The sequence below is a fragment of the Pseudoalteromonas sp. NZS11 genome (assembly GCF_015864765.1).
Lineage (GTDB): Bacteria > Pseudomonadota > Gammaproteobacteria > Enterobacterales > Alteromonadaceae > Pseudoalteromonas > Pseudoalteromonas arctica.
The window spans coordinates 403700-461370 of the sequence record NZ_JADYWP010000002.1; the positions used below are offsets into that span (position 1 = coordinate 403700).

Consider the following 57671-nt stretch of genomic DNA (forward strand, 5'->3'; position numbering starts at 1 on the left):
TGGTTCAACAAGCGCTTTGTTGTTTGTTGTATACAGTGGGCAATTTTCAGCTTGTTTTATAGGTGCATGTAAAAGAGGCGCTAATATAATTGAGCCATTATCTAAAGGCAGCATACACTTCCAGCCATATACAGTTTGATCATTTAAGTAAATCATCAACTTTTGTACTTCTATTGCATCGTCAGTCGAGTCTAGTACTAACTCTTTAGGAAAGTTTGAACGTGCTGGGTTTTCATCTCTTTGTGCTAATAAGTGAGTAGCAATTAGTTTTAGCTGTATTGAGTTGTTCACATAAATCTCTTTAAAATACGTTACTGGTTAAGCAGTAAATAGGAAGGGTTATATTATTAATGTATTAGCTTAGGCATTAGAACATCATGTTAAATGCCTATAATTAAAATTGTATTTAAAACAAAGCGTGGTAATTATTTAAGTATCAATAGATTTAAGCGAACGTAAAAACAACCCTAAGCCGCCAAACGCTAAAATTATAATAACAATCAAATCAAACGACGTCATAGTTCGCATACTAAATCGCACACTCGATATAACACCAAATATGAGTGCGGTTAACGAACCTAGAGATAGCACCCAGCCTAAAATATTTTTAGAATTATAAAAAATCAGACCCACACCAAAAATAAACGGGATCATAACCATGCCGCCTGTAACGCCAAAGCCACCTAAAGCATTAACACTATAAATGCGAGAACTTAGTCCAAAATTAGAGGTCACCGAAATTGCGTTTAGCAGCATATAAAAGCCACCGCACATCATAATTAAACCTATAAAAAAATGCCCAATACCACCAGAGCTTCCACCCGCACCTTTCATTATTAATTATTCCTTTTATATTTTTAACTTAATCGTTTTAAATGGTAATTACTCGACTATTAACATTGACCGCGGTCTACATAATCAATCAGTGCACACGCGAAAACACTTATCGCGTGATTACATGCCAAATAACATAAAACCAAGACAAAAAACCGTGCAAAATTGCCCATAACACAGACTCATTAGCACTCCATGAAATAGCAATTGCTAGGGCCGTACCAAAAGAGACTCCATATTTTACTATTTCATTTCTTGAGTTTCTCATTAGTTACATTCCTAATTTTTAACTTATACCAATCTGCTTATATATGGGGTCTATTTAACGTTAAGAAAATTACGCTAGAACTAGGCAAAAATTTTTATATCTAGTTGTTCTAAATAAAAAATTTTTAACGACGTTATAGTGCAATTTAATTCGTTAAATTGATCAAAGATTTATGCAGGTTGGTATTATTAGCTACTTGATTTGCTTACTAAAACTGAAAGCTCTTTACCATCAAGATTAATACTTGCTTCTTTGCCTAGTTCAACAACTAAAGAGGGAGCCATATGTTTTCCACCTAGTTTTAGGTCAGTTGCTAAACTAACAGTAAAATCATCAATTGGCGTTACTGTAAGAGCAAAACTATACGAATTATCAACTGAAACTGACGCCTCTTCGTTTGAATTGACTACTAAAACAGGTGAGCCAATTAAGTTTTTATTATCATAAAATTTGGCATTTACTACAAAACTATCATTAGCTTGTGCAAATGAAACAAAGCCTAACAACGCTATTATTGCGATTATTTTTTTCATTATTATCTCCATATAAATTATACAGTTTAAAGCTGTTAAGGCTTTATTGGCTGTGATTTTTTAGCTAGCAATTTACCAGCTAATGATTAAAAACTTATGTTTTAGCTCTGATGACATAACCAACGCCCAGCGAACTAATATAGAACAACACTCCAAATACACTAATATCAATGAGTAGCTTTAGAATGTCAAAAGTATCTGTAAACACAAGATACTCAAAAGTAAATAAGTGAAATATAACTTTTGATCCGAAATACGCAGTTAATAAAGGGATTACAAAAATAAGAATAGATTGATTTGATTTATTAATTTCCATACCCATGTCTCCATTATTAGTTTAATTAACTCAGCTGTAAAATAGGTAAGTACTGAAGGACGAAAATTGCCAGCGGCTAGCCTCCCTTCTCGCCTTAATTACTTATACGGTGCTACCTTGAATTCTCTGCTTTGTAATTCATGGTAGTTATTTATCTTTGCAACTGCATTTTTGACTTGATCAGAAGTTGCACTTTTACAGAAGTATAGAACATATCCTCCCGTAATATCTTTATTAGAACTGAATGCATATTCAAGACCGAACTTTTCACACAATACGTCTTCAATATAATCCTTGTGATCGTAATCAATTAATTCAATTGATGCACCCCATTCAACGTGTTCTCTAACTTCAATTTTTGACAAGATATATCTGAATTCATCAAACATGTCACGTATACCTTACGTCTTATAATAGAAAGTGGTTAGTTAAAATATGCAGAAGTAAGGAGCCTATTAACAACTACCAGGCTTATAGTTAAATTACTACCTAAGATTTACCCTACTCTAATTCCCATCGTCATAGGTGGATAAACATGTCTGATAACAAAATTTTTTTCATTATCAAAAGTTAGTGTAAATTGATTTACTACGCCTTCACCTAAATGATCACTTTCAACAATGTCGCATATTCGGCTCGGCAGTTTTGAAATATTAAAAGGGTACAATAATTCAATTCTTTCTACAGGTTCTATACTCAAGCCTAAACTTGGGTAATAACCAATAGCGTCAACTTCACACGGTTTAATTAAATAAGTTTTGCCATCTTCAAATTCTAAGGTTATTTCATAGCAAATCAAAAAACCTTCATTACTCTTATCTTGCCATGCTAGGTGAACTTTTTCGTGAATATGACTTAATGAAACAGCTATAAGAACTTTTCCTTTCAAACTATTCAAGTCGAACATATATGCTTAATGCCTTAAATTACATCTTTCTATATTTACACCAGAGAATTTTAATGTAAACAACAAATTAAATAGGCTATTTATTAGAGTGGGTTGTGATATCAAAACGACTTTTAATAAAGTTATGAACCTCTTTTGATTTCGACGCACTACGAATGCGAATTAACAAAAAAGAGTCCTAATAGGTTTCATTGATATTGGCGAAGTTGAGTATTTAGGCAGGTTGGGCTGTAAGAATGAAAGGTGATGTAGGTTAACAGCACCTATTTGAGTATTTACTTTATGATATGTAATTTAGCTAAGTATTTTAATACGTACCATAATAGGCACTATAAAAAGAATTTAACCAATTGATTTATATACATCAATACTACTATTGGTTAAAAGCCCAGTAACTTGCGTACCAAATGCTTTAAAGTGTGGCTCGTTTTTATGCGCTTCAAAGTGCTCGTCAGACGCCCACTGTTCGCTAACAACGTAGTCGGTATGTTCATCATCACTTTTTACCGATAGTTCATAACGTAAGCACCCTACTTCTTGGCGCGATGACTTTTGTAAGTTTTCAAGTGCTGTAAGCATCACATCTGCATCAATATTTTTGCACGACAGTGCAGCTATAACCGTTAACATGTGTATTCCTTCTTAAAAGTTAAGGTGTAGATAATCTACACCTTAAAATATTTAGTTTAACTTTGCGTTTGAGGTAAGTTTACTGATCCCACTGCGGCGCAAATTCTGGTGTTGCTTGGCGGTCGCCACAATCTAGGCCATCAATGCGGGCTATGTCTTCATCATCTAATTTAACGTGGTCGTTAAAGTTATCTTCTAAGTTTTTACGCTTAGTTGATGATGGAATTGTCGTCATACCGCTGGCGTTAACCCATGCTAAAACAACTTGTGCTGGACTTGCATCGTGCTTTTTAGCAATATCGATAATGGTTTGATCTTTAAGTACTTTGCCTACTACAAATGGCATGTACGCTGTTACATGAATGTCGTGCTGAGCACAAAATGCGCGTAATTTAGTATTAGTTAAATATGGGTGCACCTCAACCTGATTGGTAAATATTTCACGCGAGTCAAGCGTTTGCATTGCTTCATTTAAGTTTGCAATGGTGAAGTTTGATACACCAATGTGCTTAGTTAAACCAAGCTGCTTCGCTTTTAGTAATTCAGTGAGGTATTCACTCATTGGCTCGTCGTTAGCAGGCGATGGCCAATGAATTAGCAGTAAGTCGACCGAATCAACTTGTAGCTTTTCAAGTGACTTTTTAACGCTTGGGATAAAGTCGCCTTTATTTAATTTGTTATTCCACACTTTGGTGGTTAAGAATATTTCACTGCGCGGAATATTACTATCTTTTATAGCTTGGCCTACTTGCTCTTCGTTGCCATAAATTTGTGCAGTATCAATATGGCGAAACCCAACTTCGAGTGCCATTTTTACTGAGTTATAGGCAGTGTCGCCCTCTAAGCGGAATGTTCCCATACCGAGTTCTGGCATTTCTATTACACGTTTTGTCATGGTTTATCCTTATAAAATAATCGGTTTGAAATACAAACTTTTAAAAGTTTTACGAAATACACCTTTTACTTCTTATTACGACTGTCACTTAAAAATCTATGACCTCATAACAGGTATGAGGTCATTAATTTTAGTTTCAAGGTTAGGGTCTGTTAATCTTTAGAGATTACATTTGCAGCAGTGTATTTGGTATTTAGGCAAGGCAGAGCCTATGCAGTGTGGTTGTTCCACATTAATAGGCGATAACGCAGCATAAATGCCAAATACGCGCTGCCTGTAGGTTCTTCCTAGGGTGGATTTACTCTTTGTCCCTCGATTTTTACTTAGCCCACTAGGTTACAAACCTCGCTCCGTGATTAAATCCTCCCTAGATTGAACAAATTTAATCCTAAAAGGTCAACAGACCCTGCTAAGGCTTTATGCTTGCTGAATTTCACGTTTATCAAGCATACCGCTGTAGCGTGTAACACCAAGTGCTAAAACAGAGATAACGGCGCCTATCCATGCTGTATCTTGCAGGGTCATGTTCTCTACTACGCTACCACCAATAATTGAGCCAAGTGCAATACCAATATTAAATGCGGCTATGTTTAAACCTGATGCAACATCTACCGCATTTGGCGTGTGCTTTTGTGCTTGCTTTACTACATAAAGTTGCAAGCCTGGCACATTACCAAAAGCAAATGCGCCCCAGACTAAAATAGTAAGTACAGCAGCAATTTTTGATTCCATCGTAAAAGTAAATATCAGTAAAATAATACTCAAAGCGCTGAATATAATGCTCAGTGCGCTAATTGGGCCGCGTTTGTCGGCCAACTTTCCACCCCAAATATTACCTATCGCTACCGATACACCGTAAACAAGCATTATTAAAGCAATAGCCGAAGGCGCAAAACCTGTTTGTTGCTCTAAAATAGGTGCTAAATAAGTAAACGCTGTAAACGTGCCGCCGTATCCCAATATCGTCATTAAATACACGAGTAATAAACGCGGTTTTACAATTACTTGTAGTTGTTCTTTAAACGTGGCTGGTATTGATTGTTTTAAGTTTTTTGGCACTAAAATAGAGCTGCCGATTAATGCAATTAAACCTAATACCGACACAACTAAAAACGTTGCACGCCAACCAAAGTGTTGTCCAATCCATGTACCTAGTGGCACACCAGTTACTAGTGCTACAGTAAGCCCGGTAAACATAATTGCAATTGCACTGGCTTCTTTGTCTTTGCTTACTAGACTTGTGGCAATCATCGATCCGATTGAAAAAAACACACCATGGGCAAGCCCCGTTAAAATGCGCGCAAGTATTAATGTTTCGTAACTTGGCGCTTGCCAAGCGAGTAAGTTACCTAAAACAAATAAGCCCATTAAGCTTATTAGTACCACTTTACGATTCCAACGACCCGTTAAAGCTGTTAGCACCGGCGCACCAATGGCAACGCCAACCGCATATAAACTTACAAGCAAACCTGCTGAAGGTAGGCTTACGCCTAAGTCGTTTGCAATGGTGGGTACTAATCCCACTATTACAAACTCAGTTGTTCCTATTGCAAATGCGCTTAAGGTAAGCGCCCACAAAGCCAATGGCATAGTTATATCCTCATTAATATTTGAAGAATGTAGTTTGGCTAAAATATCATTTGCAAAAAATAGCATTAGTGACAAAATACTTTTGTTAATAATGCAAAGATGGTGTTGGTATACTTATGGCTGTTCATTCAAAAACTGAAGATTTAGAAACATTTATAACGGTAGTAGATTGCGGAAGCTTTTCGGGAGCGGCTAATTTACTCGATCAACAGGTGGCTAAAGTGTCGCGAGCTGTATCACGCCTTGAAAATACACTGCAATGCACTTTACTAAACAGAACAACGCGCCGATTAGAGCTTACCGAAGAAGGCCATACTTTTATAAAATATGCGCGCGAAGGGTTAAATACGCTTTATACTGGTGAAGAAGCCATAAAGCTTTTAAAACACGCGCCAAGTGGCAAGCTGCGAATAGATGCGGCAAGCCCTTTTGTATTGCACCAACTTACGCCTTTAATTGGCGAATTTGCCAAGCAATACCCCCACATAACGCTTGATATAACCTCACACGACAGCATTATTGATTTACTTGAACATAAAACCGATTTAGCCATACGCATTGGTGATTTAAAAGACTCAAATTTACATGCTCGTAAACTTGGCAGCAGCCAGTTACGTATTGTAGCCAGCCCAGAATATATAAAAAACAACGCAACAATTACGCAAATAGATGACTTACAAAATCACAAGATAATTGGTTTTAGTGACTCCCCTAAATTAAACACTTGGCCGTTAGTAAGGCCCGCTTTATTTACGTTTTCGCTTAGCGCAAGCAGCGGCGAAACAGTGCGCCAACTATGTATTGCAAACCAAGGCGTTGCGCTACTTTCTCACTTTATGATTGGCAATGACCTAAAAACAGGTAAATTAGTTGAAGTGTTACCCAGTGCAGTTAGCTCACCTAATAACCGAGAGGTTGTACAAGCCGTGTATTATAAAAACAGTGCGGTATCGTCTCGCATTACAGCATTTTTAGATTTTATAAAACCCAGGCTTAGTTTATAAATTTTGGGCATTGATGTGCTTATCAAATATTTCACATTATTTTTTGACGCTTTTGAATAATCAAAAAGTATAAATAATAAAAGTCGTAATTAAAGGTATTAATCAAAATGGATTCTTTAACGCAGGTAGCATTAGGTAGTGCTGTAGGTTATGCGGTATTAGGCAATAAAATAGGTCGAAAAGCCGTTTTATGGGGAGCAATTTTAGGCACACTCCCTGATTTAGATGTATTTTTGCCTTATGGTGGCTCTGTAGAAGCATTTACTTATCACCGTAGCTTTAGTCATTCGTTATTAATACATTTATTAATTAGTCCGCTCATTGTATGGCTAATATTAAAAATACACGCGGGAATGCAAATTTATAAAGTGCGCTGGTTTTGGCTAGTATTTTTAAGTTTATCTACACATGCCATATTAGACAGCCTAACGGTATACGGTACACAATTACTTTGGCCTTTTACTGAGTACCCCTTTGCGGTTTCTAGTGTGTTTATTATTGACCCCGCTTACACGCTTCCTTTATTAATTGGCGTAATATGTACGCTAATACCCAAAATACAAGCAGCAACGGCTTATCGTATAAATGCAGCGGCCTTAGTTTTAAGTAGTCTATATTTATTTTGCGCTTTAATTTTAAAAGTAAGTATTGATGACAAGGTAAAAACAGCACTCGACAACAGGCAAATAGCAGTAAATGCTTATATTAGTACGCCTGCCCCGCTAACCACTATGCTGTGGCGTATTGTTGTGATGTCTGACGGACAATACTACGAAGGTTATGCATCAGTATTTGACGCGCCCAGCGATGTTACATTAACGCCTTATCAAACAACGCCTTCATTGTTAAATAATATTAGCGATGAATGGGCTATAAAACGCTTGCAGTGGTTTACTAAAGGGTTTTATTCGGTGCGTCAACAGCAAAGCAATATTGTACTTTCTGATTTACGTATGGGCATGGAATGCAACTATGTGTTTAATTTTGTAGTGGGTCAAAAAAATGATTCAGAGGTGAGCATTGGTAACTTTGAAAAAATAAGTCAAAGACCAAACTTAAGCAATCTTCATAAAATATGGGACAGGATTTGGCAACCAAATGTGTCTTTAGCATCACCCTCTGCAAAAAATGACTGCAATAGCCAATAACTACCTATTATAAGATTCGTACTAGCATGAGGAAGTTAAGTGAAGTTCAAGCAGCAATTAAACTAAATAGCTCACTAAAGTGATTGCTGCTTTTTTTGCTGATACATTGCAACATCAGCATCTTGAATCATATCCTCAACCGATTTACCTGTATCGTATTTAAAGTGTGTTACCCCTACACTGTAATCGATTTTATAAGGCTTATTTAAGGTATTATTGGCATGCGCAATTGCATCCGCAAACCTTTGTAAAACAAACTCAGCTTTTGTTTCATCTAAATCACTTAGCATTACTACAAACTCATCTCCGCCAAGTCTGCCTATTACTTCACAATCACAAAATGAACTAAGCATAATTTGCGCAAATTTATTCAATACAAAATCGCCTTCGTGGTGTCCATAAACATCATTAATTTGTTTAAACTTATTGAGATCAAACAATATAAACGACATTGATACTTTATTTCGCCTACATACATTTAGCGTATGTTCGGCAAGGTTTAAAAAGCCACGTCGATTAGAGATTCTTGTTAACTCATCAATTGTGGCTAGTTGAATTGATTGAATTTCTCGCTCGACTAACGTGCCTAAATCTCTTAGTAATTGTTTTTCTTCATCATTGAGTTGTCTAGGTTTATTATCGGCAAGGCACAAAGTGCCTATAATGACTCCCTCCCTTAATTTTAAAGGAAAACCTGCATAAAAGCGTACTTTAGGATCGCCTGTAACAAAGGGGTTATCAAAAAACCTTTCGTCTTGAGCTGTATCTGGGATTATTAATAACTCGTCTTGATTTATGGTGTGGCCACAAAATGAGGTTTCGCGAGGAAGCTCAGGCGCATCGAGCCCCTGTCTTGATTTAAACCACTGGCGGTCTTCGTCAATCAAAGTAACCAATGAAATAGAAACATTAAACATACGCTTGGCAATACGAGTAACACGATCAAATCGCTCTTCATGAGACGTATCTAGAATTTTTAATGCTCTAAGCGCGTGTAATCGCTCAGCTTCGTTATTTGGAATCTCAGGTTTAATCATTAAAGCTCTATTAATTTTAAATGTTTTATAAATTACGAAACTGGAGCGAATATTTTCGAGTATATAATCCGATAAACTTATTTAAACTATAAACAGTCTGCCTATTCAAACTAGAACATTACCTAAAAATAGCAATAAATAAATATTTATAAATATCAGTAAGTCGTGCCTAAATAAAGATAAGATTCAATCCGCAAAAAATTATGATTTAAACAGGTGGGAGTAGTGGTTGATACAACATAGCTACTCTTTAATGAAAAAGTAGTAGTGGCTATTTAGTTTTATTTAAATAACCACTGGATTTGGCATACTTACAAAAATAAACACTTTAATTTTGGTGCTCATATTGTCCACGGTAAACTTCAAATACTTTTAAAACAGTATGTTGCTCTTTAGTTAGGTTATCAAACCAATCATCAAACAGCTCATCATCTTCTTGCTCGCTTAGTGCCATATACCTTGCTAGTAACTCTACAATATCATTGTGGTTGCAGGTTAAAGGATTTACTTGTTGCGCCAAGGTACTGTGGTCGCGCTCTCTTAGGGTTTCCATCACCCCTTGATCAATTTGTTCTTGTTGTTGTGTTGCGTCACTCATACATAACCTCTGTAATAACTTTATAACCGTATTTGTTAACGTTTTAACTCTTAAATATAGTTATAACAGCCTAAACGCCAATAGCCAGCATTTTTGATTCAAGTGCTTATTTTTTGATTTGTTTGCGCAAATAGCCAGCAATTACGGCCTTTTTGAGGAACATTTAAATAATTTGCAATGGGAGAATAAATACGTTAAATTAAAATGATATACTATCACATATCATTTATTGAGGCGTATTATGAAACCAAATATTCATCCTGATTACCACGTGGTTGCTTTTCACGATACCGCTGCCGATTCTTACTTTATTATTGGCTCAACCATAAAAACGAGCCGCACAGTAGAAATAGACGGTAATACATATCCATACGTACCTATTGATGTATCAAGTGACTCGCACCCATTTTATACAGGCAAGCAAAAAACAACCGCTACAGATGGCCGCGTTGCGCAGTTTAATCGTCGTTTTAAAAGTTTATCGACTGTTAAAAAGGAAAAGGTATGAAAGTATTAAGCTCTCTTAAAAGTGCTAAGCAACGTCCGGGGTGTCAAATTGTAAAACGCAAAGGCCGCGTATTTGTAATTTGTAAAAACAACCCACGCTTTAAAGCAGTACAAGGAATGAAAAAGAAATAAGTTAAACGGGGATGCTCAACATATAATTAGGTAGCTTGCTTAAGCTACCTAATTTAGGGGGGACTATTTTACCACGACTGAAAACTCTGGCACTGCCTGAATTACTTTTTTTACCGTACAGGTATTAACGGCTGCAATAAGCGCCTTTTTATATTTATCAGGGAAGCCTTCTGGTAAGTTAATCTCAATTGAAAATAGCTTTTTACCGTTGTCATCTACATTTTCGTTATTTTGAGTAAGCGTCATACCTTGCGTTGAAATATCACGCTGCTCGCAAAACTTACGCGCATAAAAACCTGCACATAAAACCATACTTACTAAAAAATAATCAAACGGTTCTGGATACTCTGCATTGCCACCAGCGTTTACGCTTTGATCGCTTATTACTTCTAGGTCGCCAAATTTAGCGCTTTGCTTTTGGCCTTCTAACATTGAAACTGAAATTTCCATTGTGTTTCCTTATATTTATTGCTGCAGATACCTTTAACGCAATTAGCTTAAAAGTAGCTACTAAAGACACATATAGTCTAGGTTTATGAACCGAACAGTAATTCAAAGAACCCTGGAGGCTCGTGTAACTCATGATATTTTTTACGTAAATTATCTATATTTTTCAGTGGTTCTTTTGCCGCACTTAGCCCCTGCTCGTTTGCTGCTTTTTTTGCAAGTTCAGCTTGAGCAATCACTTTATCAAGGCCCTGCAATGACTGCTCAGGTTTTTTGTAAAACTTACCTGTTTTACTCACTTTAACCAGCTTTATAAATTCATCAATCGCAGTATTAAATTCACTAAGTTGAGTTGCCTGCACCGCTTGTTTATATGCAAGGCCCGTGTTTTTCATATTTACTTCAAGATCGACAGGTTCCTCGGCTAAAACCAATGAGCTAAATAATAACGCAATATTTAATAAGAAATATTTCATGAACAACCTTATGAATGAAAGACGCCTAATTGTATCAATTAAAGTAAAAAAAGTAACTCTACTACTCTGAACTTTGGAAGCTATCTGTAAAGCCCCTTTACAGTTTGTATTAGACGTAAAAGACAGAGCTTAATCTTTAAACTTATGGAAATGGGTTATCACGCTATACCGCTAAGATATAAAACCTTAAAAGTCACAAAAAACAATCCCATAAAACACAACAACTAAACCAAAGATAAAATTAGATTCCTATTTATATCATTAAAAATCAACAGCTAAAAAAATAAAAAAAAGGCAAACAAGATAAAAAACAAAAAAACATTGCTAATAATATAAACCAAAAGTTAACTGAAACACTTTAAACCATTGTTTTAACTATATTTTAACAATCGTCTTATCTTCTTTTTTTGTAGATTCAGCGATAATTTATTGCCTAAATACCTGCAAGTGTTAAACATGGGTACGCGATGTAAATTTTGTATACAAATAATTACTAACATGAATTTTATATTGCACTTAAGTTTTAAAAAAACAAATAATTCATCTAGGGGATAACATGAAATCTTATAACCAACTCTCACGCAGCATAAAAACAGCTCTTTGTTTAAGTGCAATTGGTTTGTCACATACTGCTATTGCAGCAGATGCTAAGGATACAAAAATAGAACGAGTTGAAGTAACTGGTTCAAAAATTAGTCGAGTAGGTGCAATTGCACCGGCACCAGTAACTGTAATTACTGGCGAACAACTTCTTAATACCGGTGCAGTAAATATCGGTGAAGCGTTAAATAAACTACCTGCACTAGGTAATACATATTCTTTAGCAAACTCAGGCCGCTTTATTGGTACTGCAGGCCTAAATATTCTTGATTTACGTAACATGGGTACTGACCGTACGCTTGTACTTGTTAATGGTAAACGCCACGTTTCGAGCTCAGCTGGTTCACAATCTGTTGATACTAATACCATACCGAGCGTATGGGTTGAACGTGTAGAAATTGTAACTGGCGGTGCTTCTGCTGTTTATGGTGCTGATGCTGTAACAGGTGTTGTTAACTTTATCTTAAAAGATAACATAGAAGGTTTAGACTTTACTGTAACTAAAGGCGTTTCTGATCTAAGTGACTACAACAATGAAAAGGCAACCTTTTCATATGGTAAGAACTTTGATGATGGCCGTGGTAATGCTGCATTTGCAGTTGAATACTCAGCTCAAGACTCTTTAAATGCATTAGATCACCCTTGGACTGACGGTTCATACTCAAGCCTACGTAACCAAGCTCAAAACGATTCAAATAAAGACGATCCAAATTTCCCAGATAAAATTTATACATCAAATGCTGGTTACTATGCGATTAATAACGCAGGTGTATTTAACCTAGGTAGTGGTTATGTAAATACATTTAATGCTGATGGCTCTCAACGTGATATTTATACCGGTGATAATGTTGACGGTCTTCTATGTGCAAATTGTGATTCGTTTAACCTAGCGCAGTTTGATGAAATACAACCAAAATTTGAGCGTTACAACGTAAACTTTAAAGTTAACTATGATGTAACTGAAGATATTAATGCATATTTTGAAGCTAAATATGTGAACAGCGAAGGCGAAAGCATTGGGCAACCTGCGTTTTTCTTTGGCGACCCTCGTAATACAATACAAATAGACAACGCATTCTTGGATTCTAGCGTTAAGACGCTTATGGAAGAAGCTGGTGTTGAATCAATAAATGTACTTCGTATGATGACTGATTTAGGTCGCCGCATTGAAAACAATACACGCGAAACAACTCGATTTGTAGCAGGCCTTAAAGGTACGGTATTTAATGATTGGGATTTAGATGCATCTATTGTACGTGGTAAAACAGAATTAGAGCGCGTTAATGGCGCTAATATGATTCTCGAAAACTACTCTAACGCACTTGATGCCGTAGATGATGGCAATGGTAACATTGTGTGTAGAAGTGAAGCAGCACAAGCAGAGGGCTGTGTTCCTGTAAATATCATGGGCTTTGGTGCGCCAAGTGATGCTGCAATTGACTACATTAATACAGTTTCTACAGGTACATCAGAAATCACTCAAACTGTAGTATCTGCTTCTTTAGCCAATGGTGCATTATTTGAATTACCTGCAGGTTATGTAGGTATGGCTTTTGGTGTTGAGTACCGTAAAGAAGAAAGTGAAACGAAAGAACCAAACAATGCTGAAGGTACTTTCTTTAATGCACTTGGCGAAGACAAAGGCGACTTTGATGTAAGTGAAATTTTTACAGAAGTATCAATTCCACTACTTTCTGATATGCCATTTGTTCAAGACTTAGTCTTAGATGCTGCTGTACGTTATGCTGATTACAGCACAATTGGCGATGCAACTAGCTGGAAATTAGGACTTGATTGGACTCTAAACGATGAACTTCGTTTTCGTTTAACTCAATCAGAAGCGCTAAGAGCGCCAAATATTGGTGAAATTTTTGGTGCACCGAGCCAAACTTTTTACAATGTTGACGATCCTTGTCAAGCTGACAACTTAAATGATTTACAAAACAGTAGTACACGCCGTGCCAACTGTGCTGCATTAGGTGTTCCAGAAGGTTTTGATTCTGACTATGACTCACAAACACTTGAAGGTTTACAAAGTGGTAACCGTGATGTAAAAGGTGAAGAGTCTACAAGTACTACTATTGGTTTAGTGTACCAACCAGAGTTTATTGAAAACGCAACACTAACTATCGATTACTGGAAGATTGAGCTTGAAGATGCAATCTCGACTATCAGTGCACAAGATATCCTAGATCGTTGTGTTGATAGCGGCTCAGGTATTTCGAATCAATATTGTAGCCTTATTACACGTGATGCAAACAGTGAGATTTCGCTAATTCAAAACTCAGTACTTAATGTATCAGGTCAAGAAGCATCTGGTGTTGACTTTGAGTTAGGTTACGACTTTGATGCGCTTGAAGGTAGCTTTAAAACGCGCTTTATTGGTACATATTTGATTGAGCGTAAAGAGTTTCCATTCCAAGATGAACCTAGCGACTACATTGAATATGCAGGCGTTACAGGTGAAGCGCAATGGCAAGCTAACTTAAATATCGAATACAGCTACGAGAACTTATACACATCTTTAAGCACTCGTTATATCGAAGAAGTAAGCTTATACACAGACCAAGATTTAAGCGATAACCCTAACCCAAATAGTTTAACTACTTTTGGTACATACATAATTACTGATATGACAGTTGGTTATAACTTTGACAATGGTGTTGGCTTAAAAGTGGGCGTTGATAACCTATTCAATCGTGAACTACCTTATGGCACACGTGGTGATGGAAGCGGAAGCGCTAGCTACGACAATATTGGACGTTTTGGCTACATTACTTTTTCATATAGCATGTAAGTTTAATTGTTAATATAAAGGCCCTTAATTGGGCCTTTTTACTTTTTAAAGATGAAATTTACTCATTTTAGATTTATGAGTAACAAAAGATACGTATTTAAAATCACTTTATAAAAACAAAAAAATCACACAAATAAAACATTAAAGTTCAATAAGTGTTCTTTAAAAGATTTTTAACTAAATAACCCTTCCCTAAAAAGTAATGATAACCCCCCTACAAAGTTCATTATTAACACGCCAATGAAAACAAAAAACATTAAATGATAATGAGAAGTATATATAAAAAACAACAACCCTTCTTAATTACAAATTTGTAGCAAATAATTAAAAAAATATTAGTGTTAAAAATGCAACAAAATGTACTTTATAAAAATTGATACAGGATTAACTTATTAAAATCCATCTAGATACCTCCCTTCTATTACTAGTTTTACCGTGCAATAATCGCCGCCCTCATAAAAAAGTTATAGGGCTTTATCCAAATACAAACTGCATTTGGATAAAACTACATTGTATTTAATTACTATAAAATGTTCTCTGGGAATCAAATGAAACGTCATAATTTACTTTCTACTAGCATTAAATGTGCATTAATTACTGCTGCTGCAACAGCAAGTAATTCTGTGCTTGCACAAGATGAGCAAACAACAAAAATTGAACGTGTTGAAGTAACGGGTTCACGTATTTTACGTGAAGGTGCTATTGCGCCTGCACCGGTTACAGTCATCAGTGGCGAGCAGCTAATGAACACTGGCGCAGTAAACATTGGTGAAGCGCTAAATAACTTACCTGCACTTGGCAATACATATTCTATGGCTAACTCAGGCCGTTTTATTGGTACTGCGGGTTTAAATATTCTTGATTTACGTAACATGGGTACAGATCGTACTTTGGTACTTGTAAATGGCAAGCGTCATGTATCAAGCTCTGCAGGTTCTCAATCTGTAGATACCAACACTATTCCAAGTGTATGGGTTGAACGTGTAGAGATAATTACCGGTGGTGCATCTGCTGTATACGGTGCTGATGCGGTAACAGGTGTTGTTAACTTTATATTAAAAGACAACATTGAAGGTATGGACTTTAGCGTTACACGTGGTTTTGCCGATTTAAGCAGCTACAACAACGAAAAAGCGACGTTCTCATACGGCTCTAACTTTGATAACGATCGTGGTAATGCAGCTTTTGCTATTGAATACTCAGGCCAGGATTCATTAAACGCGCTTGATCACCCTTGGACTAGCACTTCGTTTAGTAGTTTACGTAATCAAGCCCAAACAGAAGTAAACAAAGATAGCGCAGCTTTCCCTGATAAAATCTTAACACCTAATGCTGGTTATTACGCTATTAATAACGCCGGTGTTTATGCACTTGAAGATGGATATACTAATAGCTTTAACGCCGACAGCAGCGCTCGCGACTTATACATAGGTGATAATGTAGATGGCTTGTCGTGTGCAAACTGTGATTCGTTTAATCTTGGTCAATTTGAAGAGATTCAACCTGAGTTTGAGCGCTACAACGTAAACTTTAAAGTTAACTACGATGTTACCGACGACTTAAACATTTACTTTGATGCAAAATACGTAAACAGCCAAGGCGAAAGCATAGGTCAACCTGCGTTTTTCTTCTTTGACGATGAAAACAGCATCAAAATCGACAACCCTTACCTAGACCCAGCCATTAAAGCACGTATGGAAGAGGAAGGTGTTGATTCGATCATGGTTAACCGCATGATGACCGACCTTGGCCGCCGCATTGAAAACAATACGCGTGAAACAACGCGCTTTGTTACCGGCTTAAAAGGCACTGTATTTGAAGATTGGGAATTAGATACATCAGTTGTTTATGGCCAAACTGATCTAGAGCGTGAAAACGGCGCTAACATGATTGTAGCCAACTACTTTAATGCACTTGATGCAGTTGAAGATACAAATGGTAACGTAGTATGTCGTAGTGCTGCAGCCCAAGCTGATGGCTGTGTTCCTGTAAATATTATGGGGTTTGGTTCGCCATCTCAACAAGCCATTGATTACATTAATACGGTATCTGTTGGCACATCAACTATTAAGCAAACGGTTGTTTCTGGTTCACTTGCTAATGGCGCTATTTTTGAATTACCAGCGGGCTATGTAGGTGTTGCATTTGGTGCTGAGTACCGTAAAGAAGAAAGCGAAACAAAAGAGCCAGATAACGCTGAAGGTACTTTCTTTAACGCACTGGGCGAAGATAAGGGCTCGTTTAATGTTCGCGAAGTATTCTTTGAAGCGACGATGCCAATTTTAACTGATTTACCGCTTATTCAAGATTTAGTGTTTGATACTGCAGTACGTCATGCTGACTACAGTACGATTGGCGAAGCAACTAGCTGGAAACTTGGCCTTGATTGGACTGTAAATGATGAGCTACGTGTACGTGTAACTCAATCTGCAGCACTTCGTGCCCCAAACATTAGTGAAGTATTTGGTGCAGCAAGCCAAACTTTCTACAATGTAGACGACCCGTGTCGCGCTGAAAACTTAGGTGACTTATCAAACGGTGCAACACGTACTGCAAACTGTGCCGCATTAGGCGTAGCGAGTGACTTTAACTCAGATTACGATTCAGCGTCATTAGATGGTTTAAGCAGTGGTAACCGCGATGTAAAAGGCGAAGAGTCAACAAGTACAACTGTAGGCATTGTTTACCAACCAGAGTTTTTAGAAAACGCGCTACTTACTATTGATTACTGGGAAATTGAACTTGAAGATGCAATTGACACAATTAACGCTCAAGACATTCTTGATCGCTGTGTAGATAGCGCAACAGGTATAAACAATCAGTACTGTGACTTAATTACACGTAATGCTAATGGTGAAATTACTTTAATTCAAAACTCTGTATTAAATGTTGCTGGCCAAAAAGCATCAGGGATAGATTTTGAACTAGGTTACGATTTTGACGCGTTTGAAGGTAGCTTTAAAACACGCTTAATTGGTACTTACTTAATTGAACGTAAAGATTACCCGTTCCAAGACGATCCTAGTAACTACATTGAATACGCAGGTACTACAGGTGAAGCTAAGTGGCAAACTAACTTATCTGTAAGTTATGTTATGGATAACTTTTTCTCAACAGTTGAAACACGCTTTTTAAGTGAAGTAGATTTATATACAAATGTTGAGCTTGAAAATAACCCGAACCCAAGTAATCAAATGTCTTACGGTAAATACTTTATTACCGATATGACAGTCGGTTATAACTTCGATAGCGGTTTAGGCGTTAAAGTAGGTGTTGATAACGTATTTAACCGTAAACTTCCGTACGGTTCACGTGGTACAAGCGCGGGTAGCGCAAGTTACGATAACATTGGTCGTTTTGGCTACATTAACTTAAGCTACAGCTTATAATTAGTAACAACGTTATTAATTAAATTAAAGGCTCGCAGTGCGAGCCTTTTTATATAAATCCGCTTAATTAAGTGATCAATTTTGAGGATTGGTATTATTGCGCCTTATTTAATATTACTCAGCCACACGCTTTGATATGGTTCTAGTTCTATTGTTAATTGGCTTTCTTCAATCGTTTTATCTGCCACTAAATCAAACCACTTTTGGGTGTTAATTAAGTTTAAGTCGGCCAATGTGAGCGTTTGTGGTTTATCGCTAATGTTATAAACACAAAATATGCTTTGGCGACGGTCTATACTTTGTCTCCAAAAACCAAACAACCCACCCGCTAAATGCAAAGTAAATTGCGTTGCGTTAGGATGAAAAGCACCCTGCTTTTTACGTACTGCCAATAAGCTTTTTATGCCGTTAAACACTTTATGATGATGACTATACTTTTCACTAATTGCAGCTAATAGCTTTGACTCTTGCCAACGATGGCGGTTTATAGCGCGATTATGCTGTGAATTTTCAAATCGGTCGTAATCGTTAGTTGTACCCAACAAACTATGAATATAAAGCCCTGGGATACCTTCAAGTGCAAACATAATTGCATGAGCACACATAAATCGCTCAAGGCCAAACTTATCGGGGCCATTGTGCGTCCCTTGCATTGCATCAAATAAAGCAATATTTAGCTCGTATGGTGTATGTGTGCCATCGTTACTGGTACGCATAGATACACGACCACCAAACTGCATAGTGGTACTTACTAATGACGCCACTTCGCTAGGTTGTAATAAACCTTCAATTGGCCTGAGCCCTATTCCATCGTGCGAGGCTATAAAGTTAAAGTATGCCGTACCATTTTGCGCAGGCGGCATACTCATCATCCAATGTTTAAGCGCTGCACTATCACCACTTAATAATGTATGTAGCAATAACGGTGGCAGTGCAAAGTTATAAATACTGTGCGCTTCATTGGCGTTACCAAAGTACGATAGGTTTTCTTGGTTTGGAATATTAGTTTCGGTAATAATAACTACACTAGGCTCTGCGTGCTCAATAAGTGTTCGCATTAGCCTTACTGCTTCATGTGTTTGCGGCAAGTTAATGCAACTTGTATTAAGCTGTTTCCACAAAAATGCAACCGCATCAAGCCTAAACAAACGCACGCCATTGTCTAAATAATGCCTAATTATTCCCACAAACTCTTTAAGTACATCAGGATTGCCAAAGTCAAAATCAACCTGATCGTGACTAAACGTACACCACACATGTTTTTCGCCGCTTGGCGTAGTTACAGTATTTAATAACGATGAGGTTCGCGGGCGTACAACTTGGCTTAAATCATCCGTTAAGCTCGCCGTTTTGAAGTAGTCTTTACCCGGGTGTAAATCATTTAAAAAGTTCTCAAACCATACACTTCTGCTTGAGCAATGGTTAATAACTAAATCTGCCATTAGCTTTACGTCTTTAGCGATATTTTGAATATCTCCCCAATCACCTAACGACTCATTCACTTGCACGTAGTTCATTACGGCAAAGCCTTCATCTGAGCTGTACGGGTAAAATGGCAATATATGCAGCGCATTTAACTGCATATCACATTGCTCTTTTATAAACCTGTGTAGTGTTTTAAGCGGTGCCTCCATTGGGCTCGATACGGCAAATTCACTATCATCGTGTTTAATAATAGAATCGCCATAAGCAATCAATACTATATCTTGTTCATCCCATCTGTTTGTATGGGGGGTCGGGTCGCGCAGTGCATTGCTACCTAATATAATTTTAATGAGTTGCTGAGCTAGCTCAGTAACCGATAAAGGCAGCTCAACCCCCTCATAAATAATATGAAGATGTTGCTCTACTCGTTGTAAAAATAATTCGCTAACTGTGCTCACATGCGCCCCTAATATTTATTGTTTAGACTTATAGGCTAGTTAACCTGCACGCAGGTTAACTATATTCTTCGTTATCTAGCTCTACGGCTTCTTTTAAGCGCTCAAGTACGTCTGGCATTGCTGATACAACACGGTTCCAACTTGGCACAAATGGCGCTTCCATTGGGTTTTCTAAAAAGTGTTGCCCTGCTTCCATAATATTTTGTGCAAACATTTCTACTGCTTTTTCTTCTTGGTGTACATCAAGCGTTAACCCGTTCATAAGCGCATCGTTGTGATAGGTTTCAATAAAATCTAGCCCGATACGGTAGTAAGTCGCTTTTAATGAACGAATTGTTTCGCTGGTAAAAGTAACACCTTGTGTTGCCAGCTTTCTAAACAATGCCTTAGTAATATCAATCGACATTTTAGACAAGCCTGCGCTTTGGTCATCAAGTGAAAGTTCTTGGTGCTTATGATCGTAATTATCTGCAATATCTACTTGGCATAAGCGGTTATGGGAGTAATTACGATACATTTCACTCAGTACGCCTATTTCAAGGCCCCAGTCACTTGGAATGCGAATATCGTTTAAAACATCGCGTCTAAACGAAAACTCACCTGCAAGTGGGTACCTAAAAGAGTCCATATATTCAAGGTAGTCGGTATTGCCTAAAATTGTTTTAAAGGAGCGAAGCAAAGGCGTTACTAATAAGCGCGATACACGGCCATTAATTTTGCCATTCGCAGTACGCGGGTAAAACCCTTTACAAAATTCATAGTTAAAACGCGGATGCGCAACGGGGTAAATTAAGCGAGCAAGTAAGCTTCTGTCGTAGGTTAAAATATCGCAATCATGCAGCGCGATAGATTCCACTTCCGCTGTTGCTAATTTATAGCCCATGCAGTACCACACGTTACGGCCTTTACCCAGCTCACGCGGTGCAACGCCTAGCTCTTGTAATTCTTTATCAAGTGCTTGTAAGCGTGGGCCGTCGTTCCATAATACTTTATGGTTTTGGTTTAGCTCTTTAAAAAAACCAAGTGCATGGCGGTACTGTGCTTCATCGGCTCTATCTAAACCTATGGTAATTTGCGATAAATACGGTACTTCGCGTAATTCGCTAACTATATTTTGCAGTGCAGGGCCTTCAAGTTCACTAAATAACGAAGGAAGTATTAATCCCATTGGGCGCTGCTTGCTAAAAGTAAGTAGCTCTTTTTCTAGATCTTCTATTGGTCTGTCGGCAATATTATGTAATGTTGTAATAATGCCATTTTGATAAAAATCAGCCATGAGATGTTTGCTCCTCAGAAATACTTAAAATACTGCTAATGCACGGCAACGATGTTATTTCTTCAATCCAGCCCAGCGGTGCTGGCGATTGAGAGTATCGTGCTTTATTGTGCGACAATTTAACCGGCTTTTTACTCGCCGGATTGGCGATAATAATGGCGATATTTGCATGCTCTAACATTTGCTTATCGTTATCGCTATCACCCAATGCAATGACCGTGAGAGGCTTTCTGAAATGATGGGTAAACTGTTTAACTAACCACTGCTGTGCAGCGCTTTTATCGGTATTTTTGGCAATATGAATGAAGCGCCCACCAATTTTTATATCGTAGCCGAGTGCTTCAACATCGTTTACAAAAGCTGTGAGTAATTCGTCATTGCCATACCAATAAAGAGGGTCTGAATAATCGCGGGTTTGTGCGCGTCTTGCTTGCGCATCATCGAGACCTGTAAGTTCTGATATTTGCTCACTCGATAAGTCACTAAACAATTTGTAATGTGCTTTATAATCTGCCTTTAAAGTATTTAAGTCCTTTAATAAACTCGATAGCGGCTTTGCCATTGCGTAGCACCAATACGCGCCTATTTTTTTGCAACCTATAGGCTTAAGTTCAAAATAATCTTCTGGAATAAATACCGCAGCACCGTTTTCTACAATAAAAGGCTGCTGAATGTTTAAATCGTTTTTAAGCTCTATAACTTCGCAAAAAGTTTTGCTGGTATTAAACACCACAGGAATATGTGCATTTTGCAGCTGCTGTAATAACTCACTGATATTATTTGTATTGTAATCGGCGTGATCGAGTAATGTGCCGTCCAAATCTGTAAAAATAATAGGTTGAAGGGTGTCATCACTCGTTAGGTGCATACCGCTAATATCGCGGTTGCTATCAAGTTCAATTAAAGCGTTTGCTTTAGCGCTCAGTGTGTTTAAGTTCTCACGCGTAATGCGCTCAAAATGAGAAATAAAATACACCAATTGCTCGTTAGTCATGGTGCCTGAGCCTTCACCTTTTTTGGCTATTAGCTTTTGTTCTTGCTCTTGTCGCCATGTAAAAACATCACTAAAACTCGGTGCTTTTAGCATAACGGTATAATCAATTAGGTTAAAAACGGCTTTATATTCGTTTGCCAAACAGCTGTTTACACAGCGGCGCCAAACGCCTTCTTTATCAAATTGTTGCTCTAACTCGTTAAGCGGCTCACTCAATGAAAACAACGGTTGTGGCTCACTGCCCACGCACCACCCTTCTAAAATAACAATATCAACTGGCTTTTCGTTTGTTAGCCAATCACTTGCTGGCACGCAGTCGTCTTCGTGTTTATTAAAACGTGGAAGCGGTACGTTTACCTCTCCTGCCAGTAAGTTAGTTATTGTGCTATTCATTAACGCTACATCGTGAGTACCCGGTACTCCGCGAGTAGTAAAAAGAGGATGTACGTCTTTGGCAAGTTCACTACGTGCTTGTTTTGCTAAATAAAAGTCATCAATAGACAATGCAACACTGTTAAGTGGTGTGTTTTTAGAAAACCAGGTAACTAAAAAATCAGCGAGTGTTGTTTTTCCTGAGCCTTGGCATCCATTTATGGCAACAAAAATAGGAGTATTTGTTTTTTTAGATTCGAGGATGTCATGCGCGAGTGGAACAAAATATTGCTCACTCAAATATTGATACTTTAAAGGCAGTTGGTGTTTTGCTAAAAACGGGGTTATATCCACAATATTGGCCTCTGACATAGTAACTCCTTTGCATACAATGCGTTCTGGAAGTTAAATGCAGATACTAGACCATTATTATTTTTTCATATTTATTAACAAGTTAAAAAAATAGCGCATTAAAAATGCGCTATTATGGTGCAATCTATTTAGCTAATGTGCAAAATTAAACTTTTTCAGGTTCTGCTTTTGGTAATACTAAGTTAAGTACTATTCCTAAAATAGCGCAGAGGCTTACGCCCTCTAAACTAAATTGGCTACCACCAATATGCATACCACCAATACCGCACACCAAAATAAGTGCAACGATACTTAAGTTACGTGGTGCTGTTAAATCATCGCCCGATTTAACCAATGTATTTAAACCCACTACAGCAATAGAGCCAAAAAGTAGAATCATAATTCCGCCCATTACAGGTACAGGAATAGTTTGCAAACCAGATCCCATTTTAGCTACAAACGCTAAAATAATGGCAATAACAGCTGTCCACATCATTACTTTAGGATTGAAGTTTTTGGTAAGCATAACTGCCCCCGTTACTTCTGAGTAAGTAGTGTTAGGCGGGCCACCAAATAATGATGCCGCAGAAGTAGCAAGGCCATCACCAAACAAAGTACGGTGAAGCCCAGGCTTTTTCAAAAAGTCTTTATTGGTTACTTGGCTAATAGCCATCATATCGCCAATATGCTCAATTGCAGGTGCTATTGCTACAGGTACCATAAACAAAATAGCCTGCCATTTAAACTCAGGCCAAGTAAAGTTTGGTACAGCAAACCACTGTGCATTAGTCACTGCGTCAAATTGCACAACGCCCATGCCAAGCGATAAACAATAACCCGCTACAACCCCTGCTAATATAGGTATAAGCTTAAATACGCCTTTTCCCCATACTGCAAAAATAAGCGTAACCACTAACGAGAACAACGAAATATAAATAGCGCTGGTGTAATCAATAATTTGAATACTGCCGTCGCCACTTTTACCCATCGCCATATTTACAGCAACAGGTGCAAGCGCTAAACCAATAACCATAATTACTGGGCCCACAACCACAGGCGGTAAAATTTTATGAAGCGTTGCAACGCCTTTAAATTTTACTAATAAACTTAAAAGCATATAAGCAAAACCCGCCACCATTAAGCCGCCCATAGTGGCCGGCACTCCCCACATTTGCACAGCGGCAATAATGGGTGCAATAAAAGCAAACGATGAAGCTAAAAATATAGGCACTTGGCCTTTAGTCACTACCTGAAACAGCAAAGTACCAATGCCTGCGGTAAAAAGCGCAACATTAGGATCCAAGCCCGTTAAAAGCGGCACTAATACCAGCGCACCAAATGCTACAAACAGCATTTGCGCGCCCGTTAAAATAGTTTTTATTGAAAAGGTGTCATTATTTTGCACTTAAGACTCCTAAACAGTACCGAATATTTTGTCGCCCGCATCGCCTAAACCAGGGATAATATAGCCCTTTTCGTTTAAGTGGCTATCTACTGAGGCTGTAAATATTTCTACATCTGGATGAGCGGCAAGTGTTCTTTCAACACCTTCTGGTGCTGCAACTAGTACAATTACTTTGATTTCTTTACAGCCTGCTTTTTTAAGCATATCGATTGTGGCAATCATTGAGCCACCCGTTGCAAGCATAGGGTCAATAACTAAGCTTAAGCGCTCATCAATATTACCTACTAGCTTTTCAAAATATGGTACTGGCTCTAGTGTTTCTTCGTTACGTTCAAGACCAACAACACTCACTTTAGCGGCTGGTAATAACTGCATAACACCATCCATCATGCCAAGACCAGCACGCAAAATAGGCACTACGGTAATTTTTTTACCTTTAATATGCTCTACTTTTAATTTATTGCCATCCCAGCCTGTAATTTCGTTATCTTCTAACTGTAGGTTTTTAGTTGCTTCGTAAGTTAATAAGGTTCCAACTTCAGAACATAATTCACGAAAGCTTTTAGTACTAATACCATGCGCTCGCATTAGGCCTAGTTTATGTTGAACAAGAGGGTGAGAAATAACGTGAATTGCCATGATATAAACCTACTGATACAAGAATTTGCAGTATTTTATATTAAAAAAGGTCATTTGACCTGTAGTTTTAAAGAGATTTTCATACATCGTGCCAAAATGTATTGTTTTGCTTGATATTTATGCAAGCCATCAACCCGTTGTGTTTATGAAATGTTACTCGCTAACCAGCTGTTTACTTGCTGTTGCATATAACTATTTATTTTTTGATGCTCAGGGCTCCAGCCAGCTAAAAATCGATAAAAGTCAGCCCATGCAGCAGGCCATAAAGCGAGCCAATTGTCAGCTATTTTACCTGCTGGTGCTGTAGGATGATAAATAGTAATAGCAGCCTTTAAATTATCAAAATAATACGCAAGGTACTTATCAGCGCATCCGTGTAATTGTGCATCACTTAAGCAACTGGTCATAAAATACATTACATCAATAATCCCGCAACCTGCACCTATATACTGAAAATCATAACCGAGTATTTCATCGCGCTCATTTGCTGCAAAGTTAGCAAGTTTTGCATCGCCATGAATCAGCGTTTTATACGCACAACTTTGTAGTTGCTCATCTATTTTATGTGCAGCATTTTTAATATCGGACTTTTTATCAAGGTTATTTTTTAGTTTATTAAACTCATCTGGGCGCGTGCTTAAATGCCAGTAGTTGCCTTGCTGCCATAACCCATCAGCGGGTTTACTTAAGTTAAACGCATGAAAGTGTGCAAGCCACCTTAATATAGCTTTAACATGTTGTGGCCCTGCTTGAGTAAACCCATGTTTGGTAAAGTTTTTAAACACCAGCGCGTATTCATCGTCTTTATTAATTGCACCTATACATTCAATACTTTGCGCATGTACTGGTAAATGTTGGCTATAAAGCTTATAAAATGTGTATTCAACGCTATACGAGTGCTGCTTTCTTTTAAGTGCAAATTCGCTTTGTTTAATTTTAGGATGGTGTATATAACTGGGTATTTTAATAGCTTTAATAACGCAGGCTTTATCATCAAGCTGGCACTGCACAATACTGCCACATCCACTCCAAAGTGATGTAAGCGTATCGCCAATTTCAATGTGCTTAAAGTAAGGTTGTAATAAAGGAATGTAAAATGCCATAGCTATATTAAGTAATTAAGTTTTTTGTAGTTTAACATTAGTGGGCGTTTTTAATAAAACTACGACATAAAAAAGCCCCACTTGGTTTTATACAAGTTTGTATGTAAATAGTGGCCAAAATCACTATGCCACTACACCAGGTTATTTCCATTTCATCCATTAAATAAATCATTAGCCTATTAAATCTAAATTGCACGCATGAAAATGGCTACATAATTGCAGTTTTAATTTTTACTGAGAAGTTTAAGTTTTTTGCCAGTAGCTTTTCGCAGTTACTGATATTCGCTCGCCGTTTTCGCTTTAAGTTTACACAATAACCTTCTTGTGAGGCTGGCCTGCCCACTGCGCCATGAAATACGCGCGTAAATTGGGTTGTAAGCTTTAACCAGTTTTCTGGAGATATATTCACCCTTTCTAGTAAAGGCAAGTGTGTACTTTCAATATACCCTCGCTTGTCTTCTCGTATACAACGTCCTGTTAATTCAACAAGTTCAAGGTACGATTTAAGCTCGAACGGGAGTCCTTTTGGCATAATTTGACGTGGCATGCCTGAAAAGCGCTGTAGTTGTTTTGGTTGTTTACCATCCTTTGCATACGTTAAACGCTGTTTGATGCTGGTATGGCCTGAATCCTCTGGAGTGTTAGCCATTTTAGCTCTAATGGGATTTAAATCGACATAGGCCATGCAGGCCGCAAGGGCTGCTTCATCTAGTAATGCTTGCGATTTGAATCTCCCCTCCCAGAACCGTCCAGTGCAGTTATCTTCTTTATTTGCTCTGCGAGCAATGTCTTCATTTAATAGCCGCATAAACCAGCTGATACTTGATAGGCGCTCTCGGTATTGCTTTACTGTTTGATTAAAAAAGATAAGTTCAACTTTACTTAGCTTTTCACCTTGTACATATTTTTGCGTTAGCAATGTGCCTTTACAGAGTTTATGCCAGCGAATAACAATCGCTTTATCACTAAGCCTATTTGCTTTAATATCATCAACATACAGTACTAAGTGAGTGTGGTTACTCATTACAGCGTAAGCACATACATCAATACAAAACACCCTGGCTAATTCAAGCAGCTTATCTTCAACCCACCCTCGTCGATGCTCGTAAGATTGACCAGTAAAACGGTCTTCCCCACATAAAAATGCACGTCGAACGCAACGCGAAATACAGTGGTAGTATTTTGTATCAACCAAACTTACTTGACGCTTTCTTGCGATAGCCATATGACACCCTGCTTGTTTTTTACACTAAATAAAGGCTAGCCTCTAAATTCGAAAAGTGCAAAATTTAGGATGGGTGTCTTGTTAAAAAATTAAGACAAACTTCAAGGTGACCTCAGTGACTCAAATGGGTTATAACGCCTCGCTTAACCGGCGCAAAATAGCAGGCTAAAATTAGCGACGAAGGAGCGCAAGCCTGCAGTTTTGCGTCCTTTGGTTTAAGCGTTTGTTATGTGCCTTTAGTTACAAGACATGAATGTCATTAATAGTGGCACTATATTCATTACCTTTAACATGCGAAAACTCGAACTCTACCGTGAGATCGGTTATTTCACCGTTAACTGGGAAATAAAACCCAAAAAGGTAGCTACCGTCATTACACTCCATAAACTCAGGTGAGCAAAAAGCTATATCAGTATTCTCGATATTAAACTCTACTTCATTGCCAAAATAATCAAAAATGGCTTCAGTAATATCTTTTTGACCCCATCGAGCACCGTAATTGTTAGGAATGCTGACCAAAGTGTGAGCTTGTCTAAATTCCTTTTGAGACAAATATGCCAACCATCTTTGGCAATATGCCTTTAATTCTGATTCGATATTCTGATGTGTCAGTTTAATCACGTTCTTCCCTTGGCACATAACACCCCACATAAGGGGCAGTAACACATGGGCTAAAATCCGAGCGAAGCGACAGAGCCCATGTGTTACTGTCCCAGCGAGCCTGCGAGCGGCTTAATGTGATTGTTAGGTGCGTGCTCATTTAAACTGCATTTTGTTTCTTACTAGTTGAAATATACATGCACCAGTTAATGCCGCATACACCCCCAAAATAAAGTAAAACATGTTTGGGCTGGTTTCTAGAGAATAGTCCTCGCCACCTTTAGGGGAGACTTGCCCAGTAAATAGGCCATGAATAAATAAAAAGATGAAAAACAGACCACAAGAAACCAAAAGAACCTTGTCGGATTTTGAGTTTTTCTTCATAAACGGTTTCATCCAAATTAAACTTGAGAAGCTTAAGTAAAGCTTGATTCAGCTGACTTTCGCTAGTAGCACCTAACACTTTAGTATTTATGCGACACGCAGTTTGTGTTGCATAATCGCTTGTTGGACTGAGGCGCTACCTGCTCGGTGTATAGAGTTGGTGTTGTTTATGCTATGGGAATTTGCTTTTTAGAGGCTCTAGCTAAATCAGCTAATTTAATAAGCTTACCTATTATAATTTAAGCTTTCCCTGCATTGCTCAGCGTTTACTATCTATTCATTAAACCTAATGTTTAACCGTTAAGCAAGGATATTTTTCTCACGCACAGCCGCGACTAGCCTGAGCAGTTAAGCAGGTTAACTTATTGATTTGATGCAGCAAGCAAGGCTGCTAACTCGTTCGCGCTATTTTATTTGTTGCCCCATCTAAATTCATCACACCAATAAATCGTAAGGTACCCGTCTTGCATGACTGGCAAGACCAATGGGGTATTAATCGTTCTTGCTCTACCTTCGGTTTCACCGCTTTGCATGAGGTTGCGGATACTTGAGCCTTTATTAACCCTAACTTTCGCTTGCGACACGCATTAGCTAAAAAGCCATAGTGGCGAATGCGCATAAACCCTTTGGGCAAGACATGTTGTAAGTAGCGCCGTAAAAATTCATCACAGCTCAGTGTCATGACCTTATTCCGGTTATTATCTTTATAATCGCGGTATTTAAAGCTCACTGTTTCTTCAGTCGCTGACACTAATCGCGATTCTGACATCACGCCTCTTCGGGTATAACGTGCAAGGTAACTGACTAACTTTTCACTGTACGTTAAACAGGCTTTGCTATACACGCACCATTTGGTTGGTGTGCTTACCTTCGCGAATGAACTATCGCATTCATTGAGCGCCGCGAGCATCTTCCCTCTAAACACTGTAGATAGCGCTTTTACGGGGTATAAATAACCTTTTCCTATTTCATGCCAGTGTGCTTTATGTAGCGCCCCTGCGGGTATCAAACAATGCAAGTGGATATGCTGACTTAAGTTCTGCCCCCATGTATGCAGTACGCTTGTCATGCCTAATTGGCCATGCCTCTTTCGTTTCGCAAATTTGCTCAGCGTTTGCCATGCGGCTTTAAATAAACAGTGGTACAACGCACTTGGGTTGTAGTGAGCAATGATATTCAACTCATGCGGGAGCGTAAAAACAAGGTGGAAATACCGACATGGTAATAAATCCTCTTGCTGTTTTTGCACCCACTTAGCCGTGGCCATACCTTGGCAACGTGGACAATGGCGGTCTCGACAACTACATCCAACCTTTTGTAACTCACCACAGCTATCACATTCCCATGCTTGGTAACCGAGCTGACCCGCTCTGCATGATTGCAGGTGCTGACAAACACGCAGTTGTTGATAGCTCATCGTATGATGTTGCCGATAATTCTCAAGATTTGAATTTAAAATATCAGCGAGGTGCAAGCCGCTCATTGGTTTCCCCAACCTGCAAGCAAATCAATGCCGCCATGCCCTAATTCCGGTAACCAGTGTAAGTAACTTTGCGTGGTTTTAATGTCACTATGACCAAGTTGATGTTGCAATTGATGAAGTGGCATACCTGATTCAAGTTGATGTGTTGCATAAGCATGGCGTAAAGCATGAGGATTACAGTGCGCTAAACCACATGCCCGTGCATGTTTTTTTAATGGCTTCCTGAAGGTCGATGCTGACATCGGTTTATCCATTAACCATCGCGAGTAAAACATCCAACTCGTTGGGTGATACATTTTCCAGTAACAACGTAATTGATTCAGCACGCTATTTGATACAACTACGTAACGTGACTTATCTCCTTTACCATGTTCAATTAAAATGGTTTTACGCTGTCCATCGATGTCTTGCACTTTAATGCGCAGCAGTTCGCCAATACGCAAACCACAGCCATAACACACCACTATCAATGTTTTTAAACGCATATCCGTGCAACTTTCTATAAGCCGCTGCATATCATCACGTGATGAATACGTGGGTGCGCGTAATTTTGCTTTTGGCAAGGCTATGTCTAAGTTCAGTGGGCGATGTAAAATATTCTTAAACAGAAACCAAATGCTGTTTATTTGTATTTTTTGACTCGCTCTGGAGAGCTTTCGAATAGCGGGATCGTTAAAAAAGGCGTTAAGTTCGTCATCAGTAATCGAATCGAGTGGTTTATTAAAATAATGACTGAGTTTTAGTAAATATTCACAGTAGCTTTTACAGGTACTTTGCGAATAACCACGATAGGCTATTTCAGTTTTGACTTGTTCAATGAGTGGATTCATTACTTACCTCCAAATATGGGATAACCCCAAGGTAAGTGTGGCTCAAATGGTCAGAATAGGATCTCCGCGTAGCGGCTTAGTTCAACACTTTAGTATTTATGCGACACGCAGTTTGTGTTGCATAATCGCTTGTTGGACTGAGGCGCTACCTGCTCGGTGTGTCAGAGTTGGTGTTGTTTATGCTATGGGAATTTGCTTTTTAGAGGCTCTAGCTAAATCAGCTAATTTAATAAGCTTACCTATTATAATTTAAGCTTTCCCTGCATTGCTCAGCGTTTATTATCTATTCATTAAACCGAATGTTTAACCGTTAAGCAAGGATATTTTTCGCTCGCACAGTCGCTATTAGCCTGAGCAATTAAGCAGGTTAACTTATTGATTTGATGCAGCAAGCAAGGCTGCTAACTCGTTCGCGCTATTTTATTTGTCGCCTCATCTAAATTCATCACACCAATAAATCGTAAGGTACCCGTCTTGCATGACTGGCAAGACCAATGGGGTATTAATCGTTCTTGCTCTACCTTCGGCTTCACCGCTTTGCATGGGGTTGCTGATACTTGAGCCTTTATTAACCCTAACTTTCGCTTGCGACATGCATTAGCTAAAAAGCCATAGTGGCGAATGCGCATAAACCCTTTGGGCAATACATGTTGTAAGTAGCGCCGTAAAAATTCATCACAACTCAGAGTCATGACTTTATCGCGGTTGTTATCTGCATAATCGCGGTATTTAAAGCTCACTGTTTCTTCAGTCGCTGACACTAATCGCGATTCTGACATCACGCCTTTTCGGGTATAACGAGCAAGGTAACTAACTAGCTTTTCACTGTACGTTAAACAGGCTTTGCTATACACGCACCATTTGGTTGGCGTGCTTACCTTCGCGAATGAACTATCGCATTCATTGAGCGCCGCGAGCATTTTCCCTCTAAACACTGTTGATAATGCTTTAACGGGGTATAAATAGCCTTTTTCTATTTCATGCCAGTGCGCTTTATCAAGCGCGCCTGCGGGTATCAAGCAATGCAGGTGAATATGCTGACTTAAGTTCTGCCCCCACGTATGCAGTACGCTTGTCATGCCTAACTGGCCATGCCTCTTTCGTTTCGCAAATTTACACAGCGTTTGCCATGCGGCTTTAAATAAACAGTGATATAACGCGTTTGGGTTGTAGTGCGCAATGATATTTAACTCATGCGGGAGCGTAAAAACAAGGTGGAAATACCGACACGGTAATAAATCTTCCTGCTGTTTTTGCACCCATTTAGCCGTAGCCATCCCTTGGCAACGTGGGCAATGACGGTCTCGACAACTACACCCAATTTGTTGTACTTCACTACAGTTATCACATTGCCATGCTTGATAACCGAGCTGCCCCGTTCTGCATGATTGAAGGTGTTGGCAGACCCGTAACTGTTGATAACTCATTATGTGGTGCTGCCGATAATTCCCAAGGCCAGAATTTAAAATATCAGCGAGGTGCAAGCCGCTCATTGGTTCCCCCAACTTGCGAGTAAATCAATGCCACCATGCCCTAATTCAGGTAACCAGTGTAAGTAACTTTGCGTGGTTCTAATGTCACTATGACCAAGCTGATGTTGAAGTTGATGAAGCGGCATCCCTAACTCAAGTTGATGTGTTGCATAAGCATGGCGTAATACATGTGGATTACAGTGCTTTAAACCACACATTTGTGCATGTTTTTTCAATGCCTTTCTGAAGCTTGAGGGTGACATAGGTTTATCCATTAACCATCGTGAATAAAACATCCAGCCCGTTGGGTGATACATTTTCCAATAGCAACGTAATTGATTTAGCACGCTATCTGATACAACAACATAGCGTGACTTATCTCCTTTACCATGTTCAATTAAAATGGTTTTACGCTGTCCATCGATGTCTTGCACTTTGATGCGCAGCAGTTCGCCAATACGCAAACCACATCCATAACACACCACTATCAATGTTTTTAAGCGCATATCCGTGCAACTTTCTATAAGTCGTCGAATATCATCACGCGATAAATAAGTAGGTGCCCGAGGTTTTGCTTTAGGCAAGGCTATGTCTAAGTTCAGTGGGCGGTGTAAAATATTCTTAAACAAAAACCAAATGCTGTTTATTTGTATTTTTTGACTCGCTCTGGAGAGCTTGCGAATGGCGGGATCTTTAAAAAAGATATTCAGCTCATCATCAGTAATTAAATCGAGTGGTTTATTAAAATAATGGCTGAGTTTAAGTAAATGCTCGCAGTAACTTTTACAGGTACTTTGTGAATAACCACGGTAGGCTATTTCAGTTTTGACTTGTTCAATGAGTGTATTCATGACTTACCTCCAAATATGGGATAACCCCAAGGTAAGTGTGGCTCAAATGGTCAGAATAGGATCTCCGCGTAGCGGCTTAGTTCAACAATTTAATAGTGCGCTCATCGCGCATATTTCTGCCAACGATACGCTCATGTTTTTTATAAATCTTTTTTACCAAATAACTTAATACATTGCTATATATAATTTTTTATTAGTACTCAAACTCTCAATAAAAGACAAAATGCGCTCGCCGCTCATTTTCTTGAATATGTGTGCATCACAACTATGCTGTATATAAAAACAGCACTATTATTGGTAATAGTATGAAAACACGTTCCCCATTTTTAAATTACATAGCTGAATATATGCTAGTTCGTCAATATTCATTACGCACCATCGATACCTACCTAAGATGGATTGCATCTTATATCCATTTTCATAATAAACGCCATCCCGCCTCAATGGGGGACAATGAAGTCGAACGCTACTTAGAACATTTAGTGTTAAAGCAAAACGTTGCACCACGTACGCAAGCTACCGCACTCAATTCATTGTCATTTTTATACAAGCACATAATAAAAAAAGAACTCTCATTAAATTTAAATTTTGCCCGTAGTAAAAAACAAGCAAAGCTCCCTGTAGTGATGACCCCAGAGGAAGTTAAAATGTTGATGGCTCATTTAAATAAGCGCTATTATTTAATTGCAGCCCTAATGTATGGAAGTGGCTTAAGAGTAATGGAAGCGGTGCAATTAAGGGTGAAAGATATTGATTTTGATTATAAATGCATTCAAGTATGGAATGGAAAAGGTAATAAACACCGCATTGTTACGCTGGCCACAGAGCTAATTCCTATGCTGAGAAATCAAATTTTGAACGTTGATGACTATTTAAAACTGGATTTAAATAATACGGAATATTCTGGCGTATGGATGCCATATGCTTTAACAAAAAAATATCCAAGTGCCGCAAAATCGCTTGCGTGGCAGTATTTATTTCCTTCTCATATATTAAGTTCAGATCCTCAAAGTGGTGAAATAAGACGACATCATTTTCATCACTCTTGTATTAGAAAAGAGGTTAAAAAAGCCGTCCAAAAATCAGGGTTAACAAAAATAATAACACCTCATACATTAAGACACTCTTTTGCTACTCATCTACTGCAAAATGGCGCCGATATAAGAACTGTTCAAGCTCAGCTTGGCCATTCTGATGTTAAAACCACACAAATTTATACTCATGTATTGCAGCAAGGTGCTAACGGGGTTGTTAGCCCTTTTTCAAGATTATAAGCGTCTCTTTTTAATACTCTACAGATACATATTCACTTTCAAACCAATACCGTCATCTATTTCCATTTTAAACCAATACCGTCATCTATTTCCATTTTAAACCAATACCGTCATCTATTTCCATTTTAAAAACATAAAAAAAGCCCCGCTTGTTTTTACACAAGCGGGGCTCCACACTAATACTTTTCAAGAATAAAAGCGCCGATACTGCGGGCGCTTTGCATCATTGAATTTAATTTTATTGATTAACTACACTTTTAAGCGGATTAATCGGCTGTGCGTTATCGTCTAGTAGATTCATATCAAAATCGAACTCATCTACACGAATCGCTTTTTCACGTTTGATGTTGTAATCAATTAACTGAACGTGTTCAGCTTGCGTGATTACGTTTGCCGCTAGTGCGTTATCAAGCGTGATGTTAAAGCGTATACCTGGTTTAATTACTTTAGCACGTAGTGCTTTTTTAACTTTAGCCAGCTCGCCAAGTGATGCCATTTTAGCTTTGTAAGCTTGCTCATTAATATGATGACCATCGCCTACTACTGGTTTAACTAAATGCGTAATTTGCGCTTTAAATGCGGTATCTAGCTGAGCTTGCTTAGCTAGTTCGCGGATTAAATCATCGCTAATTTTTGGCATTTTAGTTGAGTAGTTCATTGTAATGAAACGAATAAACTTACGTGTACCACTTGCAGGGAAGTTATCTAAAAACTTATGCAATGCTTCTTCAGCACTTTGTAGTGCAAAACGAGTCGCGTAATGGAAATACGGCGCTGCTTGCTCACGGTCACTACTTGATACTTTTTGCTCGTAGTATTTAATTGATGCCATAGCTGCATATAAGAAGCTCATTACATCGCCTAAACGTGCCGATAGCATTTCTGCTTGTTTTAACTTACCGCCAAGTACAAGTAACGAAAAGTCTGCGTACACTGCAAGTTTTGCAGATAATTTATGTACTGCTTTTTCATAGTCGCGTACTTCTGGTAATTCAGAATTAGCACTTGCTGTAAATGGTAAAACACCAAGGCGAAAAGCACGTAAGCTGTTTGCTGTGCTGTAACCAATTGTTTTACGCAAAATGCCGTTAAATTCTTTATCTGCGCCTTTGTCTTCGCTGTGAATTGACTCAACCATAGATTGTAAATATGGGTGACAACGCATAACACCTTGACCAAATATCATCAGGTTACGTGTAAGAATGTTCGCGCCTTCTACCGTAATGGCAATCGGCTGAGCAACATAACCACTTGCTAATGTATTTTGTGGACCATTTTGAATCGCTTTACCCGCTTGAATATCCATTGCTGAATCAAGCACGTCGCGACCAAGCTCTGTCATGTGGTATTTAGCGATTGCAGTTACTACTGATGGTTTTAAGCCCATGCCTAAGCCTTCAGTTGTAAGTACGCGCATTGCTTCTTGTAGGTATGTTTTACCTGCAATGTCAGCTAGTTTTTCTTGAATACCTTCAAACTGGCCAATGGCTAAACCAAACTGTTCACGCACTGCTGCGTATTCAGATGCTGATTTAAATGCAACTTGTGCTGTACTAACACCTAGCGCAGGTAATGAAATACCACGGCCAGCACCTAAACAGCTAACCAGCATTTGCCAACCACGGCCGATATTTTTCTGTCCACCAATAACAAAATCCATTGGTACAAATACTTTGTTACCACGTGTAGTACCGTTGTAAAAACGAATACCCATTGGGTCGTGACGATTACCAAGCTCTACACCTGGGTGCTCTTTTGGAATAAGTGCACAGGTAATACCTAAGCTTTCTTTACCACCTAATAAACCATCAGGGTCCATTACTTTAAAAGCTAAACCAAGTACGGTAGCAATAGGTGCAAGCGTTATGTAGCGCTTGTCCCATGTGATCTCAAGGCCAAGTACTTCTTCGCCTTTATACATGCCTTTAGTAACTGTACCAATGTCTGGAATGCCACCTGCATCAGAACCCGCTTCTGGGCTTGTTAATGCAAAACATGGAATGTCTGTACCATTTGCTAGGCGTGGTAAGTAATGTGCTTGTTGCTCTTGCGTACCAAAGTGAAGTAATAATTCACCTGGGCCTAACGAGTTAGGAACCATTACGGTTACCGCAACTGCTGAGCTTTTAGTCGCAATTGTGCCAACAATAGTAGAGTTTGCATAAGGGCTAAACTCTAAACCACCAAATGACTTAGGAATGATAAGCGAGAAAAAACGCTCTTTTTTCAAAAATTCTAAGATGTCATTTGGTAAATGAATGCCGTTTTGAATCACTGAATCGTCAATCATGCCCAGTAGTTCTTTTACTGGACCGTCTAAGAATGCTTGCTCGTCTGCGCTTAATGTAGCAGCAGGTACGTCGCGAAGTGCACTGAAATCAGGTTTACCTTGGTAGATAGAACCTTCAAGCCATACATCACCCGCGTCTAGCGCTTCTTGTTCTGTTATAGAAATACTTGGTAATACTTTTTTTAGTTTTGTACGTAAACTCATGATTGAACTCATCCGACCAGCTAAATAATAACTACATTACGTCATAAAAAATCGTTTAGATCAATTACTCTATTCAATTAATTAACAGTTTTTTCAATTTATTTTCTTTACCTGAACGTAAACTGTTGAAACACAAAGGCTTACAGTTGTACGCTGAAAAAAAGTATTTTAGCTAAAATGATGAATAAAACAGCAAAAGCTCTAGCGCTGTATCTATTTTTTGATGGGCATAAAAAAACGCAGCACAAATAGGCTACGTTTTTATTCAATTTGTAGAGGCTATATTATCAGTTAATCTAGCTAAAACTACCTAAATTTAAATCAGATTGTATAAGCGCTTCACTTAGCAACTTTAACAACTTGCTTGCCGGTAAAACCACCAGCAAGTTGTTTATTAAGCGCTTGCGATACTGACTCAGCACTAAAATCTACGGGCGTTATTTCTGGGTGTTTAATGTCGCCACTAACAGCGCCTTCAAGTAACAGGTTGCCCATAAAACTCAAACGTTGTTGTGCACATAAACTATTAGCAAGCCATGCTCCACCAATCGATACAACGCTAATATTGGGCGCTCGGTGATACATTAAGTCTTGATCAAAACAAGGTAGCGGATTTAAGCAGGCAATACGTCCGCAAAAACGCATTAACTCAATATTACGCTGAGTACACTCACCACCAATCGTATCAATAACCGCATCAAAGCCTTGTGGGCCAAGTTCTCTGCGGATTTTTTCGCATAGCTTTTTATCGCTATAGTCAAAAACCACATCAGCGCCTAGCTGCTTAACCAACTTATGGTTACGCTTTGATGCCGTGGTAAATACATCTGCACCACGCTGCTTTGCATATTGAATAGCAAACTGCCCTACCGCTCCGGCTCCGCCTTCAATAAAAATAGTATCGCCTTCACTAATGCCTATTTTATCTAAGCTAATAAGTGCTGCCATACCGGCGCATGGAAGTGTTGCTGCAATGGCCGGATTTAAACCGCTTGGCACAACCGACACTGCAAAGTTAGGTACCTTGGTGTATTCGCTCAAAGCACCTTGCTCACCAATGTTGGCATGCCACATAACGCGCTGGCCAACATTTGGAAACACACCTTTATTAGCTTTAACCACAACACCTACGGCATCTAAGCCTAAAATGTGTGGATACTGCCATTTACAAAAGCCTGTTTTAGCAAATTGACCATCAACTGGATTTAAACCAACGTACTCTACTTTTACAAGCAGCTCGTTATCTGCACAAATAGGAACAGGCAGCTCAGCATCCGCTAAGTCAATTGCTTCATTTGGTTCTGGCAGTACAATAGCGCGCATTGTTTGCGGGATAATGTATTCATGTAAATTTTCAGTATTTGGCATCAATATAACTCTACTTATTAGTGTCGTTTAACGCATAACTCCATTGGCCATTAAATGACTGGTAAGCATTTACTTTGGCAAGCAGTGAAGAAATTGTTGTTTCAACAGCATTTTCTTGTGCTATTAAAACATCCTGGCGCGCATCTAACAACTCAAGGTAAGGAATTTGACCTTCTTCGTACATTGCTTGTGCTTGTAAAAATGCTTTATTAGCAAAGTCATAGCGCTCATCGGCAAAGCGTTTTTGCTGTGCTTGATTGACCAACAATTGCAGTGAAAGTTCACTTTCACTTAGTGCAGTTAATACCACTTGTTGATAATCGCTGTAAGCGGCTTCACTTAAAAACTGCTGCGCGTCGCGCTGTGCTAATAATGCTGGGTAGCTTAATAACGACCATTGCAATTGCGGCGCTACTTGCCACTGTTGGTCGGTATTTTTTAAGCCTGTGCTATCTATACTCACAACCCCTGCAAATGCAGATAAGCTAATATCGGGTAATAACGCTTTGCTAGCTGCAACACTTAAACTATTTGCTTGGCTAAAATCAAACAATGCACGGCTAATATCTGGACGTAAGGCAATGGCATTATTAGCGTTTTTTAGTGCTACGCTAAAGTCACGTTCAAGCACACCTTGCTCGTTTTCAATAGCAATATTTTGCGCTAACTTACCGCTTAGTACTGCAAGAGCAGATAAATCGCTGTATTTTGCATACTCAATGGCAGGCATTAGTGCTTGTTGCTGCCTAAGCTGCGCCATCGTACGGTTTAAATCAAGTTCGTTTGCGACGCCTTCGTCAACACGGGCTTGAAGAACGTCAATACTTTGCTCAAGCGCTTCAATTTGAAGCGTAACAATGTGTTGTTTTTCAACATTGCCTTGATAACTTACAAAGCCTTTAACAACTGACGAAACAACTTCAATTTGCAGTAAACGTACTTGCTCTGCTTGGCTCATGGCTGATGCATTTGCAGCATCAACCAACGCTGTTATGCGACCAAATAAATCTAGCTGCCAATCAAGAGCAACGTTTGCACTTGATTGGCGGTCAAACACGCCTGGTGCATCGCTTCGAGCTGCGCCAACATTTACGCCACCTTGCGGAAGGTACTGGGCTTTTTGCTCTCCTAATCGCGCTAATGCACTTTTAAGTGTTAACTGGCTTGTTTGCAAATTATAGTTATTTGCAAGCGCACCAGTAACAAGCTCATTTAGTTGATCAGAATTAAGCTTTTTCCACCAGTTTGTCTCATCAGCAACGCTAACGTTACTAGCAATATTAGCTTTAGCAACAAATTCGTTAACGGCTTTTTGCTCGCTCATGGTGTCTATTTTACTCGCACACCCGGCTAAAAACGCAGCGACTAATACTGCACTGGCAGTCAGACTTGTTTTAAGTCTTTTTTGCATTAATTTAGTCATGAGTATTCTCCTGCGCTTTCTCTTTTTTGTTAGTCACTAACATATAAAATACTGGCGTGAATAACAGACCAAACACGGTTACGCCTATCATCCCTGAGAATACTGCGTTACCCATTGCGTGTCGCATTTCGGCGCCCGCACCGGTGGCAAGTACTAACGGTACAACACCTGCTGTAAATGCAATTGAGGTCATTAATATTGGGCGCAAGCGCATACGACATGCCTCAAGTATTGCCTCTAAGTGCGATAAGCCTGAGTCGTGTCTATCTTTTGCAAACTCAACCATCAATATTGCATTTTTAGAAGCCAACGCGACCAGTACTATTAACGCTATTTGGGTGAATATGTTGTTGTCAGAGCCGACAAACCACACACCTAACAAGGCTGAGAAAATAGTCATTGGTACAATTAATATAATTGCCAGTGGTAAACGTAAGCTCTCGTACTGCGCTGCAAGTACCATAAATACAAGTAATACAACTAACGGGAATACATAAACCATGGTGTTACCGGCAAGTACTTGTTGGTACGTTACTTCAGTCCACTCATATTCAATACCTGTTGGTAGTGTGTCTGCGAGTACTTTTTCAATAGCAACTTGTGCTTGATCAGAACTATAACCTGGCGCTGGGCTACCATTTAACTCTGCACTTGGATAACCGTTGTAATGCATAACACGGTCAGGACCAATTGTTGGTGTTACTGTTAATACTGAGCCTAGTGGCACCATATTACCTGAGCGGTTACGTACTTTTAAATTAAGTATTTGATCAGGGTCTAAGCGGTAGTCAGCATCGGCCTGTGCATTTACTTGGTACGTACGACCAAACATATTAAAGTCATTTACGTACACAGAGCCTAAGTAAATTTGCAGGGCATTAAATACTTCATCAAGTGGAATACCTTGAATAAGCGCTTGCTCACGGTCAATATCAATATCCATTTGTGGAACTTGGATACGGAAACTTGAGTACAGGCCCATTAATGCTGGGTCTTGTTGCGCTTTAGTAATTACGGCTTGCAGACTATTAAATAGTGCTTCAAATCCTTTATTAGCTCTGTCCTCTATTTGCAGTTTAAAACCACCGGTAGTGCCTAAACCTTGAATTGGCGGCGGTGGAAATACCGCTACAAATGCCTCATCAATGGCGGCAAAACGTTTATTCAACTGCGCCGCTATCGCCATCGCTGATTGGCTTGGGTCGGTACGTTTATCAAAGCTCTCAAGTGGTGTAAATACAATGCCGCTGTTAGGGCTATTTGTAAAACCGTTCACTGATAAGCCAGGAAAAGCAACAGTATGTGCAACGCCTGGTACTTCTAATGCAATTTGCTGCATTTGAGCAAGTACGTCTTCAGTACGATCAAGGCTTGATGCGTCAGGTAACTGCGCAATAGCCACTAAATACTGTTTATCTTGCTGTGGAATAAAGCCACCTGGTACGGTATCAAATAACTTAATTGTGCCGCCAACAAGTGCAATGTAAGCCACCATTACAACAACGGTCATACGAATTAGTTTTTGTACCAGTTTTTCGTAACCTTTAGCACCACGATTAAATACGCGGTTAAATGGTTTAAACAACCAACGACCAAACAATTTATTAAGTAAACGCGTAAATGCATCTGGTTTTGCATCATGCGATTTTAATAACAATGCAGCAAGCGCAGGCGATAACGTTAGTGAGTTAAACGCTGAGATAATAGTCGAAATTGTAATTGTAAGTGCAAATTGCTTATAAAATTGACCTGATAAACCGGTAATAAACGCAGTAGGAATAAATACAGCACTTAGTACTAGCGCAATGGCAATAATAGGGCCTGTTACTTCACTCATTGCAACGCGGGTTGCTTCAAGTGGCGATAAGCCTTTTTCAATATTACGCTCTACGTTTTCAACAACTACAATCGCATCATCTACAACAATACCTATGGCCAATACTAAGCCAAACAACGACAAGGTATTAATTGAGACACCTAACCACTGCATTACGGCAAACGTACCAATGAGTGAAATAGGCACAGCAATTAGCGGAATAATTGATGCACGCCACGTTTGTAAAAATACAATAACAACAATAACTACCAGTACAATTGCTTCAAGCAACGTTGCAATTACCGCGTCAATTGAGCCACGAACAAATACCGTAGGGTCGTACACAATGTCGTATTCAACACCGGTAGGGAAATCTTTAGATAAGCGCGCCATTGTTTCGCGTACTTGATCGGAAAGCTCAATAGCGTTTGAACCTGGACGTTGAAATATTGGCATTGCAAGTGCTGGTTGGTTATCAAGCTCAGCACGCAGTGCGTAAGTGTCTTGGCCTAAATCAACACGGGCTATATCAGATAAACGCGTTAACTGACCTTCGTCGCCTACTTTAATAATAACTTGTTCAAATTCTTCAATACTGTTTAAACGACCTTTAACGTTTAACAATATTTGAAATTGACTGTCGTTTGAAATTGGTTGTGCACCTAAGCTACCTGCAGCAACTTGCTGGTTTTGCGAGCGAAGCGCTGTTACTACATCTGTTGCTGTTAATTCGCGTGCAGCAAGTGCATCTGGGTTTAGCCATACTCGCATTGAGTATTTGCCAGCACCAAACATGCGAATATCACCTACGCCCGGTAAACGCGCAATTTCATCTTTAATGTTTAAATCAGCATAGTTAGATAAGTAAGCTGTGTCGTGCGTTTTTTCAGGTGAGTATAAATGCACTACCATGGTTAAATCTGGTGATGACTTTTCAGCCACAACACCTAAGCGTTGTACTTCTTCTGGCAAACGCGGAAGTGCACTGTTTACACGGTTTTGTACTTGTACTTGAGCACGGTCTAAATCGGTACCTAATGCAAAGGTTACCGTTAGTGTCATGCGTCCATCACTGGTACCTTGCGAAAACATATATAACATGTTTTCAGTGCCGTTAATTTCTTGCTCCAGCGGTGTTGCCACTGTTTGCGCAATAACGGTAGGGTTAGCACCCGGGTAGTTAGCGGTAACAACAACTGTTGGAGGAACTACTTCTGGGTATTCACTTACTGGTAATTGGAATAGTGATATACCACCAGCAATTAAAATAACCAATGACAGCATGGCCGCAAATATTGGACGCTGTATAAAGAAATGCGAGAATTTCATCAATAAACCTTATTGCTTAGCCACAAGTTGTGCGTTGTCATTTAATAATGTAAATGCCACACCACTTGTATCAATTGTTACTGTTTGCGGAGAGATTGGCATACCAGGGCCTACGCGAGCTGGGCCATTTACAGCAATAACATCACCTTCGTTAAGGCCCGATGTAACCGCACGTAATGCACCGTAACGCTCACCAGTAGTGATAAGTTTGTATTCAAGTACGTTGTTTTCGCCAACCGTTAATACAAAACGATTTTTTAAGTCGGTACCAATTGCACGTTCTGGGATAATAATCGCGTCGCTAATAGAGTTGGCTGCAAGCTTAATACGTGCAAACGAGCCTGCGCGTAATTGGTTGCTGTCTTCATTAAATACCGCACGTACGCGTAATGTACCTGTTGATGAATTAATTTGGTTATCAATAAAGTTAATGTAGCCTTTGTATGCAAAATCGCTTTGACCCACTTTTTGCATTACAACAGTTTGGTGGCTCGCAGCAGTAACATCATTAAAAGAGCTATTCCATGTGCGTTCATCAACATCAAAATAAGCATACATAGCTTGGTTTGAAACAATTGACGTTAATACGCTTTGACCCGCAAGTATGTTATTACCTTTGGTAATATTCGCGCGAGAAATAATGCCATCAATTGGTGATACTACTGACGTAAACTCTAAATCAAGCTCTGCTGAAGTAAGTTGTGCTTGAAGTGCAGAAAGCTGTGCTTCGCGTTGGCGTAGTGTTGAAGTACGCGCTTGTGCTTGCTCAGTTGAGATTGCCTTACGGTCTAATAAGCGTACCGCACGTTTGTCTTCACTTTTAGCTTGTTCAAGTGCGGCTTCTGCGCTATTGATTTGTGCTTTTAAGCTTGCAACAACCGCTGCAAATGGGCGAGCATCTAATTGAAATAAAACATCGCCTTCTTTAACCACGTCGCCTTCTTTAAATTCAATGCTATCGATGATTCCCGATACACGCGGCATTAAGGCAACTTCTTGTGGAGACTCTAAACGAGTTGTATATGTGTGCCAGCTTTGTACCGGCTTAACAAGCACCTGTGCTACATCAATTGGTTGAAGTTGCTGTGCAGGTGCTGATTGAGCTGTGCTCTCATCAGCACAACCCGCAAGTGTTAAAGATGCCGCAGTAAGTGCAGCAGCAATTAGATGTTTGTTCATGAAGACGCTCCATTGTTGATTAGCCTCGCATAATACGGATTAAACCCGTGTGTAAAAACCATAGATTTTTAAATTCATTAATGCCAAAATGGCATCAATAGATTAGTTAAGGTGTAATAATGGATACAACAAGTCGACTTTTAATGTTACTTGAAGTGGTTGAGCAAGGCTCTTTTGCTAAAGCTGCAGAAATACGCAACATAGATCGCTCTGTTATATCTAAACAAATTAGCCGTTTAGAGGATGAGTTAGGCGTTAGGTTACTTAACCGAACCACGCGTTCATTTTCGCTTACAGCGGCAGGCGCCGAAATGATCAAAAAAGCAGCTGAGCTTAGAGAGCTGCTCGGCGAAACCGTACGCATGGCTGAAAACTACCATTTAGAACCGCGTGGCGTATTAAAAATCACTTCATCAACACTTATTGGTCGTCGTTATTTACAACCTGTACTTAATGATTTTCAAAAACGCTTTCCTCAAGTAGAAGTTGAACTGCGTTTAGACGATAGATTAGTAGATATAGTCTCTGAAGGATTTGATTTGGCTTTTCGTGTAGGTGAGCCTAAAGATTCGTCACTTATTGCACGTAAAATAGCGCGTAACCGATTATTAATTTTAGCTGCACCGCAGTTTATTGAAACTTACGGTATGCCAAAAACAATCGAAGAGTTAGCGCAATTACCAGCAGCAAGCTATGCCAGTAATTCTATTCGAGTAGAAACCATAGATTATTACGATAGTAAGGGTGAACGCTGCGAGCAAAAAATAAAAAGTGTGTTTCGTGCTAATGATGCCGAGTCATTGTTAATGAAAACATTATCGGGAACAACTTACTTTGTTGCCCCTGCATTTATTATTGGTGATGAAATAATACAAGGTAAGCTAGTGCCTTTATTGACCGATGTAAAACTGATGGAGTTTAGTGCGATGTATGCCGTATATCCGCACCGAGATTTACCAGTGAGGACCCGGTTGTTTTTTGATGCTGTACGCGAGCATTTAGGAAAAGATAAACCGATTTGGGAAAACGGGATCCCCAATTTTGAGCAAATGTATTAAGTAACCCTGCTTAAGCAACTACCGTTTCATAGTCATGTTCTTTTTTAAACTTACAGTACACTTTATTGCGGCCAAATTGTTTTGCTTTGTATAACTGTTTATCTGCTTGGTTTACAAAGCTTTCCAATGAATTAGTACTTTTAAATTTTGCCACACCAATACTGGTTGTAACATTAATTGCAAGGCCGTCAATGTCAAATGTGGTATTTTCAAAGCGTGCTCTTATTTGTTCAGCGGTATTAAGTGCAGCCTCTTCATTTGCAAAAGAGCTAAATAAAGCAAACTCTTCACCGCCTACTCTAAATACATACCCTCTACCAAGCACAACTCTTAGTAAAGTGGCCACTTCGATAAGTACTTGGTCACCGACACCATGGCCATGCTCATCATTTATCTGCTTAAAAAAGTCTAAATCGAGTAAAAACAAATATAACTGTGACTTATCTTGTAGTTCTACTTCAAAGTAGTGGTTCATTGAAAGGCGATTGCCTGCACCCGTTAATGGGTCAAGTAACGCTAAATTTTTAAGTCGCCTTGAAAAGTGTGAACGACTTCCTTCAAAAACGTGAGAAATCGCCCAAATACTTAAATAAGCACAGAGTAGATTAAGGGATAAGTTAAAAGTTTCAAAGGGGGCAAGTGTAGACTTACTCCCTAAAATAAACACTTGGATAACTAATAAATTTGCAGAGAAAATTACACCATATTGTTTACCTAATAACAGGTAGTACAAAATAGGTAATGCAAATGACCATACAAACACACCATTACGAGGCGATGCTAAGGATGTACCTAAAATAACAATTAGCGTTATAAGTACACACATTATTAGGGATTGCCAAAACTGTAGTGGACGGCGTATAAGTGAAATATAAGTAAATATACAATAAATAGAAAAACAGATTTCGATGTAGCCAAGCAATGGAAAGTTATTTACAGTTAAATTAAATCCCGCAAATCCTACCGATAAAAAACCAAAACAAAGACACATCCCTCTCAGGACGTCCTTTCTTAATGATTTAGTGCTATTAAGAGCCGCGATATCCATTCTAATCACTTAATAAAAATAAAAAGTAAGTTTAACGTGAAAATACAATTTAACAAGCTTTGTTGATATAAAACCATGTAGATACAACCAGTTATTTACATTTTAGGGATAATGTAGTGTATTTCAGAAACACGTTTGATGCTTTAATATCACTAAGTGGCTTTAACAACTAGCCACCTAACATGGATAAATTAGTAGTAATACCTGTATTACCTTGGTGTAAAAGGTGAGTTGGCTTTTTGGTTTTAATATAACGAGATAACAATGCCATTAATTCGCTGTTTGAACTGTCGTTCATATATTCTCTTAGCGAAATACCCTCTTCAGAAAACAAACACAAGTGCAGATTCCCTTTTGCTGTAACCCTTAATCGGTTACAGGTACTACAAAAGTCGTTGCTGTAAGGCATGATCAAACCAATTCTGCCTTGATAATCAGGATGAGCAAACTCTTGAGCAGGACCTGCTGATGCACTACGCGCAACTTGCTGCCAACCCGTTTGTAATAACTGAGTTTTTAAAACTTGCCCAGAAACATGGTTAGCATCAAAAAAGGCTTTGTTGTCGTTTGTTTGCATCAATTCTATAAAGCGGATGGTAACGGGACGGTGTTTAACCCAATTTAAAAATGTATCAAACTCTTTTGCGTTGTATTGCTTCATCAACACGCTATTTATTTTTACCGAATCAATACCCGTTTCAAGCGCAGTATCAATGCCTTTCATTACTGAGGTAAATTTGTCATGTCCAGTAATGGTGTTAAACATGCGTGAATCTAAACTATCAATGCTTACATTAATGGCGTTTAAGCCTGCATCTACCCAGTCATGAATATTCTTATGAAGAGAAAAACCATTGGTAGTCATTGCAATTTTTTTTATGCCCGCGACATCTTTTGCCGCGCGAACAACATCTATAAAGTCTTTTCTAAGGGTTGGCTCTCCGCCAGTGATCCTTACTTTTTCGATACCATGGTGTGCAAACGCTTTAAGCGTGTTGCTAATTTCATCAATTGTGAGAAAACCACGGTCTGGCCCGCCCTGATAACCATCTGGTAAACAATAAACACACTTAAAATTACATACATCAGTAATAGACAAACGTAAGTAACTAAACTCTCGCCCTGTTGGGTCGATTAGCATAAATAAACCTTAACTAATATCAACAAGTAATAACAACCTAATACCAATTTGCAATAATACTTAATCATTTAATTAAGCAAATTGGTATAAACAACGCTACTTATTGATACATAAATAATAATTACATAAATATATTTAATAACTTAAAGGGGCAGCATAAAGCATACCCCTTTAGTTATTTTTGTTTTACGCTTCTAAGCCTTTTTTAAGTTCGCTTGGCTTCATTGGTAGGTCACGTAAACGCACGCCTACTGCATTAAACACAGCATTACCAATAGCAGGAGCAACCCCTATAACGCCAGGTTCGCCTAAACCAACTGGAAACTCATCACTTTGTAAAAATTCAATGTCAATATCTGGCACATCTTGCATTCTTAGTGGTAAATAAGTATTAAAGTTAGTCGCTGATACTTGCCCATCTTTATACGTATTTGATTCATGCAATGCAAGGCTGCTGCCCCATAGTAACGACCCTTCAATTTGCGCCAGTGCGCCATCAGGGTGAACTATTAAGCCAGCATCTACAACAACATAGAGCTTTTTGAGCGTTATTTTACCACTATCACGGTTAACATGAACATGCGCTGCGGTTGCAAGCCATGCTGGCATGGTACGCTCTTGCCCTGAACTTACAGAAAAACCAATGCCTTCATCTTTTGCTAATTTAACAGAAGCTACTTTATCAGACACCGTTTTAAGCACATTACGTAAGCGCAGTGCTCCGCCAACGCTCTCAGGTGCTTTACCCGCTTGCTTGCCTTTACCGTCTAACATTTCAATTCTAAATTGAACTGGATCTTTACCTTGCTTATGGGCAATTTCATCAATAAACGACTCAAGGCTCCATGCAATCCAGCCAGGCCCTACTGAACGTAACCAACCAGGAGTAAAGGTGCTTTGTGCAACTTCGTTATTAATAGCGCGGGCACGATGACTGCTCATGCTGTACCAATGATCAGCGCCTGATGCCGAAAATGCATCAAATTTACCTTTGCCATCAACACCCGGTGATAAAAACCCTGGTGCCATTGCTTTAGTAGGCCAACCTGCAGCAAATGCATGCTCTAAACCAGTAAATGTACCATTTTTATCAAACGACGCTGTCATTTTTGCAGCAGATGCAGAACGAGACTGATCGAATAAACTATCGTCTGCTCGTGTAAATACCAGCTTTACTGGTTTACCTACTGCTTTTGCGGTTAGAGCTGCAGGTACAGTCCAATCACCAAATAATCGACGACCAAAACCACCACCTAAATAGTAAGGACGAATAATTACTTTGTTTTGTTCTATTTCGAGTGCTTTAGCAAGCGCAGGTAACGTAAGTGACTGCCATTGGTTACCAGTATGAATAATCCAATTTCCGTCTTTAAATTCTGCAACCGCATTTAATGGCTCTAGCTGATAATGACTTGCTGTCGCTGTGGTATACATTGATTCTAACGACTCACTGGCGTCTGCTTGGGTTTTCTTTATATCGCCTTGATCAACAAATAAAGTACCCGAGTCGCGTTGCTCGCATAATCGCTTACCTTCTTTTTGAATATCAGCTTCAGATATATTTGCTGACTCACCCTTTTTATAACTCACCTTTAAAGCATCTACTGCTTTAATGGCACTTGGGTAACTATCAGCTAATACAACAACCCAGCCTTGCACTGTGTTACTAGGGTCATTTAAAATTTCATAGCCTTTGTAACCTTTAATTGCTTTTGCTGCACTATCGTCAACGTTTGTTACTGTACTGCCATAACGGGTTGGTGGAATAACTGGTCGCGCGTACAGCATGCCTTCAACTTCTACATCTATCCCGTATACTGCGGTGCCATTTGTTTTGGCTGGTATATCAAGCGCTTTAAAGTCTTGTTTAAGCCCAGTTAAATGACGTTTATTAGCAGGTTTTAGTGGAAGGTTTGCAACTTCATCGCTGGTAAATGTACGATTAAACTCGCCTTTTTTAACTATGTCAGCGTAACTAACCGATTTTTCGCCTGCAATAATATAGCCCTTTTCAGCACTACATTTATCTGCAGGCACGCCGAGCATTTTAGCTCCAGCTTCTATTAATGCAATTCGACCCGCAGCGCCGGCTTGAGATAATGGCTTAAAGCTTTGAAATACAGACCACGAACCACCCGTTACCATAAAGCCCCATTTTTCATGGGTATCTACGTAGGTAATTGATACTTTATCCCAATCACATTCAAGCTCATCAGCCACAATGCGCGCAAGAGCAGTACCAATATGTTGACCCATTTCAGCTTTTGCAATACTTACTTCTACGGCGCCGTCGGTGCTCATAGTCCACCAAATGGTGGGTGAGAAAGCCTGTTGCGCAATTGATTCTTTTGCACTGACCGAACCCGAAAATAACGCAGGGGCAAACGCCATGACTAAACCTGCGCTAGCAGTGCCAATCATAAACGAGCGACGATTTAAATTAACGGTTTCGCTATTTTTTTGAAATAATTTTTTCATTATCGGCTCCAGTTAAGCGTCTTGTGCATTTGGATCAAATATATTTACTACACTTTGTGACTCATCTGCAGCGCGTTGAATAGCAGTTTTAATACGTTTATAAGCCATACAGCGACAGTAGTTACCATTCATATGGCTTACTATTTCTTCATCTGAAGGACTTGGATTAGCTGCCAGTAATGTAGCAGCTTGCATTATTTGTCCCGACTGACAGTAACCGCACTGTGGTACTTGCTCTTCAACCCATGCTTTTTGAAGTGGGTGTTCGTTATTAAGTCCTTCAATTGTGGTAATGTTTTTTCCTGCAATTGCGCCAATTGGTAAAACACATGAGCGAGTTGCTTGCCCATCTAAATGCACCGTACACGCACCACACATTGCAATACCGCAACCAAACTTCGTACCTTTTAATCCAATTTCATCGCGAATAACCCATAACAATGGTGTATCTTCACTTGCGTGTGATTCAACCACCTTGCCATTAATTGTAAACGTCACCATAGCTTGCCCCTTGATTAAGCTTTATAACCCGTGTTTAAATTATTTAATTTAAACACGGGTTATAACAGTTAAGATTGTTGTAACTACTAATCCATAACACATATAGTTACCGCATCAGCTACATTAACAGCTAAATACCATAACCACTGCACTAAAGCGTTAGCGCAGCTAAAACTTATTTTGCCCTACTACTATTTTTTCACTCATTTTTAGCTATAAAATTACTTAGCTGCTTTTGAGTATCTATGTCTAAACTCGCACTACGTAAACTAATTGTATTGACGACCTCACTGCTGGAGCGCAGTAATTGCTGTGCACCTCTATCTGAAGTTAAGCTTGCAAGCTGAGATAAATCAACCACTGGGAATATAGCGGGTACACCTAAACGCTCGCCATAGTTTGCGCACCAGCGCGATGGATTACGTGTAAAACCAGTAACTAGCTCACTTAAGTGCGCTACTTTTAGCTCAACCTGATCCGCGAGCATAAATAAAATCCCATCAAAGGACTTATTTTTAAACACTGTTTGAGAAGCTATCGCGATTGAATTACCTAAACCTTGGCTCCATTGCTTGTTCTCAATGAGCTCTATGTTTTTATAACCTGCCAGTGCTTGTGATACTTCTTTATGCCATGCCCCGGTAACTACATATACAGGTGTGTCATCAAGTTCTTGAAGTGTATTTACTGCATGCTCAATCATTGTTTTGCCAAACCCGATATCAGCCGTTAATTTACAGCCGTTAAAGCGAGATGATTGACCTGCGGCTAAAACAACTTTTGCAATTAGCACGCCTCTTGCCCCCAATGGCTTAGCGATTGGGCGTTTTTGTCACACAGCACTGCATGTATTTCACTGATCAGCGATAGTGCAATACTCTCTGGCGAGTCGCCGCCTAAATTTAAACCGACAGGCCCAAAAACAGGAGACTTTATTTGTGAAACACGCGTATTTGCGTGCTCTAAAACTTGTTCACGTCTGTGCTTAGGACCCAATAACCCTATGTATTTAAATGGAACATCTTTAAATTGAGCCAACGTACTGGCGTCAAGTTCAACGCTGTGAGCCATTAAAATAGCAGCATCTACTTTATTAGTTATGCAATATTCTTTTAACTCACTCGGTGTGGAGCGCAAAATAGCATCTGCATTTTTAAAATATTGCCTTTTTGCATTGGCAGCGCGTGTATCCCATACAGTTACACTCCAACCAAGTTGTTTGGCAAATGTATAAACCGGAACTGCATCGGCCCCACCACCCACTATTAATAAATGAGGCGGCGGATAAATAGAAGTTTGCAAGCACGTAGCGCCTTGTAATTCTACCAACTGCGCTTTGCGGTTCATTGATAAACCATGTAACTCATCATTTTGCGTAAATACACCACTGCCGGCTGGCAAAATGGGGCTTACTTGTTGAAGGTATCGCCCTGGTTTATTCTCATTAAGTGCTTTAGATACAAGCTCTAGCTGTAAATAGTCATTAGCTTTGTGAATGGGCTGCAGTAAAATGTGTACTATGCCCCCACAACCAATGCCAAGTTGAAATGTTAAATCGTCTTCATCGGTGGCATCATAACTAATGGTTTTACTGGTTAAAGTACTCATTACTTGTTTAGCGTGGCGCTGTATGTCAGCTTCTAAACAGCCTCCCGAAAGCATCCCCAAGCGCTCGCCTAGGCTCGAAATAAGCATCATAGCCCCTAGTTTTCTGTAGCTAGAGCCTTCAATTTTGTACAAAGTAGCTAAAACCCATTCTTGGTTGTCCCTATTGAGATACCAAGTGTTTAAGATACTTTTCAAATCTGTAACCATATATTGCCCTTTAAAAAGCATTTTTTGCGTTTAAAAACAAACCAGCCTAAACAGCTAATTTAAAACTTAATAATTCACGCACAATTTAGTTTTCTATTATATCGTTTAAGGTCTCAATTAACTCATCAAATTGATCATTAACGCTTTGGCGTTGTTTATCATTTAGAGTTAGGTTTAATTCGTAGAGTAAATTTATATATAAATTTAAGTTTGCTTCATTGCTTTTCAATAGTGCGTCGCTCATATAAAGTTCGCGCTCTTCAATAACCGTACTTAACTGATTTATAAATTCTTTTTTTGTAATTTCAGCATTTGTAAATACCTGTTTGGCTGCATTCAAACGGGTTTGCTTGTACTCTAACCACAGCGCTCCTGAGTCTTGATGTTGCTCATTAGTTGATTTAATCAGCGCTTTTTGTTGTTTATTAAGCTTGCCTATCCACTGCTCGTAGTATTCAAATTGCTCTTCTAAACGCTCACTTTTTCGCTCAAGCGGGGTTTGTTCGTTAAACTCTTCACGTTCGTCGTTAATTTTTATTTGGATATTGTCTAAAAGCTCACCTCTTTGCTCACTTGATAAGGTTGCCCCAAGCTCAGCTAAAGGCAGTTTTGCGTATCCAAGTAGGTTCTGCCAATGTTGTTTTGCAAGCACAACCTGTGTTTTTAATTGTTTAGCCTCCAATGTTTGGTTAAACAATACTTTTATATTTTGTATGTCTTGTCTGTAGGCGGGTAACTGGGTAGTTCGGTGCCAATTTTGTGTTGTTGTAATTATGTTTTTTAGCTGTGTATTTTGCTTTTTATTTAAATCAACATAATCGTCAACCCAAAATGATGAAAGCCAACTCAAATTATTGTAAGTAAAAGATGCCGAACAACTACATAAAAACAACATACTTACAGCAAGGCATATCTGTTTTAGTTTTTTTGCTTTGAAATTATTAAGCATAACCTTCTCTATTATTTAGATTGTGGCAAAGCTCAAAACTCATTTGATAATAATTATCATTTAAGTATTGACTTGCATTTAGATCTAACTGATAATCGTTCGCACAAACACAGTGTAACGACCTCAGTGCCTACGGAAGAATATTCAGCAAGGATGCTGACACATTAAAAGAAGAGCGTGCCGCTTCGTGTTATTACTTACTCGACCCAAGTAATAACATCAAATATCACATTTACTTGCTACATTGCTCATATTAGTGACGGTTAATATGACTCAAAAAAGCCCTAACGGGCTTTTTTTATTTCTTTAAATTTTCTATAAAATCTGTATCTTACACTTCTTAAACTCGTTTACTTACCTTAAAAGTCCACCGCGCTGTTATTTACATTTTATACGCACGATCTGATAAGGTATCGCCTTGCGTTTGCGCTAAAGCTGGCGTAAAACATAACAGTAGACACCCTTTTTTGCATCTATTTATAATAACCGATTTAGTCTCTACTTAAATGCATTGAGTATTAAACGTTTAAAATGCGCAAATAGTGCAAAAATTTAATAATTTAGCATTTAACTAAAGTCTGTTTACCTTTCGGGATTAAAACTTGTTCTATTTAGGCGCTATTTAATCGCGGCAAGATATACTGGCCCTAAAACCTATCGTAACTATTACTAATTGGAGACATTAATATGTCACAGTTTAATTTGAAAGCACTCGTTCTTGCTGGCGTTTTACTTGCCAGCCCTTTCGCTCATGCAACATTAGAAGATGGCATAAGAGCAGCTAACGAAGGTGAATTTGCAGTCGCCCTAAAAGAATTTCAATACCTTGCCGATAAAGGTTTTGCGCCAGGAATTTACGAACTAGCTAAATTATACGAAGGTGGATACGGTGTAACACGCGATTACCGCAAAGCTGCTGCGCTTTATCAACAAGGCGTTAAAAAGAACCACCCGGATTCAATGTTTGCGTTAGCTGTTTTATACGACGAAGGTAAAGGCGTAAAGCTTGATCACCAAATGGCTGTTACCTTATTTGAAAAAGCAGCCAATAAAAACCTGCCTGCGGCTCAGTTTAATTTAGGTGTAATGTATTCTAATGGCGTGGGCGTTACGCGAGATTATGAAGCGGCACGCAACTGGTACGAAAAAGCAGCTGCAAACAATTACTCTTTAGCACAATTCAATTTAGCCCTCATGTATTTTGAAGGGCTAGGTATGCCAAAAGATTTAGAAAAGTCGTACATTTGGAATACTATCGCTGAGTACAACGGCAATATGCAAGCGAGTCATAGCCGCAAACTTGATGAGCGTAAAATGCTGCCTAAAGAAATTGAAGAAGCTAAAGAAAAAGCCGATGCCATTTATGCAAAAATACAAGTGGGTACCTATGCTGGCGAAGGTCGCTTATTTTAAAGTCTTATTTTAAAGTTTAAGAGTTTAAGACCTTAGTTTGAAACTAATCTAAAAAGGCTGAATTACATAACGTAATTCAGCCTTTTTAATATCTTGATTTAGCAAGTTCAAAATCTATTCAACTTTACAAAATCAACATACTCTTATTTTATGTAAAGCCACTTTAGTAGCTTAATAAGAAGTTTGCTTTGTTTTAGCAGCATAACAATACGAGGATTAAACGAGCCCGATACTAACGTGTTTTTAGCATGGCTAAACGTTAAAAACCCTTCTATGCCATGATAATGCCCCATTCCTGAATGCCCTACACCACCAAAAGGGGCATCGTCAGCAGTTACTTGCACTAACGTATCGTTTATTGCCACAGTGCCACTGATTGTTTGCTTCATAATGTATTCTTGAGCGTGCTTATCTTGCCCTAAAATATAAAGCGCTAACGGGTGGTGATGGGCTTTAATATAGTCAATTGCGCTGTCGAGCTTTTCATAACTCATTATTGGTAATATTGGACCAAATAGCTCATCTTGCATAAGCTGCATTTCGTCAGTAACTTGAGTCACTAAGTGCAGCCCCATACGATGTTTTTGCTCATCTTGCTGGTTTTGCTCAAGTGGCTTAATAATGTTTGCGCCAAGCTCTTGGGCTTGCTCTAAGTAGGTTGCTAAACGTTTATAGTGTGCATCGCTAATAATAGAGGTTAAGTTTTTACCTTCAACACCGTCTTTAAAGTGCTTTTTATAAAGCTCGCATAATTGCTGAACCAACTGATGCTCAAGCTCTTTGGGTACAAATACGTAGTCGGGAGCAACGCATATTTGCCCTGCGTTGGCCATTTTTCCAAACAGTAAAGCTTGCGCCGCTTTTTTAATATCGGCATTTTGCGTAATAATAACTGGCGATTTACCACCGAGTTCAAGCGTTACTGGTGTTAAATTACGGCTCGCTGAAGCCATTACTAATTTACCAACGGCCGATGACCCCGTAAATAATAAATGAGCAAATGGTAGTGATGAAAACTGCGCGGCTACGTCGCTACCGCCTTGTATTATTTTGCAATGCGCTTGCATGTCGTCTTTAAATATTTTTTCGATAACGGCGTTTGTGTGAGGTGTAAACTCGCTTAATTTGAGCATAACTCTATTACCGGCAGCTATGGCGGTAAGCACAGGTACTAACGCTAACTGAATCGGGTAATTCCACGGTGCAATAATACCAACCACACCTTTAGGTTGGTAATTAACACTTACTTTTGAAGGCCACAAACTTAAACCTACAGAGCGATTACTTGGCTTTGCCCATTTTGGTAGCTTTTTGATAATGTGCGCGAGTGTTTGAACCGTAGGCAATATATCGCCAAGTAGAGTATCGAAAGCGGTTCTGTAACCAAAGTCTTTTGAAGCAGCATCCACTAGCTCTTGCTCAAGTTCAACAATACGTACACGGAGTTTTTTTAATAAAACGAGACGTTTATCAATTGGCAAGTAAGGTGTTTCGAGAAAGCTTTTTTGCAATTCATCAAATAGGGGAATTAAAGGCATTGCCTGTGATGTGTCGGTGCTCAAAATAGATTACTCAATTTTTAAAGTTACCGCAGACTATAACCTTGTTCTGTTTTTCGAGCAATAACACTAATTATCTAAAAAAGAGCTTCTTGAGCAATATAAATAAGTATAAAGAGTAGCTTTGTTTAAAACTGTAAATATAAACAAAGCTACTGGTTGGAACTAATTTAGTACAGCTTTAAAAGCCAAATACTTGCGCTGCGATAGTCATTGTCACTAGCGTAATTAATACAATGGCGACAATATTTAGCACAAAGCCGGCTCTTATCATGTCGCGCATTTGAATTTGCCCTGAGCCAAACACAATAGCGTTTGGTGGTGTTGCTACAGGCATCATAAATGCGCAACTACACGCAATAGCAGCAGGAATAACCCATACAAGGGGTGAACCTGTTATCGATTCAGCAACAGGACCTAATAACGGTAAGAAACCTGCAGCGGTTGCTGTATTGCTTGTAATTTCAGTTAAAAATGTAATTAAAGCAACCACAACAAGTACGCTCATAACAAGAGGAATCGCACTTGCGCCTTCAATCATGTGAGCAATAAACTCGGCAAGACCTGACGATTTAATTTGAGATGCAAGCGTAAGTCCGCCCCCAAACAATAGCAATACGCCCCAAGGCACTTGTGAGGCGTTTTGCCAATCAAGAATACGCTCATCACTGCCTTTATTAGCAGGCATTACAAACAGCAGTAATGCAGCAGCAATTGCAATTGTAGTATCTGAAATTTTAAGACCTGTTATATCACCCAATAAAGGTCTAAATATCCAGCAAAGTGCAGCAAGCACAAATACAAACAATACGCCTTTTTCTGCGCGTTGCATTATTCCAAGCTTTTTTAACTGTTCAGAAAATACCGCTTTGGTATCAATTTTTTGATCGTTTTTAACATTAGCATCTACTTTATACGCAAATTTGGTAAGCCAAACCCAACTAATAATAAGCATACTTAAAGACAGTGGTACGCCTACAATCATCCACTGAGCAAAGCCTATTTCAATTTGGTAACTGTCAGATAGGTATGCAGCCATTAATGCATTAGGCGGTGTACCAATTAAAGTAGCAATACCACCAATGCTTGCACCATAAGCAATTGATAGTAGCAATGCTTTGCCAAACCCTTCATTACTTGGGTCTGATTGCTTAACCAAATTGGTAATTGAAAGTGCAATAGGCAACATCATTACGGCTGTCGCAGTATTAGACATCCACATAGATAAAAATGCAGTAACAAGCATCATAGCTAAAATTTGTAAACTTGGTTTTTTACCCGCATATAACATGGTGCTAAGCGCTATACGTTTATGTAACCCCCATCGCTCCATAGCGATAGAGATTAAAAATCCGCCTAAAAATAAAAAGATTAACGGGTGTGCATATGGCGCAGCCACACTTTTTATTGCTGCTATGTCAGCCAGTGGTGATATTACCAGTGGTAGCAATGCAGTTGCCGGAATTGGTACAACTTCACTTACCCACCACGATGCCATCCAAAACGCTATACCTGCGGTTTTAAATGCCGCAACCGACATTCCTGTTGGCGGATCAAGTAAACATGTTAATAGCATTACTAAAGGGCCCAGTACTAAAAAAAGCCATTGAAAATGTCTGTTCTTATCTGGTTCTTGCGTCAATATATTATCTGTCATGGCTAGCCTCTAAAACTTGTATTTAAGACCAAGCGCAACACTGCTGTCGTCTTGTTCTTCTAAATTAAGATCGGTATATAAAAGATAAGCTGTAGTTTGCTTATCAAATACATAATCAAGGCCTGTGCTCCATTGCGTTGCCTCAGATGCTTGACGAAGAGTTGAGTCATCTTTACCAAATTGAATTTTTGGC

Annotated in this window: 48 protein-coding genes (2 of these 48 running past the window's edge); 9 read left to right on the forward strand and 39 right to left on the reverse strand. The window is 39.0% G+C overall.

Features of this window, described 5'->3' with window-relative positions; genetic code table 11:
* The 8 genes from I6E82_RS05490 to I6E82_RS05525 form a co-directional block, all read right to left on the reverse strand.
* Positions 1-291 carry the start of a 2-keto-4-pentenoate hydratase gene (locus I6E82_RS05490; protein ID WP_197100567.1) on the reverse strand. It extends 474 nt beyond the left edge of the window, so only the first 291 of its 765 coding nucleotides appear in the window; it begins with the start codon at positions 289-291; its stop codon lies off the left edge, out of view.
* A gap of 138 nt (positions 292-429) precedes the next feature.
* Positions 430-834 (reverse strand): hypothetical protein, encoded by a 405-nt coding sequence (locus I6E82_RS05495; RefSeq protein WP_002958658.1) that lies wholly within the window; start codon positions 832-834, stop codon positions 430-432.
* A gap of 456 nt (positions 835-1290) precedes the next feature.
* Positions 1291-1635, reverse strand: coding sequence for a hypothetical protein (locus tag I6E82_RS05500; RefSeq protein WP_197117053.1), 345 nt, complete (start codon positions 1633-1635; stop codon positions 1291-1293).
* A 414-nt stretch (positions 1636-2049) separates the two neighbouring features.
* Positions 2050-2340 (reverse strand): hypothetical protein, encoded by a 291-nt coding sequence (locus tag I6E82_RS05505; RefSeq protein ID WP_165722732.1) that lies wholly within the window; start codon positions 2338-2340, stop codon positions 2050-2052.
* Positions 2341-2447: 107 nt separating this feature from the next.
* The gene (locus I6E82_RS05510; protein ID WP_197100571.1) at positions 2448-2858 is read right to left on the reverse strand and encodes a hypothetical protein; all 411 of its coding nucleotides are present in this window, start codon (positions 2856-2858) and stop codon (positions 2448-2450) included.
* A 342-nt stretch (positions 2859-3200) separates the two neighbouring features.
* Entirely contained in the window at positions 3201-3488 is a 288-nt protein-coding gene (locus tag I6E82_RS05515; protein ID WP_002958660.1) for a putative quinol monooxygenase, read from the reverse strand.
* A 79-nt stretch (positions 3489-3567) separates the two neighbouring features.
* A complete protein-coding gene (gene dkgB, locus I6E82_RS05520) occupies positions 3568-4383 on the reverse strand; it encodes a 2,5-didehydrogluconate reductase DkgB (RefSeq protein WP_165722730.1) in 816 nt (271 codons plus the stop codon).
* A 417-nt stretch (positions 4384-4800) separates the two neighbouring features.
* Positions 4801-5973 (reverse strand): MFS transporter, encoded by a 1173-nt coding sequence (locus I6E82_RS05525; protein WP_024593033.1) that lies wholly within the window; start codon positions 5971-5973, stop codon positions 4801-4803.
* Between the two features lie 116 nt (positions 5974-6089).
* On the opposite strand from I6E82_RS05525, the gene I6E82_RS05530 reads away from it, so the two are divergent.
* Together I6E82_RS05530 and I6E82_RS05535 are read left to right on the forward strand one after the other, a co-directional pair.
* Positions 6090-6977: a LysR family transcriptional regulator gene (locus tag I6E82_RS05530; protein ID WP_008168484.1), complete on the forward strand. Its 888-nt coding sequence runs from the start codon at positions 6090-6092 to the stop codon at positions 6975-6977.
* A gap of 107 nt (positions 6978-7084) precedes the next feature.
* Positions 7085-8125 (forward strand): metal-dependent hydrolase, encoded by a 1041-nt coding sequence (locus I6E82_RS05535; protein ID WP_197117055.1) that lies wholly within the window; start codon positions 7085-7087, stop codon positions 8123-8125.
* 74 nt (positions 8126-8199) lie between these two features.
* Here I6E82_RS05535 and I6E82_RS05540 read toward each other — a convergent pair whose 3' ends face one another.
* Both I6E82_RS05540 and I6E82_RS05545 read right to left on the reverse strand, forming a co-directional pair.
* Complete coding sequence (locus tag I6E82_RS05540) at positions 8200-9162, reverse strand: sensor domain-containing diguanylate cyclase (protein WP_197117057.1); 963 nt, start codon at positions 9160-9162, stop codon at positions 8200-8202.
* Between the two features lie 328 nt (positions 9163-9490).
* Entirely contained in the window at positions 9491-9760 is a 270-nt protein-coding gene (locus I6E82_RS05545; RefSeq protein ID WP_007580861.1) for a hypothetical protein, read from the reverse strand.
* Positions 9761-10001: 241 nt separating this feature from the next.
* On the opposite strand from I6E82_RS05545, the gene I6E82_RS05550 reads away from it, so the two are divergent.
* Positions 10002-10268, forward strand: a complete 267-nt coding sequence (locus I6E82_RS05550) for a type B 50S ribosomal protein L31 (protein WP_007580864.1) — start codon at positions 10002-10004, stop codon at positions 10266-10268.
* Positions 10265-10399 carry a type B 50S ribosomal protein L36 gene (gene ykgO / locus I6E82_RS05555; RefSeq protein WP_002958669.1) on the forward strand — a complete coding sequence of 45 codons (135 nt, stop codon included), beginning with the start codon at positions 10265-10267 and terminating at the stop codon, positions 10397-10399. Before I6E82_RS05550 ends, ykgO begins: the two co-directional genes overlap by 4 nt.
* A gap of 63 nt (positions 10400-10462) precedes the next feature.
* On the opposite strand, the gene I6E82_RS05560 is transcribed toward ykgO, so the two are convergent.
* Both I6E82_RS05560 and I6E82_RS05565 read right to left on the reverse strand, forming a co-directional pair.
* Entirely contained in the window at positions 10463-10849 is a 387-nt protein-coding gene (locus tag I6E82_RS05560) for an OsmC family protein (RefSeq protein WP_024591728.1), read from the reverse strand.
* Between the two features lie 83 nt (positions 10850-10932).
* Entirely contained in the window at positions 10933-11322 is a 390-nt protein-coding gene (locus I6E82_RS05565) for a cytochrome b562 (RefSeq protein ID WP_101217007.1), read from the reverse strand.
* Positions 11323-11878: 556 nt separating this feature from the next.
* Between I6E82_RS05565 and I6E82_RS05570 the strand changes: the two genes are divergently transcribed.
* A complete protein-coding gene (locus I6E82_RS05570) occupies positions 11879-14719 on the forward strand; it encodes a TonB-dependent receptor plug domain-containing protein (protein WP_101217008.1) in 2841 nt (946 codons plus the stop codon).
* A gap of 548 nt (positions 14720-15267) precedes the next feature.
* Positions 15268-18108, forward strand: coding sequence for a TonB-dependent receptor domain-containing protein (locus I6E82_RS05575; protein WP_197117058.1), 2841 nt, complete (start codon positions 15268-15270; stop codon positions 18106-18108).
* Between the two features lie 104 nt (positions 18109-18212).
* On the opposite strand, the gene I6E82_RS05580 is transcribed toward I6E82_RS05575, so the two are convergent.
* From I6E82_RS05580 to I6E82_RS05635, 12 genes are all read right to left on the reverse strand, one after another.
* Complete coding sequence (locus I6E82_RS05580) at positions 18213-19991, reverse strand: sugar phosphorylase (protein WP_197117059.1); 1779 nt, start codon at positions 19989-19991, stop codon at positions 18213-18215.
* A gap of 55 nt (positions 19992-20046) precedes the next feature.
* On the reverse strand, positions 20047-21267 hold the full coding sequence (locus I6E82_RS05585; protein WP_002958673.1) for a glycosyl transferase: 1221 nt from the start codon (positions 21265-21267) through the stop codon (positions 20047-20049).
* The gene (locus I6E82_RS05590) at positions 21260-23005 is read right to left on the reverse strand and encodes an HAD-IIB family hydrolase (RefSeq protein WP_024607206.1); all 1746 of its coding nucleotides are present in this window, start codon (positions 23003-23005) and stop codon (positions 21260-21262) included. Before I6E82_RS05590 ends, I6E82_RS05585 begins: the two co-directional genes overlap by 8 nt.
* Before the next feature lie 145 nt (positions 23006-23150).
* Positions 23151-24389 carry a uracil-xanthine permease family protein gene (locus I6E82_RS05595; RefSeq protein ID WP_007580880.1) on the reverse strand — a complete coding sequence of 413 codons (1239 nt, stop codon included), beginning with the start codon at positions 24387-24389 and terminating at the stop codon, positions 23151-23153.
* 9 nt (positions 24390-24398) lie between these two features.
* The gene (gene upp, locus I6E82_RS05600; RefSeq protein ID WP_024591723.1) at positions 24399-25028 is read right to left on the reverse strand and encodes a uracil phosphoribosyltransferase; all 630 of its coding nucleotides are present in this window, start codon (positions 25026-25028) and stop codon (positions 24399-24401) included.
* 143 nt (positions 25029-25171) lie between these two features.
* The gene (locus I6E82_RS05605) at positions 25172-26131 is read right to left on the reverse strand and encodes a kinase (protein ID WP_197117060.1); all 960 of its coding nucleotides are present in this window, start codon (positions 26129-26131) and stop codon (positions 25172-25174) included.
* A 208-nt stretch (positions 26132-26339) separates the two neighbouring features.
* Positions 26340-27356: a transposase gene (locus tag I6E82_RS05610; RefSeq protein ID WP_197117061.1), complete on the reverse strand. Its 1017-nt coding sequence runs from the start codon at positions 27354-27356 to the stop codon at positions 26340-26342.
* Between the two features lie 240 nt (positions 27357-27596).
* A complete protein-coding gene (locus tag I6E82_RS05615; RefSeq protein ID WP_197117062.1) occupies positions 27597-27977 on the reverse strand; it encodes a hypothetical protein in 381 nt (126 codons plus the stop codon).
* Between the two features lie 754 nt (positions 27978-28731).
* Entirely contained in the window at positions 28732-29823 is a 1092-nt protein-coding gene (locus tag I6E82_RS05620) for an IS91 family transposase (RefSeq protein WP_197117063.1), read from the reverse strand.
* Positions 29820-30653: a tyrosine-type recombinase/integrase gene (locus I6E82_RS05625; RefSeq protein WP_197117064.1), complete on the reverse strand. Its 834-nt coding sequence runs from the start codon at positions 30651-30653 to the stop codon at positions 29820-29822. The genes I6E82_RS05620 and I6E82_RS05625 overlap by 4 nt, the downstream gene beginning before the upstream one ends.
* Positions 30654-31054: 401 nt before the next feature.
* The gene (locus tag I6E82_RS05630) at positions 31055-32146 is read right to left on the reverse strand and encodes an IS91 family transposase (RefSeq protein WP_121955469.1); all 1092 of its coding nucleotides are present in this window, start codon (positions 32144-32146) and stop codon (positions 31055-31057) included.
* The gene (locus tag I6E82_RS05635; RefSeq protein ID WP_165723097.1) at positions 32143-32976 is read right to left on the reverse strand and encodes a tyrosine-type recombinase/integrase; all 834 of its coding nucleotides are present in this window, start codon (positions 32974-32976) and stop codon (positions 32143-32145) included. Before I6E82_RS05635 ends, I6E82_RS05630 begins: the two co-directional genes overlap by 4 nt.
* A 305-nt stretch (positions 32977-33281) precedes the next feature.
* Between I6E82_RS05635 and I6E82_RS05640 the strand changes: the two genes are divergently transcribed.
* On the forward strand, positions 33282-34250 hold the full coding sequence (locus I6E82_RS05640; protein ID WP_197117066.1) for an integron integrase: 969 nt from the start codon (positions 33282-33284) through the stop codon (positions 34248-34250).
* Positions 34251-34488: 238 nt separating this feature from the next.
* Here the strand turns inward: I6E82_RS05640 and I6E82_RS05645 are convergent, their stop codons facing one another.
* From I6E82_RS05645 to I6E82_RS05665, 5 genes are all read right to left on the reverse strand, one after another.
* Positions 34489-36744 (reverse strand): acyl-CoA dehydrogenase, encoded by a 2256-nt coding sequence (locus I6E82_RS05645; protein WP_024592148.1) that lies wholly within the window; start codon positions 36742-36744, stop codon positions 34489-34491.
* 339 nt (positions 36745-37083) lie between these two features.
* Complete coding sequence (locus I6E82_RS05650) at positions 37084-38112, reverse strand: zinc-binding dehydrogenase (RefSeq protein ID WP_165722564.1); 1029 nt, start codon at positions 38110-38112, stop codon at positions 37084-37086.
* Between the two features lie 10 nt (positions 38113-38122).
* Positions 38123-39535, reverse strand: coding sequence for a TolC family protein (locus I6E82_RS05655; protein ID WP_197117068.1), 1413 nt, complete (start codon positions 39533-39535; stop codon positions 38123-38125).
* Positions 39528-42680: an efflux RND transporter permease subunit gene (locus I6E82_RS05660; RefSeq protein ID WP_007582022.1), complete on the reverse strand. Its 3153-nt coding sequence runs from the start codon at positions 42678-42680 to the stop codon at positions 39528-39530. The genes I6E82_RS05655 and I6E82_RS05660 overlap by 8 nt, the downstream gene beginning before the upstream one ends.
* A gap of 9 nt (positions 42681-42689) precedes the next feature.
* Positions 42690-43859: an efflux RND transporter periplasmic adaptor subunit gene (locus I6E82_RS05665; RefSeq protein ID WP_010553924.1), complete on the reverse strand. Its 1170-nt coding sequence runs from the start codon at positions 43857-43859 to the stop codon at positions 42690-42692.
* A gap of 119 nt (positions 43860-43978) precedes the next feature.
* Between I6E82_RS05665 and I6E82_RS05670 the strand changes: the two genes are divergently transcribed.
* Complete coding sequence (locus I6E82_RS05670) at positions 43979-44917, forward strand: LysR family transcriptional regulator (protein WP_007582020.1); 939 nt, start codon at positions 43979-43981, stop codon at positions 44915-44917.
* A gap of 10 nt (positions 44918-44927) precedes the next feature.
* Here I6E82_RS05670 and I6E82_RS05675 read toward each other — a convergent pair whose 3' ends face one another.
* From I6E82_RS05675 to I6E82_RS05705, 7 genes are all read right to left on the reverse strand, one after another.
* The gene (locus I6E82_RS05675; protein ID WP_024609202.1) at positions 44928-45965 is read right to left on the reverse strand and encodes a GGDEF domain-containing protein; all 1038 of its coding nucleotides are present in this window, start codon (positions 45963-45965) and stop codon (positions 44928-44930) included.
* 169 nt (positions 45966-46134) lie between these two features.
* The gene (moaA, locus tag I6E82_RS05680; protein ID WP_024593165.1) at positions 46135-47106 is read right to left on the reverse strand and encodes a GTP 3',8-cyclase MoaA; all 972 of its coding nucleotides are present in this window, start codon (positions 47104-47106) and stop codon (positions 46135-46137) included.
* Positions 47107-47292: 186 nt separating this feature from the next.
* Positions 47293-49584 carry a xanthine dehydrogenase family protein molybdopterin-binding subunit gene (locus I6E82_RS05685; protein WP_197117070.1) on the reverse strand — a complete coding sequence of 764 codons (2292 nt, stop codon included), beginning with the start codon at positions 49582-49584 and terminating at the stop codon, positions 47293-47295.
* 12 nt (positions 49585-49596) lie between these two features.
* Entirely contained in the window at positions 49597-50085 is a 489-nt protein-coding gene (locus tag I6E82_RS05690; protein WP_007582016.1) for a (2Fe-2S)-binding protein, read from the reverse strand.
* 199 nt (positions 50086-50284) lie between these two features.
* Positions 50285-50878, reverse strand: coding sequence for a nucleotidyltransferase family protein (locus tag I6E82_RS05695; protein WP_024593163.1), 594 nt, complete (start codon positions 50876-50878; stop codon positions 50285-50287).
* The gene (locus tag I6E82_RS05700; protein WP_121955119.1) at positions 50872-51900 is read right to left on the reverse strand and encodes an XdhC family protein; all 1029 of its coding nucleotides are present in this window, start codon (positions 51898-51900) and stop codon (positions 50872-50874) included. Before I6E82_RS05700 ends, I6E82_RS05695 begins: the two co-directional genes overlap by 7 nt.
* An 85-nt stretch (positions 51901-51985) precedes the next feature.
* Positions 51986-52849 carry a DUF6279 family lipoprotein gene (locus I6E82_RS05705; RefSeq protein ID WP_197117072.1) on the reverse strand — a complete coding sequence of 288 codons (864 nt, stop codon included), beginning with the start codon at positions 52847-52849 and terminating at the stop codon, positions 51986-51988.
* A 687-nt stretch (positions 52850-53536) separates the two neighbouring features.
* Between I6E82_RS05705 and I6E82_RS05710 the strand changes: the two genes are divergently transcribed.
* Positions 53537-54262 (forward strand): tetratricopeptide repeat protein, encoded by a 726-nt coding sequence (locus I6E82_RS05710; RefSeq protein WP_007582012.1) that lies wholly within the window; start codon positions 53537-53539, stop codon positions 54260-54262.
* Positions 54263-54405: 143 nt separating this feature from the next.
* Here the strand turns inward: I6E82_RS05710 and I6E82_RS05715 are convergent, their stop codons facing one another.
* The 3 genes from I6E82_RS05715 to I6E82_RS05725 form a co-directional block, all read right to left on the reverse strand.
* The gene (locus tag I6E82_RS05715; RefSeq protein WP_197117074.1) at positions 54406-55824 is read right to left on the reverse strand and encodes a coniferyl aldehyde dehydrogenase; all 1419 of its coding nucleotides are present in this window, start codon (positions 55822-55824) and stop codon (positions 54406-54408) included.
* Positions 55825-56002: 178 nt separating this feature from the next.
* Positions 56003-57478 carry an SLC13 family permease gene (locus I6E82_RS05720; protein WP_024609206.1) on the reverse strand — a complete coding sequence of 492 codons (1476 nt, stop codon included), beginning with the start codon at positions 57476-57478 and terminating at the stop codon, positions 56003-56005.
* A gap of 9 nt (positions 57479-57487) precedes the next feature.
* Positions 57488-57671, reverse strand: the final stretch of a protein-coding gene (locus I6E82_RS05725; protein ID WP_024609207.1) for a porin. It continues 773 nt past the right edge of the window; 184 of the gene's 957 nt are visible here — the last part of the coding sequence; the start codon falls outside the window, past its right edge — the gene reads right to left on this strand; the stop codon is at positions 57488-57490.

Bases quoted from the DNA above. Each gene is read 5' to 3' on its own strand.
- I6E82_RS05530 (WP_008168484.1), top strand. From the start codon at position 6,090: ATGGCTGTTCATTCAAAAACTGAAGATTTAGAAACATTTATAACGGTA.
- I6E82_RS05535 (WP_197117055.1), top strand. From the start codon at position 7,085: ATGGATTCTTTAACGCAGGTAGCATTAGGTAGTGCTGTAGGTTATGCG.
- I6E82_RS05660 (WP_007582022.1), bottom strand. From the start codon at position 42,680: ATGAAATTCTCGCATTTCTTTATACAGCGTCCAATATTTGCGGCCATG.
- I6E82_RS05700 (WP_121955119.1), bottom strand. From the start codon at position 51,900: ATGGTTACAGATTTGAAAAGTATCTTAAACACTTGGTATCTCAATAGG.
- I6E82_RS05630 (WP_121955469.1), bottom strand. From the start codon at position 32,146: ATGAGCGGCTTGCACCTCGCTGATATTTTAAATTCTGGCCTTGGGAAT.
- I6E82_RS05605 (WP_197117060.1), bottom strand. From the start codon at position 26,131: ATGGCATTTTACATTCCTTTATTACAACCTTACTTTAAGCACATTGAA.
- I6E82_RS05590 (WP_024607206.1), bottom strand. From the start codon at position 23,005: ATGTCAGAGGCCAATATTGTGGATATAACCCCGTTTTTAGCAAAACAC.
- I6E82_RS05525 (WP_024593033.1), bottom strand. From the start codon at position 5,973: ATGCCATTGGCTTTGTGGGCGCTTACCTTAAGCGCATTTGCAATAGGA.
- I6E82_RS05495 (WP_002958658.1), bottom strand. From the start codon at position 834: ATGAAAGGTGCGGGTGGAAGCTCTGGTGGTATTGGGCATTTTTTTATA.
- I6E82_RS05550 (WP_007580864.1), top strand. From the start codon at position 10,002: ATGAAACCAAATATTCATCCTGATTACCACGTGGTTGCTTTTCACGAT.
- upp (WP_024591723.1), bottom strand. From the start codon at position 25,028: ATGGCAATTCACGTTATTTCTCACCCTCTTGTTCAACATAAACTAGGC.
- moaA (WP_024593165.1), bottom strand. From the start codon at position 47,106: ATGCTAATCGACCCAACAGGGCGAGAGTTTAGTTACTTACGTTTGTCT.
- ykgO (WP_002958669.1), top strand. From the start codon at position 10,265: ATGAAAGTATTAAGCTCTCTTAAAAGTGCTAAGCAACGTCCGGGGTGT.
- I6E82_RS05645 (WP_024592148.1), bottom strand. From the start codon at position 36,744: ATGAGTTTACGTACAAAACTAAAAAAAGTATTACCAAGTATTTCTATA.
- I6E82_RS05625 (WP_197117064.1), bottom strand. From the start codon at position 30,653: ATGAATCCACTCATTGAACAAGTCAAAACTGAAATAGCCTATCGTGGT.
- I6E82_RS05500 (WP_197117053.1), bottom strand. From the start codon at position 1,635: ATGAAAAAAATAATCGCAATAATAGCGTTGTTAGGCTTTGTTTCATTT.
- I6E82_RS05515 (WP_002958660.1), bottom strand. From the start codon at position 3,488: ATGTTAACGGTTATAGCTGCACTGTCGTGCAAAAATATTGATGCAGAT.
- I6E82_RS05665 (WP_010553924.1), bottom strand. From the start codon at position 43,859: ATGAACAAACATCTAATTGCTGCTGCACTTACTGCGGCATCTTTAACA.
- I6E82_RS05505 (WP_165722732.1), bottom strand. From the start codon at position 2,340: ATGTTTGATGAATTCAGATATATCTTGTCAAAAATTGAAGTTAGAGAA.
- I6E82_RS05560 (WP_024591728.1), bottom strand. From the start codon at position 10,849: ATGGAAATTTCAGTTTCAATGTTAGAAGGCCAAAAGCAAAGCGCTAAA.
- I6E82_RS05570 (WP_101217008.1), top strand. From the start codon at position 11,879: ATGAAATCTTATAACCAACTCTCACGCAGCATAAAAACAGCTCTTTGT.
- dkgB (WP_165722730.1), bottom strand. From the start codon at position 4,383: ATGACAAAACGTGTAATAGAAATGCCAGAACTCGGTATGGGAACATTC.
- I6E82_RS05670 (WP_007582020.1), top strand. From the start codon at position 43,979: ATGGATACAACAAGTCGACTTTTAATGTTACTTGAAGTGGTTGAGCAA.
- I6E82_RS05720 (WP_024609206.1), bottom strand. From the start codon at position 57,478: ATGACAGATAATATATTGACGCAAGAACCAGATAAGAACAGACATTTT.
- I6E82_RS05705 (WP_197117072.1), bottom strand. From the start codon at position 52,849: ATGCTTAATAATTTCAAAGCAAAAAAACTAAAACAGATATGCCTTGCT.
- I6E82_RS05640 (WP_197117066.1), top strand. From the start codon at position 33,282: ATGAAAACACGTTCCCCATTTTTAAATTACATAGCTGAATATATGCTA.
- I6E82_RS05540 (WP_197117057.1), bottom strand. From the start codon at position 9,162: ATGATTAAACCTGAGATTCCAAATAACGAAGCTGAGCGATTACACGCG.
- I6E82_RS05655 (WP_197117068.1), bottom strand. From the start codon at position 39,535: ATGACTAAATTAATGCAAAAAAGACTTAAAACAAGTCTGACTGCCAGT.
- I6E82_RS05635 (WP_165723097.1), bottom strand. From the start codon at position 32,976: ATGAATACACTCATTGAACAAGTCAAAACTGAAATAGCCTACCGTGGT.
- I6E82_RS05650 (WP_165722564.1), bottom strand. From the start codon at position 38,112: ATGCCAAATACTGAAAATTTACATGAATACATTATCCCGCAAACAATG.
- I6E82_RS05510 (WP_197100571.1), bottom strand. From the start codon at position 2,858: ATGTTCGACTTGAATAGTTTGAAAGGAAAAGTTCTTATAGCTGTTTCA.
- I6E82_RS05545 (WP_007580861.1), bottom strand. From the start codon at position 9,760: ATGAGTGACGCAACACAACAACAAGAACAAATTGATCAAGGGGTGATG.
- I6E82_RS05690 (WP_007582016.1), bottom strand. From the start codon at position 50,085: ATGGTGACGTTTACAATTAATGGCAAGGTGGTTGAATCACACGCAAGT.
- I6E82_RS05610 (WP_197117061.1), bottom strand. From the start codon at position 27,356: ATGGCTATCGCAAGAAAGCGTCAAGTAAGTTTGGTTGATACAAAATAC.
- I6E82_RS05620 (WP_197117063.1), bottom strand. From the start codon at position 29,823: ATGAGCGGCTTGCACCTCGCTGATATTTTAAATTCAAATCTTGAGAAT.
- I6E82_RS05575 (WP_197117058.1), top strand. From the start codon at position 15,268: ATGAAACGTCATAATTTACTTTCTACTAGCATTAAATGTGCATTAATT.
- I6E82_RS05685 (WP_197117070.1), bottom strand. From the start codon at position 49,584: ATGAAAAAATTATTTCAAAAAAATAGCGAAACCGTTAATTTAAATCGT.
- I6E82_RS05565 (WP_101217007.1), bottom strand. From the start codon at position 11,322: ATGAAATATTTCTTATTAAATATTGCGTTATTATTTAGCTCATTGGTT.
- I6E82_RS05585 (WP_002958673.1), bottom strand. From the start codon at position 21,267: ATGGCTGATTTTTATCAAAATGGCATTATTACAACATTACATAATATT.
- I6E82_RS05710 (WP_007582012.1), top strand. From the start codon at position 53,537: ATGTCACAGTTTAATTTGAAAGCACTCGTTCTTGCTGGCGTTTTACTT.
- I6E82_RS05675 (WP_024609202.1), bottom strand. From the start codon at position 45,965: ATGGATATCGCGGCTCTTAATAGCACTAAATCATTAAGAAAGGACGTC.